This is a genomic window from Achromobacter sp. JCM 18799 (assembly GCF_055395645.1).
On sequence record NZ_AP043866.1, the window covers coordinates 4319419 to 4376118 of the forward strand.

The following is a 56700-nucleotide window of genomic DNA, read 5'->3' on the forward strand; positions in this document are numbered from 1 at the left end:
CTGTCTTTCGTGATCCCGATCGCCATCATCATCCTACTGGTGAACATGGTGGTCTCGGGCACCAAGACAGGAGCGGGTTCGGACACGTTGTCCCAGGAAGCCGTCGCCAAGCGCATCGCCCCCGTCGCGGGTTTCCAGCTGGTCGATGCGAATGCCCCCAAGGTCTTCAAGACCGGCGAACAGGTCTTCGCCGCCGTCTGTACGGCCTGTCATACCGCCGGCGTGGCTGGCGCACCCAAGGTGGGCGATAACGCCGCCTGGGCGCCCTTCATCACTGCGGGCTACGATGCCATGATGAACGTGGCCCTGCACGGCAAGGGCGGCATGCCCGCCAAGGGCGGCAACCCCACGCTGTCCGACTACGAAGTCGCGCGCGCCGTGGTGTACATGGCCAACAAGTCGGGCGCTTCGCTGCCCGAACCCGCCGCTCCGGCTGCGGAAGGCGACAAGAAGGAAGCCGCTGCCGCTCCTGCCGTCGCAGTTGCGGCGCCGGCTGCTGCCCCAGCTGCTGCTGCCCCCGCGGCCGCTGCACCGGCCGCCGCGGCGCCTGCCCCTGCTCCGGCAGCCCAGGCCGCCGCGCCGCAAGCCGCGGCAGTCAACCCGGCCGGCGAAAAGCTGTACAAGAGCGTCTGTTTCGCCTGCCATGCCACCGGCGTGGCCAACGCCCCCAAGTTCGGCGACAAGGCCGCCTGGGATCCGTACATCAAGACCGGCATGGACGCGATGGTCAAGGTCGCCATGCAAGGCAAGCCGCCGATGCCCCCGAAGGGCGGCGCGGCCAACGCCTCGGAAGACGACATCCGCGCAGCGGTGCAGTACATGGTGGATGCGGCGAAGTAAGACTCGCCTCCCATGATGAAAAAAGCCCCTTGAGCAAATCAAGGGGCTTTTTCTTTGCGCGCGCTGGCACGCCGATTATTCGCGGATCAGGCCGATCGCCCTGGAAAACAACGCTCGCTGCTCCTGCAGATAGGCGCCGTACTCCTGCGGGCTCAGCACGCTGATTTCCGCGCCTATGCCGCCCAGGGTCTTGTTCACCTCATCGCCCTGCTCCGCCACGACCTTGCGGGCAGCCTGGTACAAGGCGTCGACCACCTGGGGCGGCGTGCCCTTGGGCGCCATCAGCCCGTAGATGGTGGGGCTGCCGACGTCGTAGCCCAGTTCGCGCAGGGTCGGCACGTCCGGATAGGCCAACAACCGCTTGCTGCTGAAGACGGCCAGTGGCCGCAAGCCGCCGGACTGAATATGCGCCTGCGCCGGCCCCACTGCGGACACGGCGATATCCGTGTGGCCGCCCAACAAGGCGGTGACCGCCGGCGTGCTGCCCTGGAAGGGAATGTGGCGCAACTTGACCTTGGCCTCCGAGGCGAACGTTTCGCCCAACAGATGGCTGATGCCCATGGCTCCCGAGGTGCCGTAGGAGATGGCATCGGGACGCGCCTTGGCGTCGGCCACCACGTCGGCCAGGGTCTTGTACCTGGACTTCCCGGGCGCGACGATCATCATGCCGCCCAGGGATATCGCGGCGACCGGAGCGAAGGACTCCGTTGTGTACTTGATTTCCTTGTTGGCCAGCGGAACCACTACCAGCGCCCCCGGCGAACTGCCCACGATGGTATAGCCGTCGGGCGCCGCCGAGGCCGTGTATGCCGCGCCTATGCCTCCTCCCGCGCCGGGCTTGTAGTTCATCACGATGGGCTGGCCCAGGTATTTCCCCATCTTCTCGGTGATGGGCCGCAGCATCTGGTCGGTATCGCCGGGCGCGAACGGAATGATCAGTTGCACCGGCTTTGCCGGATAGCCGGCATGGGCTGTCGCGCTCAGGGCCAGGCCCAGCGCAAGGGATGCGAACGCGCCACCAAATCGTTTGAAGCTGTGCATGCATGTCTCCTGTTTTCTTATTTACCGGCTGTGCAAGAAGCCGTTCATTCGTGGTCGATCTGTATCGCCTCCAGAAAGCGCGACACCATGTTGTACGCGGCCACCGTGGCCGTGATCTCAACGATCGCGCGGGCATCGAAAGCCTCGCGGATGGCCGCGAACGTGACGTCCCGGACCCGGATGTCGCGCGTCATCTCGTCGCAATACGCCATGGCCGCGCGTTCGCCCAAGTCCAGCGATGCGAAATTGCCGGTCTTCAAGCCCTGCACCTGATCTTCGCTGCAGCCCGCCTTCAAGGCGATCGGCAGATGTTGATCGAACTCGTAATCGGCCTGGTTCAGCACCGCGACGCGCAGGATGAGCATCTCCCGCAGTTTGGGCGCAAGCCCGCTGTGCTGGCGTATCGCCGTGAGATAGGCCAGCCAGCCTTGCGCCACCGGCGGGCTGTTGAGCAGCATCCGATAGAGATTCGGCAGGCTGGACCGCTCCCGTTCGATGCGTTCGACCAGCGGCCGGATCTCCGGCCTGGCGATATCCGCATATTCAATTCGCGCCATCGTGATTCTCCTCAGCTTGGTTTTCAGTCGCAGCGGGCGCTCATGCCCCCGTCCACGATCAACTCGGTTCCGGTGATGAAACGCGCCTCGTCCGAGGCGAGAAAGAGCACGGCATTGGCCGTGTCCCGACCATCGCCGGAAAACGGCAGCGGAATGCGGCGCCGCCGCCGCTCCAGCAGGGCGTCGATATCGCCCGCGCTCTGCTGGCCAGCGAGGAAGGCATCGACCAGCGGCGTATGGAGCTGGCCCGGCAAGACCGTATTGATGCGCACCCCCTTGCTGGCGTATTCCACGGCGGCCACGCGGCCGAACTGCATCACGCCCGCCTTGGCGGCCGCATAGCCGACCTGCGGCGCGCCGGTCCAGCGTATGGCCGAGGTCGAGGACACGTTGACCACGGCGCCGGCGCCCTGCTCCTCCATGATGGGCAGGACGTAGTGGCAGGTCGTGTACACCGAGGTCAGGTTCAGGTCGAGCTGCCTATGCCAATCCGTTTGCGTAAGCGCCGCCGGACCGCCGGGAATGGGGCCTCCCACGTTGTTGACCAGAATGTCGATCCGCCCGTGCCGCCGCGCCACGGTTTCGACCAACGCGGCGACCTGGGCAGCGTCGCCCACGTCGCAGATGTGGGTTTCGATGCGGGACCTGTAGCGCCCAGCCAACTCCAGAGTCTCGGGCAAGGACTCCGGCCGCATGTCCACCGCGACCACCACAGCCCCCTCCTGGGCGAAACGCACGGCGATCGCTCGCCCGTTGCCCCATCCCGGTCCGACGCAACCTGCGCCGAAGATCAAGGCCACTTTGCCCGCCAGGCGCCCGGCGCTCGCTTGCTCATGCACATGCATCGCGACTGTCCTCCGCTCAACGCGTCGCCATGGTGATGCCGCCATCCACCACGATCTGTTGCCCCGTGATGTAGCGGCTCTCATCGCTGGCCAGGAAAGCCACGGCATGGGCCACATCCCAGGCGTCGCCCATGCGGCCCGCCGGCACCTGGGCATGGCGGTGGGCCACGAACCCCTCGTAATCGCCCTTGGCGTATTTCTGCGCCAGGCGCTCCACCAGGGGCGTGAACATCAGTCCCGGGACCACCGAGTTCAGCCGCACGCCGTCTTGCGCATAGATGACAGCCGTGGTTGCCGTCATCTGCATCAAGGCGGCCTTGGCGGCGGCGTAGCCGACCTGGGGTTTGCCCGCATAACGCAGCCCGGCGATGGATGAAATGTTGATAATCGATCCTCCACCGGCGCTCTTCATGAGGGGGATGACGTGCTTGCAGCACAGGAAGGCGGAGGTCAGGTTCACCTGGATCTGATCGTGCCAAAGATCCTCCGGCATGGAGACCGGATCGCCCGGTTCCGAGCGGCCCACGTTGTTGACCAGCACGTCGATGCGGCCGTATGTGTCCATGCAGGCCCGCACCAGTTCCGCCACCTGGCCGCCATCCGTGACGTCGCACTGCCGGACCGTAATCTTGCCGCCCTCGGCGGCCACGGCCTGCGCGGACTGGCGCGCCGCGTCGATGTTCAGGTCGCAACCGAAAATCGCCGCGCCCTGCCTGGCAAGCACCGCCGCGGCGGCCTTGCCATTGCCCCACCCCTCGCCCAGCGTGCCGCAACCGGTCACCAGGGCTACCTTGCCATCAAGACGAAACATCCCAGCTCCAGAGAAAGATCGTGATGTAGAGGCTAAGGCAGCCGGCTCCTCCGGTTAAGTTCCAATTTGAACGGCATTGATAGACAAGAAGAATGAATCTGACGACGAGACAACTGCGCATCTTCGTGCTGCTGGCAGAGACCCTGAGCTTCCAGAGGACCGCCGAAATGCTGCATGTGACTCAGCCCACGCTGAGCAAACTGCTGAAGGAAACGGAAGAGACGCTGGGCGTCAAACTCTTCGAGCGCACCACTCGCATGGTGCGCCTGTCGCGCGAAGGCCAGGACATCCTGGAGATCGCGCGCAAGATCACGGCACTGCACGAGAAAGGCATGCTGGAACTGGACCATCGGCTGCGCGACCGCAACAACCGCGTCGCCGTCGCGGCCTTGCCCACGCTTGCGGCGTCGCTCATCCCGCTATTGATCCAGAGTCTCGCGCGCAAGCACCCTCGGGTCCGCGTGGAGGTCTACGATCCCATCGCCAACGAAGCCCTGCAATTGCTGCGCGAGCGGCGGGTGGACATTGCCGTGACCACGATGAACGAGGAAGGCGCTGCCGACCTGGTCTATCAGGAGTTGTTTACCGAGCCCTTCGTGCTGTTCCACAGCGTCCAAATCAAACCGGACGTCACGCGTTGGATGCCCACGGAACTGGCCCGGCTGCCCTTGATCAGCATGCCGCCTGGCACCAGCGTGCGCGTCCTGACCGAACGCGCCTTCCAGGCCGCGTCCCAGCCTTTCAATCCACTCTATTCCCTGCGGGACCTGAACACCATCGCGCGCTTCGTGCAGCACAACTGCGGCATTGCGCTGTTGCCGGAGTCGTCGCTGGACAACGCGACGCAGCGCGGCGTGCGCAAGACCCGCCTGCGGCAGGCGCTCTCGCGCTCGGTCGGCATGTATGTCCGGCGGGAGAGCGAGCCCTCGGAGTTGCTGCGCCACACGCTGGATGAATTGCGCCGCCTGGGCCGGGACCGCCAGTTGCGATCCGACTGAGCGGCTGGAGGCCTGTGTTCAGGTGCGGGCGACCCAGGCGCCGTCCACCGCGGCCAACTGGCTGCTGATCTGGCTGGCGGCGTCGATGACCGCCGCGCGGAAAGGCTCGAGACGGCAATGCTCGGTACGCACGATCAGGCTCAGTCCGGCCACCACGCGCTGCTCCAGGAAAATGGGCGCTGCAATGCCTGTGGTCCCCGGCGTGATTTCTGAATCGCTGACGGCGACGCCCGCCTCGCGGATGGCATCGAGTTCCAGGCACAGGTCCTTCAGGCTCTTCCAGTGCGAAATGGCGCGCACTTCCTCTTCATGGGCCAGGTACATGCGCTCCAGGGCGCGACGGCTCTGGTGCGCCAGGATGACCTTGGAGGTAGCGCCTCGGAACATCGGCATGGTGGCGCCGCGTTCATAGCGGCCGACGCGCGCGGCCGGATCGCCGATTTCCTGGTGGATGCACATGACCTTGTCCTGGTAGCTGCGCGTGAGCACCGAGGCCGACGAAGGCGTGGTTGCCGCCACCAGCCGCCGCATCAGCGGCTCCGCCACTTTGAGCAAGGGGTCGCCATGGCGCATCAGCAGATCGAAATGGGCAAACGTCGGTCCCAGCACATAGCGCGCGCCCATCACCGGAGTCAGGAAATCCGCGCGCACCAGTTCCTGCACGTCGCGATAGGCCGAGCTGACCGACACATCCATTTCAACGGCGATTTCCTCCACCGACCATGCGGCGCTCCTGTCATAGAGCTGCAGGATGTGCAGTATCCGGTTGCGCGTCCTGATTTCACCCGCCACGTCGCCCTCTCCCTGTCGTTACGCCTCTACGGCGCGAAATTTCGCATCCATTGCGAAATTTTATTCCCCCGCGATTCTAGCAGCGCCATCCTCCCGTCTGCTCCCCGGGGCCAACGGTGCGAAATCGCGGGGGCTTGCCAAAGCGTCAACTCGATGCAAAAATCCATTTAATCGCAATGGTTGCGAATTTGATGTTTTTTGCAAAGGTGGATCATGGCAAACGGTGAGACCCCCGAACCGCGTATTCCCGTCACGTTGCTGACGGGCTTCCTGGGCAGCGGCAAGACCACCTTGCTGAATCATTGGCTGCGCGACCCCGCGCTGGCCGATGCGGCGGTCATCGTCAACGAGTTTGGCGAGATCGGCATCGATCATTCCCTGATCGCCAGCAGCAACGACAACACCATCGAACTGAGCACGGGATGCCTGTGCTGCACCGTGCAAGGCGATCTGGTCGAGACGCTGCGCGATTTGCGCGCCAAGCGCAGCGCCGGCCAGATTCCGGCCTTCGACCGCGTCCTGATCGAGACCACGGGCATGGCCGACGTGGTGCCGGTCATCCAGGCCTTGATGACATTTCCGGTGGCGCGCTCGTTCCGCCTGAACCGCGTGCTGACCGTGGTGGACGCCGTCAACGGTCCGGCCACCCTGGCCGCGCACCCGGAGGCCGTCAAGCAAGTCGCTGTCGCCGATGCCTTGATCGTCACCAAGACTGACCTGCCCGGAGCGCAACTCGCAGCGCTGATGGACACGCTTGCGCGCGTCAATCCGGGCGCCACGCGCGTGGCCTGCAACCTTGCGACCCGGCCGGATGCTTCCGTGCTGGAAGGTCCTGACGTCTATGACATGGACGTGCGCCCGGAGCAGGCCCGGCAATGGCTCAACGCCGCGCCCTACGCGGACGGGCACGGGCATCACCATGAACACGCGCATGCCCATGACCATGACCATGCGCGCATCGACAGCTTCTGCCTGGACTTCGCCGCCCCCTTGCACTGGCCGCAGGTCAGCGCCTGGCTGGATGCGCTGGTCATGGCGCACCCGGACGAACTGCTGCGCGTGAAGGGCATCCTGCACATCGCTGGCCACGAACGCCCCATCGTGCTGCAAGCGGTGCAGCGCCTGTTCCATCCGCCTGCCGAGTTGCCGCAATGGCCCGACACAGACCGGCAATCCCGCATGGTTTTCATCACCAAGGGCCTGAGCAAGGACTACGTCCTGCAGGTCTGGAACACGGTGCGCCAGCGCGCCCTCCCGCCTGCCGCCCGCGCGGCCTGATCGTTTTGGCATTCCCCATCACAAGGAAAACAGCATGGACACTTTGATCAAGAACGGCCTGGTGGTCACTCCCCAGGGCCAGGTGCGCGCCTCCATCGGCATCCGCGACGGCAAGATCGCCGGCTTGTACGAGGCCGGCAGCGAACCCGACGCGCGCAACGTCATCGATGCCAGCGGCCTGGCAGTATTGCCAGGAGCCATCGACATGCATTCGCACCACCGCCAGGGTTCGCAGAAGGGATTCGAGTACAAGGACACCATCCTCACCGCCACGCAGCAATGCGCCGCTGGCGGCGTCACCACCAGCGTGGGCATGCCCAACGTCAATCCGCCGCCAAACTCGCTGGACCTGCTGGAGAAGCAGTTCGCCATCTACCGCAGCGATGCCGTGGTCGACTGGAACTTCAACCCGGCGCCGACGATAGAGTCGGAAATGGAAGCCATGACCGCCACGGGCATCGCCGCGTTCAAGATCTTCATGGTGGTGGACACGGGACGGGACTATCCGCACATGCCCGGCATCGGCGTGCATGACCACGGCAAGCTGCTGCGCATCATGCAGCGCTGCGCTGAACTGGACGTGCCCTTGATGGTGCATCCGCACGACCAGGCCCTGATGGACGTGATCGAACAGACCTATTGGGACCGGGGCGAGCGCGACGCCCTCGCCTATGCGCGCGCCTACGCCGCCCACGACGGCGTGATCTGGGAAACCGCCATCGCCACCTTGCTGCGCCTGCAGAAGGCGGCCGGCTGCCATCTGCACATCCTGCACACCCAGACCGCCGGCAGCGTCCAGCTCATCCGCGAGGCCAAGGCGGCGGGCCAGAAGGTCACCTGCGAAATCAATCCCTGGGCCTTGTTCCTGGGTTGCGAATGGTCGGCCATCCAGCGCCTGGGCTCGTATGCGCTGTCGTACTGGGTGCCGGAGAAGAACGTGCCGGGCTTGTGGGAAGGCCTGAACGACGGAACGATCGACATCATCGCCACCGACCATGCGCCGCACACGCGCGAAGAAAAGGAAGTGGGCTGGACCGATGGCTGGAAAGCCCACACCGGCACGCCGTCGACGCAGTTCTACCTGAGCATGTTCCTGACGGCGGCCCAGGAAGGCAAGATCAGCCTGGAACGCGTGGCCGAGGCATGTTCGGCCAAGCCCGCCGAATTGTTCCGGTTGCGCAGCAAGGGCGAAATCCGCGTGGGCCTGGACGCCGACCTGGTGCTGGTCGATCTGGAGACGGAATACGAAGTGCGCGACGAGGACGTGCTCAGCCTGGTGGGCTGGAGCCCCTATGCCGGCCGCCGCCTCAAGGGCAAGCCGGTGCATACGCTGGTGCGCGGCGCCACGGTGTATGCGGACGGTAAAGTGGTCGGCGCCAAGGGCGGCGGCCAGATGGCTGCCGCGGTACGCTGAAGCCCAGGCCGCGCACCACTACGACACAAGGGGAAAACATCATGAATCGTCGTCAGTTCTCGCGGCTGCTGGCCTCTGCGCCATTGCTGCTGCCCGCGTTGGTCCGCGCCCAGGACGGGACCGCCATCACCTTGATCGTGCCGTATCCGCCCGGCGGCAACACCGACTATGTGGCGCGCATTACCTCCGATTCGCTGCGCCGCACCTTGGGCTCGTCGGTCGTGGTGAAGAACCAGGCCGGCGCAGGCGGCACCATTGCCACCGATGCGTTGATACGCTCGCGCAACGACGGCAACACGCTGATGGTGGGTTCCATCGGCCAGGTTTCGCTGGTGCGCTTCCTGTTCAATGTGCGTTACGACCCGTTGAACGATCTGGTGCCGGTCGCCAACATCGCCAGCAATCCGCTGGTGCTCACGGTGCCGTCCAGCTCGCGTTTCCAGAACCTGGCGCAACTGATCGAGTATGGCCGGGCCAAACCGGGCGCGCTGACCGTCGCGCACGGCGGCGAGGGGTCGATGTCGCATATGTCGGTGCTGGTGTTTCTCAAGCGCGCGGGTATCGAGGCGACGCTGATCGGCTATCGCGGCGGTGCGCCCGCCCTGCTGGACACCATGGGCGGCACGACCGATCTCTACTCGGCCAACATCTCGGAGATCCTGCCGTACAAGGACAGCGGCCGCATCCGCTTCCTGGGCGTATCCAGCCGCCAGCCCGTACCTCAGCTGCCCGGCGTCCCGGCCATCGCCGACACCATCTCCGGCCACGAGATCGAAACCTGGAATGGCCTGTTCGCGCCCCCCGGCACACCCGCCGAAGTGGTGGACAGGCTGGCCGACGCCGTGCAGGTCATGCTGCGCGACCCGGACGTGCTGAGCAAATTCGACGCGTCCGGCAGCCAGCCGCGGGCAGGCGAAGTGAAGGAGAAGTTTGCGCGCCGCATCCGCGACGACATCGCGCTGTGGACGCCGCTGGTGTCCCTGATCGGGGTCAAGCCGGCGAACTGAGGCGGCCGGCGTCGCAAAAAAAAGCCCGCAAGACACGATGTCTTGCGGGTTTTTTTCTTGCGCATGCCAGGTCGGCGCCTGTCATGCTCATCGCATCACTGTTCGCCAGCCGCCTTGGTCAGCGACATGCCCAGCTGCACACGGCGTTGCAGCCACAGGCTGGGGCGATAACGCGGATCGCCGGTCACGCGCTGCATGCTCTTCAGGATTTCCAGGATGCGGTCGGCGCCGAGCTTGTCGCCCAGGGCCAGCGGACCCACCGGATAACCCAGGCCCAGCGTCACCGCCAGGTCGATGTCCTTGGGCGTGGCGATCTGCTGCTGCGCGATGTCGCTGGCGATGTTGACGATGGTGGCGACGATGCGCTGGGCGATGAAGCCGGGCGAATCCTCGATCACCGTGACGGGCACGCCGTCGGCGGCCAGCAGCGCATGCGCGGCGTCGCGCCACTTGGCTTCGGTGGCGGGCGACACCATGATGGTGCGGCGCTTGGCGCTGTCGAAGGCGTAGAGCGTGTCCAGGCCGACCGTGCGGGCCGCGTTCAGGCTTTGCGCGGAAACGGTGGTGGAGACGTCTTCGCCGTAGGGCGTGACCAGGATGAGCGCGTCGGCGTCAGGCGTGGAGCCGGTCACCAGCGTGGCGCCCAGCTTTTCGACCAGCGCGGCGGCGCGGGCGTAGCCTTCGGCGTGCTTGGGGCTGACCCAGACCTTCAGGTTCTCGGGCAGCGCGGGTACGGGCGGCTCGGCCGGCACCTGCTTCTGGCCGTCGGCGTAGACGTAGAAGCCTTCGCCAGCCTTGCGGCCGATCAGGCCGCCGGCCAGGCGCACGGTGGTGATCGGCGAGGGCCTGAAGCGCGGCTCGTCGAAGAACTGGCGGTAGATGGATTCCATGACGGGGTGGGACACGTCCAGCGCCGTCAGGTCCAGCAGTTCGAACGGGCCCATGCGGAAACCGGCCTGCTCGCGCATCACGGCGTCGACCTGGGCGAAGGTCGCCACGGCTTCCTGCGCCACGCGCAGGCCTTCGGTATTCATGCCGCGGCCGGCATGGTTGACGATGAAGCCGGGCATGTCCTTGGCGCGCACGGGCGTGTGGCCCATGCGGCGCGCCAGCTCGGCCAGCGCGTCGCCGACTTCGGGCGCGCTGCGCAGGCCGTCGATGACTTCGACCACCTTCATTAGCGCGACGGGGTTGAAGAAGTGGTAGCCGGCCACGCGCTGCGGCCGCTTGCAGGCGGCGGCGATGGCGGTGATCGACAGCGACGAGGTGTTCGACGCCAGGATGCAGTCTTCTGCCACCACGCCTTCCAGCGCGGCGAACAGATCACGCTTGACGTCCAGGCGCTCGACGATGGCTTCCACCACCAGCTGGCAGTTCGACATGTCGGTCAGCGCGGTGGCGGATTCCACGCGCCCCAGCGCCGCCTGCGCGTCGGCGGCGCTCATCTTGCCTTTCTGGGCCAGCTTGTCCCAGGTCTGGCGCAGCGACTCGCGCGCGGCCGCGACGGCGTCCGCGCTGGTGTCGTACAGGCGCACGCGCAGCCCGGCTTGCGCCGCGATCTGCGCTATGCCGCGCCCCATGGCCCCGGCGCCGACGACGCCGATGGTTTGAATCTCCTTCATCACCACTCTCCTGCTTTTATTGGATGGGGTTCAGGCCCGGCTCTGCGCCAGCGCCAGGATTTCTTCGGCCGACAGGCCCAGCTTCTCGGACAGCACCTGCTCGGTGTGCTCGCCCAGCATGGGCGGCGGACGGCGGTACTCGACGGGGCTGTCGGAAAACTTCAGCGGGCTGGCGGCAATGGGCACCGTGCCCGCGGTCGGATGCGGCATCTCGCGCTTCATGCCGCGCGCCAGGACCTGCGGATCTTCGTAGACCTGGTCCAGCGTGTTGATGGGGCCGGCGGGAACGCCCACGCCTTCCAGCGCGGCCAGCCAGTGGTCGCGCGCGCCGGTGGCCATGCGTTCGGCCAGGAGCGGCACCAGTTCGGCGCGGTTCTTCACGCGCTGCGGATTGGTGGCAAAGCGCGGATCGGCCGACAGCTCGGGCAGGCCGATCGCGCCGCAGTAGTTGCGGAACTGGCTGTCGTTGCCGACCGCCACGATCAGGTGGCCGTCGCTGGCCGCGAAGACCTGGTACGGCACCAGGTTCTGGTGGGCATTGCCTGCGCGCTTGGGCGCCACGCCCGAGGTCATGTAATTGAGGTTCTGGTTGGCCAGCATGCTGACCTGACAGTCCAGCAGCGCCATGTCGATGTGCTGGCCCAGGCCGCTGCGCGAGCGTTCGTGCAGCGCGGCCAGGATGCCGACCGTGGAGTACATGCCGGTCATCAGGTCGGTCACGGCCACGCCCGCTTTCTGCGGACCGCCGCCGGGCAGGTCGTCGCGTTCGCCGGTGATGCTCATCAGGCCGCCCATGCCCTGGATCATGAAGTCATAGCCAGGACGGCTGGCGTAAGGGCCGGTCTGGCCGAAGCCGGTGATGGAGCAGTAGATCAGGCGCGGGTTGAGTTCCTTCAGGCTTTCGTAGTCCAGGCCGTACTTCGACAGGCCGCCGACCTTGAAGTTTTCAACCAGGATGTCGCTTTGCAGCGCCAGTTCGCGCACCAGCTCGGCGCCGCGCGGCGAGGCGATGTCCAGCGCCACCGACAGCTTGTTGCGGTTGGCGGACAGGTAATAGGCCGCTTCCGTGGTGTCGTTGCCCGCCTCGTCCTTCAGGTACGGAGGCCCCCAGGCCCGCGTGTCGTCGCCCGCGCCGGGACGTTCGATCTTGATGACCTCGGCGCCAAGGTCGGCGAGGTTCTGGGTGCACCAGGGACCCGCCAGGACGCGGGTGAGGTCCAGCACGCGTATGCCGGTAAGGGGAGCGGGACGTTGCGACATTAGTAATCTTTTCGCTAGAAGAGAAATGAAAACGTCTGGCTTGCGGCGGCGCGCAAGCCAGACTGGAATTCCGTCATGCCGGCGGCGCGCGGCCGCTGGCGCGTCATATGCCGGCGCGGCCTGGGGCCGTGCGCCGGATCACCGTCAGTCATGCAGGATATTAGCCTCTTGCGCCGGGTCCGCGCTCAGGAATGCGCCTTGATGGTTTCGCGGGCGATCACCAGCTGCTGGATCTGCGAAGTGCCTTCGAAGATGCGGAACAGGCGCACGTCGCGGTAGAAGCGCTCGACCGCGTATTCCGACATGTAGCCGGCGCCGCCGTGGATCTGCACCGCGCGGTCGGCCACGCGGCCCACCATTTCGGTGGCGTACAGCTTGCAGCAGGCGGCCTGCATGGTGGTGTTCTCGCCGCGGTCGCGCATGCGGGCGGCGTCCAGCACCATGCAGCGCGCGGCGTAGAGTTCGGCCTGGCTGTCGGCGATCATGGCCTGGATCAGCTGGAATTCGGCGATGGGTTGGCCGAATTGCTTACGCTCAATGGCGTACTTCACGGCATCGCTCAGCAGGCGGTCGGCGATGCCCACGCACAGCGCCGAGATATGCAGGCGGCCCTTGTCCAGCACCCGCATCGAGGTGCGGAAACCATTGCCCTCTTCGCCGCCCAGCAGCGCGCTGGCCGGGACGCGGCAGTTGTCGAACACCACGTCGCTGGTCAGGGCGCCGGCCTGGCCCATCTTCTTGTCCGGCTTGCCGATGCTCAGGCCGGGCGTGCCGGCTTCGACCAGGAAGCACGAAATGGAATTGGCGCGGCGTTCCGGCGCGGTGCGCGCCATGACGGAGAACAGGCCGGCGATGGGCGCGTTGGTGATGTAGCGCTTGGTGCCGTTGAGCACGTAGCTGTCGCCGTCGCGCACCGCGGACAGGCGCAGCGCCATCGCGTCGGAACCGGCGTCGGGTTCGGTCAGCGCGAACGAGCCGATCAATTCGCCGCTGGCCAGCTTGGGCAGGTAGCGGGCGCGCTGCTCGTCGGTGCCGGCCAGCACGATGGCTTGCGAGCCGATGCCGATGTTGGTGCCGGCCAGCGAGCGGAACGCGGGCGAGGTCTGACCCAGCTCGAAGACCACGCGCACTTCCTCTTCCATGGTCAGGCCCAGGCCGCCATGGTCGGGCGAGATGGACAGGCCGAACAGGCCCAGCTCGCGCATCTCGTTGACGATGTCGGACGGCACCTGGCCGCTTTCGGCCAGTTCGTCTTCGGCGGGGATCAGGCGTTCGTGCACGAAGCGGCGCACGGCGTCCAGCAACAGGTTCAGGGTTTCGGTATCGAGGGCCATGATGGGAGTCTCACAAAAAGCGGGGCAAGCCGGGGACAGCCGCGCCTCAGGCGCGCATGCCTCCGACCAATAGATCGAAATAGCCGGCGGCGATGGCTTCGGCGCTGTCGCCCTGGCCGGGCTTGTACCAACGCACCATCCAATTCAGCATGGACAGCACGGCGCGGCCCGCGGCGGCCACGTCCAGCGCGCGGAACTCGCCGGCGGCGACGCCTTGCGCGATCAGTTCGCGCAGGCGCTTCTCGTAGCCGTCGCGCAGCCGGGCGGCGTCTTCGCGTTCGGTCAGCGCCATGCCGGAATAGCCGATCAGCATGGTGACGAACTCGGCGTGGTGCTGCTCGAAGTAGCGCGCGTGGCCCACCATGAAGGCGCGCAGGCGGGCCGTGGCGCCCTCGGCCCGCGCGACATCCTGGGCGACAGCCTGCGTCAGGCCGCTCAGCACGGCCAGGATGATGGCGTCGTAGATGTCCTGCTTGGTGGTGTAGTAGTGATAGATGGCCGCCTTGGACACGCCGAGCGCGCCGGCCAGGTCGGACACCGAACTGCCGTCGTAGCCGCTTTGGGCGAAGAGCTTGGCGGCTTCTTCCAGGATGCGTTCGCGCGGGGCCGCCACGGTGGGTGGGCGGCCGGCGCGGGCGCGTTTCTGGGCAGGAGGGGCGGAGGTCGCCATGGCAGCCTTTGCAGGGGCCGCGCCGCAGCTGCCGGAGGGACTCGCGTACCTCCATTGACAGCGATTCAGCGCATGCCGTTTAATAAGGATTAATTAATTACCGGACGGTCGGTAGGTAATTATAGGCACACCCGCCTAGGATGCTCAAGTCCCGATGTTCAAGTCCTCCAGTGACCTTTTTCCGCGACGACGCCATGCCCCACTCTCTTGTGACTGATTTGTACGGCCAGATGTCCCTGCCGGTCATCTGCGCCCCGATGTTCATCGTGTCCAACCCCAAGCTGGTGGTGGCGCAGTGCACCAGCGGCATCGTGGGGTCGTTCCCCGCGCTGAACGCGCGTCCGCAAAGCCTGCTGACCGACTGGCTGGACGAAGTCCAGGCCGGCCTGGCCTCGCACCGCGAGGCCAACCCCGGGGCGACGGTTGCGCCATTCGCAGTCAACCAGATCATCCACCAGTCCAACGACCGGCTGGAGCAGGACCTGGCCGTGTGCGCCAGCCACCGCGTGCCGCTCATCATCACCAGCCTGCGCGCCCCCGGAGACCTGGTCAAAGGCGTGCATGACTGGGGCGGCAAGGTATTCCACGACGTGACCACCATCCGCCACGCCGAAAAAGCGCTGGAAGCCGGCGTGGACGGCCTGATCCTGGTGTGCGCCGGGGCTGGCGGCCATGCGGGCACGCTCAGCCCCTTCGCGCTGGTATCCGAAGTGCGCCGCTTCTATGACGGCCCGCTGATCCTGTCGGGCGCGATCACCTCGGGCGCGCACATCCTGGCCGCGCAGGCCATGGGCGCGGACTTCGCCTATATGGGTACGCGCTTCATCGCCAGCGAGGAAGCCAACGCCAGCGAAGGCTACAAATCCGCCATCGTGGATGCCAGCGCTTCGGACATCCTGTACACCCCGTTCTTCACCGGCATCCCCGGCAACTACCTGAAGGCCAGCATCGCCGCCGCCGGGCTGGATCCGGCCAACCTGCCGCAGCCCGACAGCGGCGCGTCGAATTTCGGCTCGACCCGGGTCAAGCCCTGGAAGGACATCTGGGGCGCGGGCCAGGGCGTGGGCGGCATCGCCAGCGTGCTGCCGACCCGCCAGATCGTGGACACGCTGCGCAGCGAATACGCAGACGCCAAGACCCGTCTGGCCAACGGTTTCGGCGCATGAGCGCCGGTCTGCAGGTCAGCCGCGACGGCGCGGTGTTGACGCTGACCATCAACCGTCCGGATCGCCGCAACGCGCTGGATACCGCCACCTATGCCGCGCTGACCGAACAGATCGCGCTGGCGTCGGCCGACACCGCGCTGGCGGCGGTCATCCTGACCGGCGCGGGCGAGCACTTCACGGCGGGCAACGATTTGCGCGACTTCCAGGCGGAACGCGGCGCCGGCGACAGCGCCGGCCTGACTTTCCTGCGCGCGCTGTCCATGGCGGACGTGCCGGTCATTGCCGCGGTCGAAGGCTATGCCATCGGCATCGGCGTGACGCTGCTGCAGCATTGCGATTTCGTCCACATCGGCGAAGGCGCCACCTTGCGCATGCCGTTCGTGGCGTTGGGGTTGTGTCCGGAAGGCGCTTCCAGCCTGCTGATGCCGCGCCTGGCCGGCGCCCGCCGCGCCGCCGAATGGCTGTTGCAGGGCAAGGCCTTCACGGCGCAAGACGCCTGCGACGCCGGGCTGGCCACGTCGGTCACGCCCAAGGGCCAGGCGCTGGCGGCGGCGCAGGCCACCGCCGCCGACCTGGCGCGCCAGCCGCCGGCCGCGCTGCGCCTGACCAAGGCCATGCTGCGCCGCCCGGACCGCCAGGCGATCCAGGACACGCTGGACTACGAAGCCCAGCAGTTCCGCATCCGCCTGCAATCCGAGGAAGCGCAGGCGGCGTTCGCGAAGTTCTTCAAGAAGTAGGAAAGCCGGATTGCGCGCCCTGCCCCAACGCGCGCAATCCGCCGCCTCAGAACGGCGAATCCGGCCGGAAGTTCGGCGCGCGGCGTTCACGCAGGGACTGGATCCCTTCGCGTACGTCCGGGCCGCCAAAGCCCATGAATTCCAGGGCCAGCGAGGTATCGAAGCTCGGCCCCGCCATGCGCAGCCAGTTGTTCAACGAATACTTGGTCCAGCGGATCGCGGTCTGGGAGCCTGCGGCCAGCTTGTTGGCGACTTCGAAGGCACGTCCGATGAGTTCGGCCTCGTCCACGCACAGCGACACCAGGCCGATGCGCTCGGCTTCCTCGCCGGTCACGGTTTCGCACAGCATCAGGTAGTACTTGGCGCGCGCCATGCCGCAAAGCAGCGGCCAGACGATGGCGGCATGGTCGCCGGCCGTCACGCCCAGGCGGGTATGACCATCGATGATGCGCGCGTCGCGTGCGGCGATGGAGATGTCGGCCAACAGGCCGGCCACCAGGCCCGCGCCCACGGCCGCGCCATGCATGGCGGACACAATGGGCTTGTTGCAGTTGATGATGTTGTAGACCAGGTCGCGGGCCTCGCGCCAGACGCGGGTGCGCACGTCGAAATCGTCGGCCATCTGCTGCACCAGGTCCAGGTCGCCCCCGCCCGAAAAGCCCTTGCCCTCGCCACGGATCACCACCACCCGGGTGTCCGGATCGGTGTCGATATCGCGCCAGATGTCTGCCAGTTCGCGGTGCATGCGGTCGTCGGCGGTGGACAGCTTGCCCGGCTTGCCGCCCTTGGCCCCCATGATCACCTCCAGCACCCCGCCGGGGTGCCGGCGCAGTTTCAGGGACTCATAGGCGGAATAGTGTTCCAGCGTGATGTCGCTCATGTTCGTCTCCACGTCGTCTAGTCTTGGGCCGGACCGGATGCCGGCCGGTTTGGGCGCACTATAGTAGATACGCGCCTTCGCGCCACGCCGCCATCCCCAGGAGCCTCAGCCCATGAACACTACCGCCCCGTCCGCCGGCGGCGCCATCGACCGCGCCGCCCTGCCCGCCCTGTTCGCGCCGCGCGGCCGGGACACTCACAAGGGTAGTTTCGGCACGGTGGGCGTGGTGGGCGGCGGCCCGGGCATGACGGGCGCGGCGCTGCTGGCCGCGCGCGCCGCCCTGAAGACCGGCGCCGGCAAGGTGCTGGTCGGCTTCGCCCAGGACGCCGCGCCGCTGGCCTGCGATCCGCTGCAGCCCGAACTGATGCTGCGCGACGCCCGCTCGCTGCTGGAAGAAGACTGGGGCGTCACCGCCTGGGTGGCGGGATGCGGCATAGGCACGGGCGCCCTGGCGGCCAACGCCCTGTCCGAACTGTTCGTGCTGCGCCGCGCAGCGCCGCTGGTGCTGGACGCGGACGGGCTGAATCTGCTGGCCCGCGGCGACATCCAACCCAACTGGGGCGAGGGCACCGTGGTGCTGACGCCCCATCCGGCCGAGGCCGGGCGGCTGCTTGGCGTGGATACGGCCGAGGTGCAGGCCGACCGCCCGGCCGCCGCCAGGAAACTGGCGCTACGCTACCGCGCCTGGATCGTGCTGAAGGGCGCAGGCACCGTGGTCAGCTCCCCGGATGGCGATCTGCGGATCAACACCAGCGGCAATCCGGGGCTCGCCACCGCCGGAACCGGGGACGTATTAGCGGGCATGCTGGGTTCGCTGATCGCCCAGAAGCTGCCGTTGGACCAGGCCGTGGCCGGCGCCGTCTGGCTGCACGGCGCGGCGGCCGATGCGTTGGTGGCCCAGGGTGTCGGCCCCATCGGACTGACCGCCGGAGAGCTGGCGGACGCGGCCCGCGCCCTGCGAAATAGCGGCTAAGTCCCTGGGGAATAAACATTTTTACAACATATAGGGGTTTACCCTAAAAATAGCATTGCATCGACCCTAGGGTTATCCCTATAATGGTTTACACCAAGACGAAACGGACTGGAGCAAACCATGAGCGAACTGACCCTGAACCACACTGCCCGCCTGACCGACGCGCTGGAGCGCGATCTGCTCCGCGGCGCCCTCGAGAACCAACCGAATTCCCATCCGCTGACCAGCCTGAAGAAGGCCGGCCAAGCCGTAGTGGCAGCTGTTGCCGCCGTGTTTTCCTTCATCGATGAAGTGAACGAGTCGATGAACAAGGCCCGCGCCGCCAGCTCGCGCTTCTCCGGTTCGCAGTGGTAAGCCCTGCCGCGCCGGCCTGAGTCGCGATCGATCTCCCGCGATTCAGCCTGGCGCGACCCCGCCGCAACGCCCGCCGGCTTCCCGGCGCCCCTTGCGGCGGTTCTTCGGCGCCCAGTCCCTCACCCGGGCGCCATCGCGCCGCGCAGGCCTCCAGACGAGGCAGCGCGGCGCCCTCTTTCCCCCTCCCTCTCCGCGTTTTCCCTAGCGCCGCGCTTGCCATTGCGCATTGACAGTGCGCGAAGCCCCTACCGATAATCGGCCCCTTGCCGTCGTGCCCGGCGCCAAAACCCCCTGAGCCCCTTCCAGGCGACGCCGCCCGCGCGGCTGGCGCAGGCCGGTTTACACGCAGGCGCGATCCGGTTCGTTCCCCATCCGGAGTTGTCACCATGAAGTTGCGCACTACCCTGGCCCTTGCGGCCGCCGCCATTCCCCTGGCCGCCGCCCAAGCCCAGACGCTGAAGATCGGCCTGTCGGCCGAACCCACCTCGGCGGACCCCCACTATCACAAGATGACGCAGAACGACGCGTTCTCCGCGCACGTCTACAGTTCCCTGGTGGGTCGCAGCGCCGACATGAAGCTGGTGCCCGCACTGGCCACTTCCTGGAAGACGCTGGACGACCAGACCTGGGAATTCAAGCTGCGCGACGACGTCAAGTTCTCCAACGGCAAGCCGTTCACGTCCGAAGACGTGCTGTTCACCATCTGCCGCACGCTGAACAACGAAACCAACGTGTCGCAGTCCTACATGGACATGACCAAGCGCATCACCGACGTGCAGACGCCGGACGCGCACACCGTCATCATCAAGACCGGCGAGCCCTTCCCGCTGATGCCCGCCGAACTGGCGCGCTCGCTGCCCATCGTCTGGAACGGCATCGTCGAGCACGGCAAGCTGACGTTCGACCCAAAGAAGGGTTGCGGCGTGACCGGCGCCTGGCCCACCGTGGCCGACTTCAACAACGGCAAGGATGCCATCGGCACCGGCCCGTACACCCTGAAGTCCTACGTCAAGGGCACCGGCATCGAGCTGGTCCGCAATGAAAACTACTGGGGCCCCAAGCCGTACTGGAAGGAAGTGAAGTTCGTGCCGGTGCCGTCGGCCGGCCCGCGCCTGACCGGCCTCCTGTCCGGCGACTTCGACATGATCGAAAACCCCGCCGCTCGCGACCTGCCGCGCCTGAAGGACAACCCCAAGTTCGGCTTCGTCGCCACCCCGTCGACCCGCCTGGTGTTCTTCCAGCCGGACGTGGGCCGCAACCCGAGCCCCTTCGTCAAGAGCGCCGACGGCAAGAACCCGCTGCAGGACCTGCGCGTGCGTAAGGCCATCTCGATGGCCATCGACCGCAAGACCATCACCGCCCGCATCATGGACGGCATGGCCACGCCCGCCTTCCAGTACATGCCCGACGGCATGTTCGGCGCGCTGCCCCAGGCTCCGGAAATCAAGTTCGACCCGGAAGGCGCCAAGAAGCTGCTGGCCGAAGCCGGCTACCCGAACGGCTTTGAACTGACGCTGTCGTCGACCAACGACCGCTACGTCAACGACGGCCAGGTGGCGCAAGCCGTGGCCCAGTACCTGGCCCGCGTCGGCATCAAGACCAATGTGGACGCCATGACGGCCTCCATCTACTTCCCCAAGCGCGCCAAGCGCGAGTTCAGCTTCTCGATGGGCGGCTGGCCGGCGGAAACGGGTGAAGCCTCGGCGCTGTTCCAGCTGTGGGTGGCATCCCTGGATTCCCCCAACAGCCTGGGCACCAGCAACTACGGCGGCTTCAGCAATGCCGACTTCGACAAGGTCTACAAGGAAGCCATCGTGACGGTGGACGCGGCCAAGCGCGAGAAGCTGCTGCAGCAGTCCACCCAGATCGCATTGGATAACGTGCCGCTGATCCCACTGCACTTCGAAAGCAGCATCTGGGCCTTCCGCAAGGGCATCACCTACGAAGGCCGTCGCGACCAGTACACGCTGGCCACCTCGGTCACGCCCGAAAAGAAGTAATCAGGTCCGCCTGAACGAAAACGGCTGCCCCAGGGCAGCCGTTTTTTTTACCTCCGCCGAGGACGTTTGCATCCTGGACAAACTATGCCGCCGCCCTGCCTTGCAACGCGTCGTCCAGTTCCCGCGCCAGCAGTTCGACGAAGGCTTCGGCCGCCGGCGGCAGCACCCGGCCCGGCATGACCTGGATCTGCAGGGTGCGCGATTGCAGCTCGGCGTTGGAAATCGGCACGGCGATCAGCTCGTCGCGCCGCAGGCTCCAGGCCACCGAGATATAGCCGCTGAGCATGATGGCGTCCGACCCGAAGACAAAGCCGTGCAGCGGCGAGGAATCGTTGCAGGTCAGCGCCGGCTCCAGCTGCACCGACTCCAGCGCGCAGCCCATTTCGAACAGCTGCCGCGTGGTGGTGCCGGGCCCGGTCAGGGCTAGCGGATACTGGCTGAGATCCTGCAGGCTGACGCTGGCGCGGCCCGCCAGCGGATGGTCGGCCGCCATCACCGCATGCACCGGCGCGCGGCGCGAATAGCGCGGACTGACCCCGCCTATGCGTTCGGCGATGAAGACCATCCCCAGCTCCACGCTGCCTTCGGCCACCCGGCGGCTGACCTCGGCCGGCGAACCCACGTGCAGATCGAAGCGGATGTTGGGCCAGTCGCGGCGAAAACGCGCCATCACCGAGGGCAGGAAGATCCGCGCCACGCCCTCGACCGAGGCCACCCGAATCTCGTTGCGCGCGGCGCCCTTGATGGCGGCGATTTCCTGCAGCACGGAATCGGCTTCCAGCATGGTGCGGCGGGCATGCGCCAGCAGCAACTGCCCCGCTTCGCTCAGGACCATGCCGCGCGCGGCGCGCTCGAACAGCGGCGCGCCCGCCTCTTCCTCCAGCTTGGCGATCTGCCGGCTGATGGCCGACACCGCCACATGCAGGCGCTCGGACGCGCCGCTCAGGCTGCCCGCCTGGGCAACCTCCAGAAAATACTTCAAGGCGATGCCGTGCACGTCAGCCCTCGCGGTTCTCAGGGATTGGGAATGGGGAACAAGCTTTGCCTTTTCTGCAAAGCTCGAGATAAATATTCTAATTGTAGAGAAAGCAGCCAAGCTCCTAGAATTCGCCCAATACTCAAAGGCGGCGCGCGCCTGACGCGCCCTATATATAAGGGAAAACCCGTGTTAGCAGCCTGTTTCAGCGCCCGCCGCGCCGCGGCGCCCGCTCATGCCGGCGGCTAGCCGCCACCCCAGCGCCATCGCCTATACAATCCCGTCGCTTCATCGGAGTTCCCATGCCCACGTCCGCCCCCGCGTCCACACCGCGCCCATTTCTACTTGCCTGTCCGAACTTGTCGGCGGAGCGGGTGGGCAACACGGATACCCCGGGGGTCTGGCATTTCGATTCGGGCGTGCCGGGCAAGCGCGTCATGCTGAGCGCGCTGATCCACGGCAATGAACTCTGCGGCGCCTGGGCGCTGAAGGACGCGCTGGCGGCAGGCCTGCGCCCGCGCCGCGGTTCGCTGACGCTGGCGTTCTGCAACCTGGCGGCGTTCGACCGCTTCGACCCCGCCAACTACGCGCCCGCGCGCTTCGTCGACGAAGACATGAACCGCGTCTGGAGCGACGACAAGCTGAGCGCGCCCGCCAGCCAGGAACGCCGCCGCGCAGCCGAGATCCAGCCCTGGGTCGAGCAGGCCGACTGGCTGCTGGACTTCCATTCGATGAGCAATTCCGACGTGCCGCTGCAGCTGACCGGCATGGAGCAACGCAATATCGATCTGGCGCTGGCGCTGGGCAACCCCGCCACCATCATCGCCGACGCCGGCCATGCCGCCGGCGTGCGCATGCGCGACTACGGCCGCTTCGGCGAAGCCGGCGACAACGGCACCCGTTCCCTGCTGATCGAATGCGGCTTCCATGGCGCGCCCGAGGCGCGCGGCGTGGCCGTCGACCAGATGGCGCGCTTCCTGGTGGAAGCGGGCACGGTGGACCGCGGCGACCTGCCCGCGGATTGGTTCGCCCCCGCGGCGCCCACGCAGCGCGCACTGCGCGTCACGCATGCGATCGCCGCCAAGAGCGCCGACTTCCGCTTCGCCCAGCCCTGGAAGGGCCTGGAAACGCTGGCCCGCGCCGGCGACCTGATCGGCTGGTCCGAGGGCGAGCCCGTCGTCACGCCCTATGACAACTGCGTGCTGATCATGCCGTCCACCGCCAATCTGCGGCCCGGCGTGACCGTCGTCCGGCTGGCGCAGCCCATCGCCTGAAGACCCGCGGCGGTCCGCCAGGAACGCCGCCCTGCAACACCATAACCAATACAACAAAGGGACAAAATCCATGTCTGCCCAGACGCTCTACCGCAGCATGCTCACGGCCTTCGCCATGGCCGCCTGTACCACCGCGGCCATCGCGCAGGACGCCGCCGGCGTTCTGCGGATCGGCCTGTCGTCCGAGCCGACGTCGATGGATCCGCACTACCACCAGGCCACGCCGAACGATGCGATGACTTCGCACATGTTCGAGACGCTGGTGGGGCAGGATGCCAAGATGGACCTGATCCCGCGCCTGGCCACGGCCTGGAAGCCGGTGGACGACACGACCTGGGAATTCACGCTGCGTGACGGCGTCACGTTTTCCAATGGCCAGCCCTTCACGGCGCAGGACGTGCTGTTCACCTTCTGCCGCGTGGTCAACAACGAGCAGTCCATCAGCAGCTCGTACCCTTCCATCGTGCAGAAGTTCGCTGACGTGCAGGTCCGCGACGGCAACACGCTGGTGATCAAGACGCGCCAGCCCTATCCGCTGCTGCCCAACGACCTGACCCGCATGGGCATGCTGTGGAACGGCATCGCCGAACACGGCCCGATCAGCTTCGACCTGAAGAACAAGTGCGGCGTCACCGGCGCCTGGCCCACCGTGGCCGACTTCAATACCGGCCGCTCCGTGATCGGCACCGGGCCCTACACGCTGAAGAGCTACGTCAAGGGCACCGCGATCGAGCTGACGCGCAACGACGCCTACTGGGGCGCGAAGCCCGCATGGAAGGACGTGAAAATGGTGCCGGTGCCGGCTGCCGGCCCGCGCCTGACGGGCCTCCTGGCGGGCGACTTCGACCTGATCGAAAACCCCGCCGCGCGCGACGTGAAGCGCATTTCGGAGACCCCGGGTTTCGGCCACGTCATCACACCGTCGGTACGCGTGGTGTATTTCCAGCCCGACGTGGCGCGCAATCCCAGCCCCGGCGTCAAGGCCGCCGACGGCAAGAACCCGCTGCAGGACGTGCGCGTGCGCCGCGCCATTTCCATGGCCATCGACCGCAAGACCATCGCCGACCGCATCATGGACGGCGCCGCCACGCCGGCCAACCAATTCCTGCCCGACGGCATGTTCGGCACCCTGCCCAAGCCGCCCGAGCTCAAGTACGACCCGGCCGCCGCCAAGAAGCTGCTGGCCGAGGCCGGCTACCCGAACGGCTTCGAACTGACCGTCTCGTCCACCAACGACCGCTACATCAACGACGCGCAGATCACGCAGGCGGTAGCGCAATACCTGTCGCGCGTGGGCATCAAGACCACCGTCGACACCATGACGCGCTCGGTCTACTTCCCCAAGCGCGCCAAGCGCGAGTTCAGCTTCGCCATGGGCGGCTGGTCGTCGGAAACCGGCGAGGCCTCGTCCTTCCTGCAATACTGGGTCAGCGCGTTCGACAAGGAACACGGCCTGGGCACCAGCAACTACGGCGGCTATGACAACCCCGAGTTCGACCGCGTGTTCAAGCGCGCCCTCGTCACCGTGGACCCGGCCGCGCGCGAAAAACTGCTGCAGGAATCGCTGACGCTGGCGTTGGCCGACCTGCCCAGCATTCCCCTGCATTTCGAAAGCAGCATCTGGGCGTTCCGCAAGGGACTGACCTATGAAGGCCGCGCCGACCAGTACACCCTGGCCATGTCGGCCAAGCCCGCCAAGTAAGACCCTACGCGGCGCCCGCAAACCCTGAGCCCACCAAGGAAATAATCTCGTGGCCTTGTTCATCCTACGCAGACTGATACAGAGTCTGTTCGTGCTGCTGGCCGTTTCGGTCGTGGTCTTCTTCGCGGTCTATGCCGTGGGCGATCCGATCGAACTGCTGGTCAGCCCCGAAGCCAGCCAGGCCGCACGCGAGGCGATGATCGCCCGCCTGGGCCTGGACCTGCCGGTATGGCAGCAATACACAGGATTCCTGTGGCGCGCGCTGCACGGCGACCTGGGCACCTCCTTCGTGCACGGCATCCCCGCCATCGAACTGATCGTGCAGCGCATTCCCGCCACGTTCGAGCTGGTGGTCGTGGCCATCATGCTGACCTGTGTGTTCGGCATTCCGCTGGGGCTGATCGCGGGCCTGTACCGCGACCAGCCGCTGGGCCGCGGCATCATGGCATCCTCGGTGCTGGGTTTTTCGCTGCCGAACTTCTGGCAAGGCATGATGCTGATCCTGCTGTTTGCGGTGTGGCTGGGCTGGCTGCCCGCCACCGGCCGCGGCGACACGGTCACCGTGCTGGGCGTGCCCCTGTCCATTCTGACTGCCGACGGCTGGTCGCACCTGATCATGCCGGCCATCAACCTGGCGCTGGCCAACATCGCGCTGGTGCTGCGCCTGACCGCGTCCGGCGTGGTCGAGGCCCGCAGCCAGGACTATGTGAAGTTCGCGCGCGCCAAGGGCGTCAAGCCCGGCCGCATCGTGCGCCGCCACATCCTGCGCAACATCCTGATCCCCGTGGTCACCGTGATCGGCATGGAATTCGGCACCCTCATCGCCTATTCCACCATCACCGAAACCGTGTTCGCATGGCCAGGCATGGGCAAGCTGCTGATCGACAGCGTCTACCAATTGGACCGCCCGGTCGTGGTGGCCTACGTGATGCTGGTCACCCTGATCTTCGTGATCATCAACCTGGTTGTGGACATCCTGTACGCCACGCTCGATCCGCGCGTGCAGCTCGTGACTCCCGCTCAATAATCCGCCATGGCTCAAACTCCGAATCCCGGCCGCACCCGCACCGTCCAGCCCCTGGCTGAGACGCCCCAGCGCGCCTCCATCCTGAAGAAACTGCACGCGCGCCCGACGGTGCGCGGCTCCGTCATCGCGCTGACCATCCTGATCGTGCTGGTGGTCTTCGCGCCCTACTTCGCGCCGCAGAATCCCTACGACCTCGCCAACCTTTCGCTGATGGACGGCCGCCTGGCGCCGCGCCAGGCGCTGATGGACGGCAGCATCGCCTGGCTCGGCACCGACGACCAGGGCCGCGACATGCTCAGCGCCATCCTGTATGGCCTGCGCATCAGCCTGATGGTGGGCCTGTCCGCCGTGGTGCTGGGCACCGCCGTGGGCGGCGCCATCGGCCTGGTGGCCGCCTATGTCGGCGGCGTGGTCGACACCGTGCTCATGCGCATCGTCGACTTCATCCTGGGCTTTCCGACCATCCTGGTGGCGCTGGTGCTGCTGGTGGTGCTGGGGCGCGGGGTCGACAAGGTGATCCTGGCCCTGGTGCTGGTGCAGTGGGGGCATTACGCCCGCATCATGCGCAGCCGCGCGCTGCAGGAACGCCGCAAGGAATACGTGGAAGCCGCCGCCAACCTGGGCTTCCCGGCCTGGCGCATCATGCTGTTCCACCTGCTGCCCAACTGCCTGGGCCCCGTCATGGTGTTTGCCACCATCCAGATCGCGACCGCAATCGCCCTGGAAGCGACGCTGTCGTTCCTGGGCGTGGGCGTGCCCATCACCGAACCCTCGCTGGGCCTGCTGATTTCCAACGGCTTCCAGTACCTGCTGTCGGGTGACTACTGGATCAGCCTGTTCCCGGGCATCGCCCTGCTGCTGCTGATCCTCTCCATCAATATCGTAGGCGACCGCCTACGCGAAAGCCTGGATCCCAAGAGATGAGGCCCACCCCCGAAGCGCTGCGCGCTTCCCCCTCAAGGGGGCATGCCTGCGGACCGGCAAAGCCGGCTCCGCGGCATCCCGATGGAGCTATCTCCATTACATGCGCCGCGGTTGGCGCAATGGGCAACTGAAATGAGCGAAAACATTCTTGAAGTGCGCGGCCTGCGCACCGCATTCCATACCGAAGCCGGCGCCTGGCTGGCGGTCGACGGCGTCGACCTGACCGTGCGCCGCGGCGAGATCGTCGGCCTGGTCGGCGAATCGGGTTCCGGCAAATCCGTCACGGGCTTTTCACTGCTGGGTCTGATCGACCCGCCCGGGGAAGTGGTGGACGGCGAAGTGAAGTTCAAGGGCACGGACCTGCGCAAGCTGAGCGAAGAGCAGATGCGCCAGTTGCGCGGCAACCGCATCGCCATGATCTTCCAGGATCCCCTGATGACGCTCAATCCGGTGCTGCGCATCGGCGAGCAGATGATGGAAGCCATCCTCACCCACGAAAACGTGCCGCGCGCGGAAGCCGAGGAACGCTGCCGCGAGGCGCTGGCCATGGTCGGCATTCCTTCACCCGAAAAGCGCCTGAAGAGCTATCCGCACGAATTCTCGGGCGGCATGCGCCAGCGCGTGGCGATCGCGATCGCCATGCTGAACAAGCCCGACCTGATCATCTGCGACGAGCCGACCACGGCGCTGGACGTCACCATCCAGGGCCAGATCCTCTACCGCATGCAGGAGATCTGCCGCGAGCACAACACGGCGCTGATCTGGATCACCCACGACCTGGGCGTGGTGGCCGAACTGGCCGACCGCGTGGCCGTGATGTACGCCGGCCGCATCGTCGAAAGCGGCCCGGTCGAAGAGGTGCTGGACGCGCCGCGCCACCCCTACACCAAGGGCCTGCTGGATTCGATGCCCGGCGCCACCCAGCCTGGCGCGCGCCTGCACCAGATCAACGGCATGGCGCCCAGCCTCGCCGGCCGTCCCTCGGGCTGTCCGTTCCGCCCGCGCTGCACCAGCGCGGTCACGCGTTGCACCGAACAAGCCCCCACCGTCACCACCGAAGGCGCGCGCAACTACCGCTGCTACGTGCCGATTACCCGCGAGGCGCAGCCGGTATGAGCCAAGCCGATACTCCCGTCATCGAGCTCAAGAACGTCCACAAGCGCTTCGAGCAACGGCCCGACCTGGCCCAGCGCATCCTGGCCCTGACCGGCCGTCCCATCGACCGCCGCACCGTGTATGCGGTCAACGGCGTGGACCTGTCCATCAAGCGCGGCGAAGTCGTGGGCCTGGTCGGCGAGTCCGGCTGCGGCAAGTCCACGCTGGGCCGCGTCGTCGCCGGGCTGCACGGCCAGACTGAAGGCCAGCTGCTGTACCAGGGCCAGGAAGCCCGCCGCCTGCGCGGCGCCGACAAGCTCGCCTACACGCTGGGCGTGCAGATGATCTTCCAGGATCCGCAGGCCTCGCTGAATCCGCGCCAGCGCCTGCGCCAGATCCTGGGCGAATCGCTCAAGGTCCACAAGCTGGCGCCCGCCGCCCAGATTCCCGCGCGCATCGACCAGGCGCTGAAGGAAGTGGGCCTGGACCCCGAATACCGCGACCGCTTCCCGCACCAGATCTCGGGCGGCCAGCGCCAGCGCATCGGCATCGCCCGCGCGCTGATGGTGGCGCCGAAGTTCCTGGTCTGCGACGAGCCCGTGGCCGCGCTGGACGTGTCGATCCAGGCGCAGGTGATCAACCTGTTCATGGACCTGCGCGAACAGCACGGTTTCACCTACCTGTTCATCAGCCACGACCTGGGCGTGGTCAAGCACATCTCGGACCGCGTGGCGATCATGTATCTGGGCAAGATCGTGGAAATCTCCACGTCGGCCGAGATCTTCGCGCGCGCCAACCATCCCTATACCCAGGCCCTGATGGCCGAGGTGCCGGACGTGGGCCGCCGCGGCCGCAAGTTCACGCCGATCAAGGGCGAAATCCCGTCGCCGCTGAACCCGCCGCCGGGCTGTACCTTCAATCCCCGCTGCCCCCACGCCATGCCGCGCTGCCGCGAGCAGGCGCCGGTCCTGAAAGAAATCTCGGCAGGCCACTGGTCGGCCTGCCACCTGAATGAGGCGAACGCCTGATGAAACCCTCCGAGATGTCCAACGTCGACCGCATCGCCATCGAACTGGGCCATGCCGGCCGCAACGCCATCCTGTATGTGGACGAGGACCGAAACTCCGACCGTCCTTTCAAGCTCCAGACCTACCGCCCCTACGGCTACACGCCCGACATGCCGGTGGTCATCGTGCAGCACGGCGTGCTGCGCAACGGCGACGAGTACCGCGATTTCTGGGTGGAAGCCGCCGACAAGCACAAGCTGCTGATCGTGGCGCTGACCTTCTCCAACGAGATCTGGCCCGGCGTGGAAAGCTACAACAACGGCCGCGTGTTTTCGGCCGGCGGCAATCCGCGCCACATCGACGGTTGGACCTACGCGCTGGTGGGCAACGTCATCAAGGACCTGATCGCCGGCGAAATTACCGACGGCCAGAACGTCTACCTGTTCGGCCATTCCGCGGGCGGCCAGTTCGTGCACCGCCTGATGAGCAGCCAGCCGCACGCGCCGTTCAAGGCCGTGACTGCCGGCAACCCGGGCTGGTACACGCTGCCCACGTTCGACTATCCCTTCCCCGAAGGCATGGACGGCGTCGGCCTGACCGAAGAGCACCTGGTCAAGCTGCTGGCCTACCCGATGACCATCCTGGCGGGCGACCAGGACATCGCCACCGACGACCCCAACCTGCCGTCCGAACCCGCCGCCATGCGTCAGGGCCCGCACCGCTTTGCGCGCGCCCAGAACTACTTCGAGTTCGGCCGCAAGGAGGCCGAGCGCCGCGGCGTGCCGTTCGGCTGGAAGCTGCAGGTCGTGCCCGGCATCGGCCACGACGGCCGCGCCATGTCCGCCGTGTGCGCCAGCCTCTGGTTCGATGGCAAGATGCCCGATGACGCCGAACTGGCCCGCCTGGCCGGCCAGCAGGTCGCCTGACCGCTCCCATTTTCTTCGTTGCAGATATCCGATACCGTCATGTCCAACACCCAGAGCACTGAACAGATCGTCGCCGGCATCAAGAGCTGGCTGCAATGCGAATCGCCCTCGAACTTCCCCGAAGGCATCGCCGCCATGGCGCGCATCATCGCCGACTACGCCGCGGCCGCCGGCCTGACGGTGGAACTGTCGTCGCTGGGCCCGACCACGGGCCCGCTGCTGTACGCGACCAACCGCGCCCCCGGCGACACGCGCCCCGGCATCCTGATCCTGGCGCACATGGACACGGTGCATCCGGTAGGCACGCTGCTGGAGAACCCGGTACGCATCGAAGGCGACCGCCTCTATGGTCCCGGCGGCTACGACATGAAGGCCGGCATCTACCTGGCGCTGACCGCGCTGTCCGGCCTGGCTCGCCCCGGCGCGACCCAGCTGCCAGTGGATTTCCTGGTGGTGCCCGACGAAGAAACCGGCAGCCACGCGTCGCGCGCGCACATCGAGCGCTTCGCCGCCAACGCCAAGTACGCGCTGGTCTGCGAACCCGCCCGCCCCAACGGCGGCAAGTGCGTCACGGCGCGCAAGGGCACCGGCATGCTGAACCTGAACGTCAAGGGCCGTCCGGCCCATGCCGGCATGCAGCACGAGAAAGGCCGCAGCGCCATCCGCGAAATGGCCCACCAGGTGCTGGCGCTGGAAGCCATGACCGACTATGACCGTGGCATCACCGTCAGCGTCGGCACCATCGCCGGCGGCACCGTGACCAACACCGTGCCGGCGCTGTGCCGCTGCGTGGTCGACTTCCGCGTGCCCGACATGGGCGCCGCCGAGGACGTGCTGCGCCGCATGCGCGAGCTGTGCGCCGTGGGTCCGGACGTGGAACTGGACATCGACGTGGAACTGAACCGTCCGCCCATGGTGAAGACCGAAGCCGCCGCCGATCTGCTGGCGCTGGTGCAGGGCTACGCCGAACGCGCCGGCTTCCTGCTGGAAGACGCACCCATGACGGGCGGCGGCAGCGACGCCAACTTCACGTCCGCCATGGGCATCCCGACGCTGGACGGCCTGGGCGCCGACGGCGACGGCGCGCACACCTTGAACGAGTACATCCTGGTTTCGACGCTGGAACAGCGCATGAAATTCTGGGAGTTGCTGCTGAAAGAACTGGCGTAAAAAGTCCTTGCCGCCACCGATAGCCGTGCGCCGGCAACTGCTGGCGCGGGCGCTCGCCATGCAAGCCCTGTGCGCGGCTGGCGCGGCGCACGCCCACACCGGACAGGCCGAACCGGACCACAGCCTGCTTGCCGATCGGCCGACCCGTCCCGCGCCGGCCCAGCCGGGCTGGCTCGTCGCCGTCGACAATTGGCAGACGCTGGAAGGCGGCGCCAACACGGCCCGCATCAAGCAACGCACCACCGGCGTGTATGGCGGCGGCGAATTCGATGCCGGCGCCGGCTGGCGCCTGGGCGGCGCGCTGGGCGCCACCCGCAGCCGGGTCCGCATCGACGCGGCCGATGCGCGGCTGGACGTGTACAGCTATACCGCGGGGATCTATGGCAAGAGGTCGTTCGACGCGGGCCCGGGCAAGCTGAACCTGCTGACGGCCGCCTCCTACACCTGGCACGACATCGACACCCGGCGGCATTTCGAGATGCCCGGCATCGCCCGGCAGACCTTGACCGCCGACTTCAGCGCCTACACCGCGCAGGCCTTCTCGGAACTGGGTTACGAGCTGGCACTGTCGCCACGCGCCGCCATCGAACCGTTCGCCGGCTTGGCCGTGCGCAATGTGCGCACGCGCAGCTTCAGCGAATCGGGCGGTTCCACGGCGCTCTCGGGCGACGCGGGACGGATCCGGCAGACCACCACCACGCTGGGGGTGCGCGGTCAGACCGGCTTCGCGCTCGGCCCCACCTTTGGCAAGCTGCATGCGACGCTGGGCTGGCGCCGGGCCTTCGGCGACGTGCAGCCGGAAACCACCCTGGTGCTGGACGGCGGCAGCGTGCTGTCGGTGGCCGGCGCGCCCATCGCCCGGTCCGCCGCGCTGGCGGGCGCGGGCCTGGAAATCGCCGTGTCGCGCTCGGCCGTCATCGGCCTGGCCTACGGCGGCCAGTATGGCGGCGGCAACCGCGAGCACACCGGCTCGCTGAGCCTGCGATGGGCCTTCGGCAACCTCTGAAAACCGCAGCCCTTTCGCCTTAGAATTACGCACTCAGACTGCGCCCTTCCTCTTTCATCATGGCCGACTCCCCCAAGCCCCTCAGCGCCATCGCCTATGGCGTCGCCACGCTGGCCGCCGACGGCGCCATCCTGGACACCTGGTATCCGCGTCCCTCGCTGGCCGACAACTCGCCGGCCACCGGCACCCGCCACCTGTCGCCCGAGGAAGCCCGCGCCGCGCTGGGCGAACACGTGCCCACCGCCCTGGTCCGCGACACCCGCCGCAAGGTCGACATCGTCGCCGTGCGTACCGCGATCTCGTCGCTGGACGAACCGCCGGTCGATGCGCACGACGCCTACCTGCGCCTGCACCTGCTCAGCCACCGCTTGATCCGCCCGCACGACGCCAACCTGGACGGCCTGTTCAACGTGCTGGCCAACGTGGCCTGGACCTCGGCCGGCCCCTGCGCGGTGGATCAGGTGGATGCGCTGCGCTGGCACCTGCGCGCCTCTGGCCAGATCCTGGAAATCCGCGGCGTGGACAAGATTCCCCGCATGACCGACTACGTCATGCCCGGCGGCGTGCGCATCGCCGACACCGCGCGCGTGCGCCTGGGCGCGCATCTGTCGCCCGGCACCACGGTGCTGCATGAAGGCTTCTGCAATTTCAACGCCGGCACGCTGGGCGCGTCCATGGTCGAAGGCCGCATCAGCGCCGGCGTCATCGTCGACGACGGCAGCGACATCGGCGGCGGCGCATCCATCATGGGCACCATGTCGGGCGGCGGCAAGCAGGTGGTGTCCATCGGCAAGCGCTGTCTGCTGGGCGCCAACTCGGGCATCGGCATTTCGCTGGGCGACGACTGCGTGGTGGAAGCCGGCTGCTATATCACCGCCGGCACGCGCGTGCTGACGCCGGAAGGCGCGGTGGTGAAGGCCACCTCGCTGGCGGGCCAGCAAGGCCTGCTGTTCCGCCGCAATTCGCAGACCGGCGCCGTGGAGTGCCTGGTGCGCACCGCCGCCTGGGGCACGCTGAATCCGGCCCTGCATACGGGGCACTGAACCCCGGCTCAGGCTCCTGGCGGCACCGGCACAAAAGGATAATGCGCCACCGTGCCGCCGCCCGCGATGATGGCGGTGGCTTCGGGCACTTCCTCCCAGGCGCCGGGCATCTCGGTCAAGGGCTCCGATAGCAGCATGAAGGCGTCATCATCCAACGCCGCGATCTGCGGATTGTCGGGATACAGCTGGCGCAGATGGCGCACGCAGGTGTTGTGGAACAGCGTGCGCGAATCGGCCTCGCTGGAATAGCGCACGGCGATCAGGCGCTGGCCGTCCAGCGCGCAGACCGTCATGTTGATGGGCTGCGCCACGCCATGCCGCCTGCCGGTCTCTTCCACCGCGCCCACCATGCGAGCCAACGCCGCCAGCGGGTCTTCCTCCAGGCCAAAGCTCAAGGCCAGCAGGAACATCACCTCGGAATCCGTGGAACCTTCCAGCGACCCGAAATAGGCCGGCGCGATCATCAGCATCAGGTCGCGCCTGAGCAGCGGATAGTCGCGGATGACGCCGTTGCGCACGAACAGCCACTGGCCATGGCGAAACGGATGGCAGTTGGTTTCCTGCGCGGGCGTGTCGGTGGCGGCGCGGATGTGCGCCACGAACAGCGGCGCATGGATTGCGCGCGCGGCCTCGCGCAGATTGCGGTCGTTCCAGGCCGGATGCACGCTGCGGTAGCGGAACGGCGGCTCGAGCGGCTGGCCTTCGTGTTGACGGCCATACCAGCCCAGCCCGAAGCCGTCGCCATTGGTGGTGGTGGCGCCCAGCCGCGAGTGCAGGCTCTGGTCGATCAGGGAGTGCTTGGCCTTGAACAGCACGCTCTCCATCTGTATGGGACTACCGGTATAAGCCAGCCAGCGACACATGGCGCGCTCCTTCGATCCACGGGGTTGCCGCGCCCCGGACCGCGGGGCGGGCGCAGTCCAGTGTAGGAGCAGGCCGCGGCTTTCCACAAGCCGCCGCCCCGCCCCTATTTCTTCAGCAGCGCCTTGAGCATGGCCATGCGCTCCTTGGGATTCATCGCGGCGGTAGCCGCGTCTTCCTGCATGCGCACATCGCCCAGGCCCATTTCCTCGATGAAGCGCGAAGGCTCGCGCACCAGGTCCTCGCGCGCCCGGCGGCGGCGCTTGCACCAGCTCAGGTTCAGACTGCGCTGCGCGCGCGTGATGCCCACGTACATCAGCCGGCGCTCTTCCTGGATGCGCGAAGCCAGGTTCTCGGCCGCGCGCGCCGGGTCGCCGACCTCGTCGTCCTTGCCCAGGTGCGGCAGCAAGCCTTCCTCGACGCCCGCGAGGTACACGTGCGGATACTCCAGCCCCTTGGAGGCATGCAGGGTGGACATCTTCACGGCATCGGGCTCTTCTTCCTCGCCGCGCTCCAGCATGGTGACCAGCGCCACGTGCTGCACCAGATCGAAGAGCGTCATGTTGTCTTCTTCGGCCTTGCGCTTGAGCCATCCGGTCAGCTCCAGCACGTTCTGCCAGCGCGTCTGCGCGGGCCGCTCTTCGAACAGCTCATAAAGATGGCGTTCGTACTGGATGGCCTCCAGCAGATCATCCAGCAGCACGCCCGCGGGCTCGGACGGCGCGGCGGTCTTGGCATCGGCCGCGCCGCGGCCGGCGCGCCATTGCATGCGGCGGATGAACTCGGTGAAGGTGCGCAGCGGCTCCAACTGCCGTGGCGCCAGCAGGCTTTCCAGGCCGGTCTCGGCCACTGCCGCCAGCAGGGACAGTTCACGGCTGGCGGCGTACTGCCCCAGCGTCTGCAAGGTGGCCTGGCCGATGCCGCGCTTGGGCGTGGTGGCCGCGCGGATGAAGGCCGGATCGTCGTCGTCGTTGGCCAGGATGCGCAGATAGGCCAGCACGTCGCGCACTTCGGTCTTGTCGAAAAAACTCTGGCCGCCCGAAATCGTGTACGGAATCTTCAGGTTGCGCAGCGCCTGTTCCAGGATGCGCGACTGATGGTTACTGCGGTACAGGATGGCGAAATCCTTCCACTGCGCCTGGCGCTCGAAGCGCGACGCCGACACCTTCATGGCGATGGATTCGGCCTCCTGTTCCTCGCCGTCCATGGCCGACACCAGGATGGGTTCGCCCACCCCCAGCTCGGACCACAGTTTCTTGTCGAACAGCTTGGGATTCTTTTCGATCACCTGGTTCGCGGCCGCCAGAATGCGCTGCACCGAACGGTAGTTCTGCTCCAGCTTGATGAGCTTGATGTTGGGGTAGTCGGTGGTCAGCTTGGCCAGGTTTTCGATGGTCGCGCCGCGCCAGGCGTAGATCGCCTGGTCGTCGTCGCCGACCGCCGTGAACATGGCGCGCGAGCCCGTCAGCAACTGCACCAGGCGGTACTGGCACACGTTGGTGTCCTGGTACTCGTCCACCAGCAGATAGCGCACGCGGTTCTGCCAGCGGGTGCGCACTTCTTCGTTGTTGGCCAGCAGCAGCGCCGGGATGCGGATCAGGTCGTCGAAGTCCACCGCCTGGTAGGCGGCCAGCGTGGCGGCGTAGCTGCGGTAGACGTTGGCCGCTTCCACGTCGGCCGGCGTGATGGCCTCGCGCGCGGCATCGTCCGGTTCCATCAAGCCGTTCTTCCACAGCGAGATGATGCCCTGCACGTGGCGCAGACGGGCCTTGTCGGTAGTGTTCAGCAGTTCCTGGATGATGGCCATGGCATCGTCGGCGTCCAGGATCGAAAACGTCGGCTTCAGCCCCGCATTGCGCGCTTCCTCGCGCAGCATCTTCACACCCAGCGAATGGAAGGTGCTGATGATCAGGCCCTTGGACAGCTTGCGGTCCACCAGGGTCTTCACGCGCTCATCCATCTCGCGCGCGGCCTTGTTGGTGAAGGTCAGCGCCACCACGTTGCGCCCCATGTAGCCGCATTCGCGCAGCAGGTAGGCGATCTTCTGCGTGATCACGCGCGTCTTGCCGCTACCGGCGCCGGCCAGCACCAGGCAGGGGCCGTCCAGGTACAGCACCGCTTCGCGTTGAGCGGGGTTCATGCCTTGGGCTATAGGTTCGCTGGCGGACATTTGAGTCAGGTGATCATGCATCGCGGCGGCCGCATTGAAGCTGCGGCCAGCAAGCACGGAGCTTGCGGCCGCCCGTCAGCGGGCCGGTAACACGCGAGAAAAAGGGGACGGGCGCAGCCGCCGCAGCGGGCCTGCCGCGCCGGCGCGATAGAGGAGAAAGATCATAGAACAATCGGATCGACGGCGCATTGGCCCCGGCCGCGGCCGATCAGATTTCCAGCGGATCGACTTCCAGTTGCCAGCGCACGCGCGCTTCGTTGGCCAGGTACGGCAGGTGATGCGACCAGGACGTCAGGAAGGCCTGCAAGGCCGGCCTGCTGCTGCTTTCGGCCAGCAACTGCGCACGCTCGATATTGGCCACGCGTACCACGCGCAGCGGCACCGGGTCGTACAGCATGATGGCGTCCAGGCCCGGGAAGTCGGCCGCCCACTCGCCTTCCGGCAAGGCCCGCGCCCGCTCCAGGAACTCCAGCGCCACCTTCAGCTCGCGCGCCTCGGCGGTCAGCAGGGCTTGGTAAACGAAAGGCGGCAGGCCGGTGCTTTCCCGCTCGTGCAGGGCATGGCGGGCAAAGCCCGCGTAATCGTGCCGCAGCAACGCCTGGTAGACCGGCTGCTCAGGGTAGTTGGTCTGTATCAGCACCTCGCCGTTGCCTTGATGGCGGCCGGCGCGGCCCGCCACCTGCATCAGCTGCGCGAACAAACGCTCCGGCGCGCGGAAGTCGTGCGCGAACAGCATGGAATCCGCGTTCAGCACGCCCACCAGTCCCAGGCGCGCGAAGTCGTGGCCCTTGGCCACCATCTGCGTGCCGACCAGGATGTCCACCTCGCCGGCATGCACCGAGGCGAACAGCGCTTCGGCGCTGCCCTTCTTGCGCGTGCTGTCGGCGTCGATGCGCAGGATGCGCGCCTCGGGAAACAACTCCGCCAGATGCTCCTCGACCCGCTGCGTGCCGCGTCCCATCGGCGCCAGGTCCTGGTCGCCGCATTCGGGGCAGGCGCGCGGCACGGGGGCCTGATAGCCGCAGTGATGGCATTGCAGGCGATGGCCGCGGCCGTCGGTGCGGTGCAGGACGGTGAACGCGGTGCAGCGCGGGCAATTGCTGACCCAGGCGCAAGACTGGCAATGCAGCACCGGCGAATAGCCGCGGCGGTTCAGGAAGATGAGCGACTGTTCCTTGCGTTCCAGGCGCTGCCCGATGGCGTCCAGCAACTGCGGCGACATGCCCTGCTTCAGTTGCAGGCGCCGCGTGTCGATCAGGCGCATGGACGGCAGGCTGCTGGCGCGCGCGCGGCCCGGCAGGGTCAGTCGCAGGTAGCGGCCGCGCTCGGCATGCTGCCAGGTCTCCAGGGACGGCGTGGCCGACCCCAGCACCACCGGGATATTCAGGTCATGGGCGCGCCACACCGCCAGGTCGCGCGCCGAATAGCGCAAGCCGTCCTGCTGCTTGTAGGACGCGTCGTGTTCTTCGTCCACCACGATCAGGCCCAACTGGCTCAAGGGCGCGAACACCGACATGCGCGTGCCCAGCAACATGCGGGCCTCGCCGCGCTGGGCGCGGGTCCAGGCCTGCAGGCGTTCGCCATCGGACAGGCCGCTATGCATGACCGCCAGGCCGTCCGGTCCGACCAGCGCCTCCAGGCGCGCGCGCAGCGCGCCTTCGAGCTGCGGCGTCAGGTTGATTTCGGGCACCATCAGCAACACCTGGCGTCCCGCCGCCAACACCCTTTCGGCCGCGCGCAGGTACACCTCGGTCTTGCCGCTGCCCGTCACGCCGTGCAACAGCACGGGCTTGAACCCGTCCAGCGCGCCGATGGCGTCCACCGCCTCGCGCTGGGCGTCGTTGAGTTCCGGCGGCTGATCCGCCTGGGCCGGCGCGCGCACCGCCTTGCGCTTGCGCCCGTCCAGGCGCGCCACGGGTCCGCCGGCCGAGCGCTTGCCCTGGTAGGCCGTGGGCTTGCGCAGCGGCGGCGGCAGCGTGGGCAGCATCACCTCGCCCAGCGGCCGCTGATAGTAGTCGGCGGCAAAGCGGGCCAGACGCAGCCAGTCCTCGTCGAAAGGCGGCAGGTCATCCAGCACCTCTTCGATCGGCCGGATCTGCTTGGGGTCGAAAGACGGCTCCGCCGGGTTGTCCACCACCACGCCAATCAGCTTGCGGCGGCCGAACGGCACGATGACCCGCAGGCCCACCGTCACCGGCGCGTCGCTGCGGTAATCGAAGGGGCCGGGCAAGGGCACGTCCAGCGCCACCCGCACCCAGCAGACCGCGGGGGTCGTATTCGGCTGCGCTTCAGACATGGGAGCTAGGACGGAGCATGTAGACGGATGATCCCGGATGATGCCGGCGCGCCCCATTTTCCGCCTGTGGATAACTTTGGGGAAAAGGCTGGAGCAACATCGAAAATTGGAATTTGACAAGATTGCGCAAACTTGCGAAATCTTGTTGAAAACCCTAATTTAATCATTAAAAACAATGACTTATTAGAGCTTCCGAGATTGTAAACTAGCATCTAAAGGGTTTTCCCCGAGAGCAATCTTGCTGTGCACAAGTGTCCCCGGGGACCCTCCTGCTCCGGCCCTGTAGACCGAAGCGTTCACTCACTTACCCCCGCAGCGAACGGCTGTGCTGATGGACTTCATCAACCAATTCGGCTACGGCTTCTGGCGGAGTAAAGCGGGAAATACCGTGCCCCAGGTTGAACACATGGCCGCCCTTGCCCACCGGTCCAAACGCGTCCAGCACGCGCCGCGCCTCGGCACGGATGGCGGGTCCGCCGCCGAACAAGGCCATGGGGTCGAGGTTGCCCTGGAACGCGACCGAGTCCCCGGTGCGGCGCCGCGCGGCGGCCAGATCCACCGTCCAGTCCAGGCCCACGGCATCGGCGCCGCAAGCGGCGATCTGTTCCAGCCACTGGCCGCCGCCCTTGGTGAAGACGATGGCCGGCACGCGGCGGCCTTCGTGTTCGCGGGTCAGCCCGGCCACGACCTTGCGGGTGTAGGCCAGCGAGAACTGCTGGAACAGGCCATCCGCCAGCACGCCGCCCCAGCTGTCGAACAGCATCACGGCTTGGGCGCCGGCGGCGATCTGCGCGTTCAAGTACTGCAACGTGGCTTCGGCGTTGATTTCGAGGATGCGGTGCAGCAAGTCGGGACGCGCGTACAGCAGCGTCTTGATCAGGCGGTAGTCGTCGCTGCCCTGGCCTTCCACCATGTAGCAGGCGATGGTCCAGGGGCTGCCGGCAAAGCCGATCAGCGGCACCTTGCCGTCCAGGTCGCGCCGGATCGTGCGCACGGCATCGAACACGTAGCGCAGCTTGTCCATGTCCGGCACTTCCAGGCGCGCCACGTCTTCTTCGGTACGCACCGGACGGGCGAAGCGCGGACCCTCGCCTTCGGCGAAGTCCAGGCCCAGGCCCATGGCGTGCGGCACCGTCAGGATGTCCGAGAACAGGATGGCTGCGTCCAGGTCGAAACGCTCCAGCGGCTGCAACGTGACTTCCGAAGCGTAGTCCGGGTTCTGAGCAAGGCCCATGAAGGAACCCGCGCGGGCCCGCGTCTGGCGGTACTCAGGCAGGTAGCGGCCGGCCTGGCGCATCAGCCAGATCGGGGTGTAGGGCACGGGCTCGCGCAGCAGCGAGCGCAAGAACACATCGTTCTTCAGTACGGAAGCAGACACGACTATCCTCGATGATCGGAAGCCGTGATTTTACTTCCCCTGGCTGACAAGTCGCAGCCAGGCTCTGCGCCGCACTTGCCGCCGCGCAAGCGGGGCGCTTTCCGGGGCAAGACGGCGCGCGTGACGTCCCGCTGGCTGGCCCCGCGCCGACCAGTTGGCCACCGCCCCGTCGTTTCAGGCTCCCCGCTCCTGCGCGGCCTGCCGGTACGGCGCCGCCTCGATGCCGTGCTTGCGCATCAGGGCCCAGAACGCCCGCCGATGCTTGCAGCACGCCCGCGCCGCCTGCGCCACGTTGCCGCCATGGCGCGACAGCGCATGCCGGATATAGTCGCGCTCGAAGCCGTCCACCACTCGCGCCTTCGCGATCCGGAAGGATTCGTGCGAAGGCCGCGGGTGCTGCTTGCGCATGCCCGACAAGGCTTGCTCGACCTGATCCGCCGGCACCCGCGAGCGCAGGACAGCGTGCCTCGACACCCCGTCCGTACCCAACTGGGGCTGCGCCTCGCGATAGGCCGTCGCGGGCTCGCGGATATCCGTCCGCGCCAAGCCTCGCCCTTGCGCCGCGCCGGCCAGGCGGCCGAGCCGCACCCGCATGCTCTCCAGGCAGGCCGGCTGCATGATGAAATCCGACGCGCCCAGGCTCAACAGGTCTTCGATGGCGGGCGCCTTCACATCGGAGATCAGCAACAGCACCGGCGTGCTCAACGCGCTGCCCGCTTGTTGCAGGGCCATCCGCGTCCAGGAGAGCGATGGCGGCGCCACCGGCAGGATGCAGCAGTCGTAGCGCCTGAGCGCCACCGCCAGCCGCGCCAACGCCTGCACGTCCGCTTCCTGGCCTTCGGCCTGCGCATGCGCATCGCTCTGCGCGCCGGATGCGGCATCGCGTGCCGCCACGCCGGGAGCCGCATAGCGCACCGGACTCAGCGACACCAGATGCAGCCGCACACGCGTCTGCCTGGCCGGGTGCAGCGCGACCAGGTCGCGCATCGGCCCATCGTGGCCGGGCGCCAGCAGTACCCCGCAATCCAGGACTTCTCGCACGCTTCCCCCTACGCTTGACTAGGAAGACTGAAGGCTACTGTTGCAACCGCCTTGCAGCTATTCGTAGTGATCGCATTGCGGCTCGCACAAAGGGCGGCGCGGCGGACGTTCACGTGGACATGAAAAACACGAGCATGAAAAAAGCGGCCCGGAGGCCGCTTCTTTCGATTCCGGAGCGAACCCCGGGGCACAGCTTCGCCGCTTAGTGCGAACGGCCGCCTTGGCGCAGCTTGCGCGCCGCGATGGCTTGCGCAGCCAGCATGGCGAGTTCCGCTTCGACCACGGCGATGTCCGCCTTGTCCTTGGCGTTGGCCAGGGCCTGTTCGGCCTTCTGGCGCGCTTCCAGGGCGCGGGCTTCGTCCAGGTCGGCGGCACGGATAGCCGTGTCGGCCAGAACCGTCACGCTGCCCGGCTGCACTTCCAGAATGCCCCCGGCGACGAAGATGTTTTCCTCGCCTTGGTCGGCACGAACGATCTTGACCGTCCCGGGGCGTATGCGCGAAATCAGCGGGGTGTGGCCGGGCAGAATGCCCAGTTCACCCGCTTCGCCAGGCAGCACCACGAACTTCGCCTCACCGGAGAAGATCGCTTCCTCTGCGCTGACGACATCCACATGCAGGGTAGCCATATCGGTTCCTTATTGCAGTTTCTTGGCCTTCTCGAAGGCCTCGTCGATCGAGCCGACCATGTAGAAGGCCTGTTCCGGCAGCGCATCGCACTCGCCGTTCACGATCATCTTGAAACCACGGATGGTTTCGGCCAGCGGAACGTACTTGCCGGGCGAACCGGTGAACACTTCTGCAACGTGGAACGGCTGCGACAGGAAGCGCTGGATCTTACGGGCGCGGGCCACGGCCTGCTTGTCTTCCGGCGACAGTTCGTCCATGCCCAGAATCGCGATGATGTCGCGCAGTTCCTTGTAGCGCTGCAGCGTTTGCTGCACGCCACGGGCAACGGCGTAGTGCTCTTCGCCGACGACTTGCGGGTCGAGCTGGCGGCTGGACGAATCCAGCGGGTCCACGGCCGGGTAGATACCCAGGGCGGCGATGTCACGCGACAGCACGACGGTGGAGTCCAAATGCTGGAAGGTCGTGGCAGGCGACGGGTCGGTCAAGTCGTCCGCAGGGACGTACACGGCCTGGATCGAGGTGATCGAGCCGGTCTTGGTCGACGTGATGCGCTCTTGCAGCTTGCCCATTTCTTCAGCCAGCGTGGGCTGGTAGCCCACTGCCGACGGCATACGGCCCAGCAGTGCCGACACTTCGGTACCGGCCAGGGTGTAGCGGTAGATGTTGTCCACGAAGAACAGGATGTCGCGGCCTTCGTCGCGGAACTTCTCGGCCATGGTCAGGCCGGTCAGCGCCACGCGCAGACGGTTGCCCGGGGGTTCGTTCATCTGACCGAACACCATCGCAACCTTGTCCAGAACGTTCGACTCTTCCATTTCATGGTAGAAGTCGTTGCCTTCGCGGGTACGCTCGCCCACGCCGGCGAACACCGACAAGCCGCTGTGCTGCTTGGCGATGTTGTTGATCAGTTCCATCATGTTGACGGTCTTGCCCACGCCGGCGCCGCCGAACAGGCCGACCTTGCCGCCCTTGGCGAACGGGCAAACCAGGTCAATAACCTTGATGCCGGTTTCCAGCAGTTCCACCGACGGCGACAGTTCGTCGAAACGGGGAGCCGCTTGGTGAATACCGCGCTTTTCGTCGTGCTGGATCGGGCCGGCTTCGTCGATGGGACGACCCAGCACGTCCATGATGCGGCCGAGCGTGCCGGTGCCGACGGGCACCGAGATCGGGGCGCCCGTGCCGGTGACCTTCATGCCGCGGCGCAGGCCGTCGCTGGAGCCCAGCGCAATGGTACGCACCACGCCGTCGCCCAGCTGTTGCTGCACTTCCAGCGTCAGACCCTTTTCGGCGAACGAGGAACCCTCGTCGGCCAGGGTGAGCGCTTCGTAAATCTTGGGCATGTGATCGCGGGGGAACTGAATATCCACCACGGCGCCGATGCACTGAACGATGGTTCCGTTGCTCATGTCGATTCCTTGCTTGATAGCTTGTGACGGGATGCTGCCTGCCTCAAACGGCGGCAGCGCCCCCTACGATTTCCGAAATTTCTTTGGTGATCGCGGCCTGACGGGTCTTGTTGTAGACCAGTTGCAGATCGCCGATGACCTTCTTGGCGTTGTCCGACGCCGCCTTCATGGCGACCATCCGGGCCGACTGCTCCGAAGCCATGTTCTCGGCCACGGCTTGGTACAGCAGGCCTTCAACGTAACGCTGCAGCAGGTCGTCGATCACGCTACGGGCGTCGGGTTCGTAGATGTAATCCCAGCTGTAGTCCGACTTCACTTCCGAGGTCTTGGCCAGGCTATCAGCGCCCGTCTGGTACGGATCATCCAAACCGCTGGCCAGAGGCAGCAGGCGCAAGAACAGCGGCTCCTGCTTCATCGTGTTGACGAAGCGGGTCGAAGCCACGTACAGCGCGTCGATGCGGCCTTCCAGGTAGGCGTCCAGCTGCACCTTGATCGCGCCCAGCAGGCGGTCGAGTTGCGGCTTGTCGCCCAGTTGCACTTCCTGGGAAACCAGTTTGGCGCCGATGCGCGTCAGCACGCCCACGCCCTTGTTGCCGAAAGCGGTCGCTTGCACGGCGATGCCGTTCTTCTCGAACTCTTTCAGCTTGCCCAACGTCACGCGGGTGATGTTGGTGTTCAAGCCGCCGCACAGGCCCTTGTCGGTCGTGACCATGATCACGCCGACCGCCTTGACTTCGCGTTCGACCAGGTACGGGTGGCTGTACTCGGGGTTGGCCTGCATCAGGTGCGCAGCAATCTCGCGCACCTTGGTGGCGTACGGACGGCCAGCACGCATCCGCTCCTGCGCCTTGCGCATCTTGGATGCGGCGACCATTTCCATCGCCTTGGTGATCTTGCGCGTGTTTTGCACGCTCTTGATCTTGGTTCGGATTTCCTTAATTCCGGGCATTGCGCTTTCCTGTGAAGACTGGCCGATGGGTTCCGCTGGCGCCTCATCCATCCGGGAAGGATGGGTGAGGCGTCGCGGACGCCTAACCCATCACTTTCTTAAAAAGCACCGTGCTTCTTGAATTCCTGGATGGCGGCGGCCAATTCGGCTTCGTCATCCTTGGACAGTTCCTTGGTGTCTTCGATGCGCTGGATCAGGGCCGCATGCTTGGCCTTCAGTTGATCCTTCAGCGACTTCTCGAACGACAGCACTTGGGCCACGTCCACTTCATCCAGGTAGCCGTTGTTGACCGTGTACAGCGTGACGGCCAGTTCCCACACTTGCAGCGGCTGGTATTGCGGCTGCTTGAGCAGTTCCACCACGCGCTTGCCGCGTTCCAGCTGGCGACGGGTCGCGTCGTCCAGGTCGGAAGCGAACTGCGCGAAGGCGGCCAGTTCACGGTACTGCGCCAGGTCGGTACGGATACCGCCGGACAGCTTCTTGACGACCTTGGTCTGAGCAGCGCCACCCACACGCGACACCGAGATACCGGCGTTGATTGCGGGGCGGACACCGGCGTTGAACAGGTCGGTTTCCAGGAAGATCTGGCCGTCGGTGATCGAGATCACGTTGGTCGGAACGAAGGCCGACACGTCGCCTGCCTGGGTTTCGATGATCGGCAGCGCGGTCAGCGAGCCGGTCTTGCCCTTGACGGCGCCGTTGGTGAACTTCTCGACGTACTCTTCGTTCACGCGGGCAGCGCGTTCCAGCAGGCGCGAGTGCAGGTAGAACACGTCGCCCGGGTAGGCTTCGCGGCCCGGCGGACGACGCAGCAGCAGCGACACTTGGCGATAGGCCCAGGCTTGCTTGGTCAGGTCGTCATAAACGATCAGGGCGTCTTCGCCGCGGTCGCGGAAGTATTCGCCCATCGTGCAGCCGGCGTAGGCGGCCAGGTACTGCATGGCGGCCGAGTCGGAGGCCGAAGCGGCCACGACGATGGTGTATTCCATCGCGCCGTGCTCTTCCAGCTTGCGCACCACGTTGTTGATCGTGGAAGCCTTCTGGCCGATAGCGACGTACACGCAGGTGACGCCCTTGCCCTTCTGGCTGATGATCGTGTCGACAGCGACGGCGGTCTTGCCGGTCTGGCGGTCGCCAATGATCAGTTCGCGCTGGCCGCGGCCGATCGGCACCATCGAGTCGATAGCCTTGATGCCGGTTTGCAGCGGCTGCGACACCGAGCGGCGGGCGATAACGCCAGGCGCCACTTTTTCGATGATGTCGGTGGCCTTGGCGTTGACCGGGCCCTTGCCGTCGATCGGCTCGCCCAGCGTGTTGACCACGCGGCCTTTCAGTTCGGGACCGACCGGAACTTCCAGAATGCGGCCGGTCGTCTTGACCTGGTCGCCTTCGGAAACGCCGGTGTAGTCGCCGAGAATAACGGCGCCGACGGAATCACGCTCGAGGTTGAGCGCCAGACCGAAAACGTTGTTGGGGAATTCGAGCATTTCGCCCTGCATCACGTCGGACAAGCCGTGGATGCGGGTAATACCGTCGGTCACGGACACGACGGTGCCCTGAGTACGGACATCAGCCGAAGCGCCCAGGCCCTCGATGCGGCTCTTGAGCAGTTCGCTGATCTCGGAGGGATTGAGTTGCATATTGACTCCTGGAATCCTGTTAGTTGCCTTAAGCGGCGAGCTGATCGCGCATGCGGGCCAATTGGGCTTGTACGGAAGTATCGAGCACCTGGTCACCGACGGCCACGCGCACGCCGCCGATCAGCGACGGATCAACGGTGACGCTGGGCTTGAGCTTGAGGCCGAATTTTTGTTCGAGCGCGCTGACCAGCTCTTTGACCTGGGCATCGCTCATTTCGAACGCGCTGGTAATTTCCGCCTGCGCCGTGCCGTCGTGACGATTCCGCAGCACCGCGAATTGCGCGGCGATGTCGGGCAGCAGCAGCAGCCGGTCGTTTTCGACCAGCAGCTCGATGAAATTGCGGGCGGCTTGAGGCAGTTCGGCCTTTACCAGGCCGGAGAACAGCTCGACGCGCTGCTTGTCGCCCAGACGCGGGTCGGCCATGGCCTCGCGCACGTCGGGGTTGGAGGCGACCTGAGCCAGTTCGCTGACCAGATCGGACCAGGCCGGCAAGCCGGCCTTGTCGTCGCGCGCCGCGCTGAAGAGCGCTTCAGCGTAGGGCCGGGCAACAGTGGAAAGTTCAGCCATGACGGTCCCGGATTAAAGCTGCGCGCGGAGCTGGTTGAGCAGCTCGGCGTGTGCGCGGGCGTCAACCTCGCGCTTGAGGATCTGTTCAGCACCCTTGACGGCCAGCGCAGCGACGTCGTCGCGCAGCAGGTCGCGGGCGCGCTGGACTTCCTGCGCGGCATCCTGGGCAGCCTGCGCCACGATGCGGGCGCGTTCGGCTTCCGCTTCACGGCGGGCCTGCTCGATCAGGGAGGCGGCTTGCTTCTCGGCCTCGATGATGCGGGCGTGGTTTTCGGACTTGGCAGAAGCCTCGATCAGACTGACGCGCGCCTGGGCTTGAGCCAAATCGGCTTTGCCCTTCTCGGCGGCGGCCAGGCCGTCGGCGATTTTCTGGCGGCGCTCGTCCATCGCCTTCGTCAGGGGAGGCCACACGAATTTCATCGTGAACCAGCCAAGAACGAAGAACACGAGCATCTGGAAAATGATCGTCGCGTTCAGATTCACGGTCGTTCCTTTAACACCTTGCGGCTCCGACCGCACCCGGAAAGGGGCGTCACGGAGCACTCGATACTTTGCTGGGCGGCGACGGAGCTTGCACCCGCACCGCCGCCAGCGTCATGACCCGCCTTTTCGCCGGCGGGCGGTGCCTTAGCCGACGAACGGGTTGGCGAAGGCGAACAGCATGGCGATACCCACGCCGATCAGGAATGCCGCGTCGATCAGGCCAGCCAGCAGGAACATCTTCGTTTGCAGAGCGTTCATCAGTTCAGGCTGACGAGCCGAGGCTTCCAGATACTTGCCGCCCATCAGTGCGATGCCGATGCAAGCGCCGATAGCGCCCAGACCGATGATAAGACCGCAAGCGAGGGCAACGAAAGCGACGTTGGTCATGACAACTCCTTGGTTAGAAATCTGAAGTCAAAAATTGAAAAATAAGGGGTACTGCTCAATGCAAGATAATCTTGCTATCCCGTGCTGGCCGGGTGGCCAGCACGGGAAATTCGGGGGATCAGTGGCCTTCGTGAGCCTGGCCGAGATACACCAGCGTCAGCATCATGAAGATGAAGGCCTGCAGCAGAACGATCAGGATGTGGAAGATCGCCCAGATGGAGCCGGCCAGGATGTGGCCGATGCCCAAGCCGATGCTGGCGCCGTTGAAGCCGGTCCAGGCGCCGCCCAGCAGGGCGATCAGCATGAAAATCAGTTCGCCGGCGAACATGTTGCCGAACAACCGCATGCCCAGCGACACGGACTTGGCGGCGTATTCGATCAGGTTCAGCAGCAGGTTGAACGGGGCCAGCACGATGGCGCCGATGCCATGCGCGTGGAACGGCGCGGTGAACAGTTCTTTGACGAAGCCGCCCGGGTGCTTGATCTTGATGCCGTAGTAGAACATCAGCAGCAGCACGCCCAGCGACATGCCCATCGGCACGTTCAGGTCGGCGGTCGGCAGAATGCGGTGGTAGTAGAGCGGATCGCCGTGCTCGGCGCCCAGGCCGGTCAGGCGCCAGATGGAGGGCAGCAGGTCAACGGGCAGCAAGTCCAGCGCGTTCATCAGGATGATCCAGAGGAACACGGTCAGTGCCAGCGGGGCGATGAAAAGACGGCTCTTGGCGTTGTGGACGATGCCCTTGGCCTGATCGTCGACCATGTCGACGATCATTTCCACGAAGGCCTGGAAACGGCCCGGCACGCCACTAGTGGCGCGGCGCGCAGCGCGCCACAGGAAGAAAATGACGATCAGACCCATCAGGCCGGACCAGAACAACGAGTCGTAATTGATGATGTCGAACTGAGCGATAGCGCTCTGTTTCTCACCGGTATTGTTCAGATGCACCAGGTGGTGCTGAATATACGCGGACTGAGGCGACACGTCGCTGGCAGCAGCCATTTGAATCCTACCCTATTTGCTGTGCCCGGCCCTTGCGAACCGGACGATTCCACGATTTCGTTTGCCGCAAACCTGCTCGGCGCTATGACAACTTGCGGAACATCAAGAGCAGGAGATAGCCCTTCAATGTGAGTATCAGACCGAGCAACGCGGCAGGCCATACGAGGCTATCCTGCGCCACACGCGAAAGCAGCCACAACAGCAGCGCCGTTGCGAACAACTTGATCAACTCACCAGAGAGAAAGGTAAAGGGACTGGACTTACCGGCCCGTACGCTGACAGCCAGGCGCAATGCGAACAACGCATTGGGAATGAAATACGCTCCCGCCCCCGCCAGCGCCGACCAACCTGCCGCCGCCCCTCCGACAACCCCCGCAATTACTGCTGCTGCGAGCCCCATGGCACCTTGCGCTGCCAATGCCAACAGGAGCCCGCGACTGGCTTGAGCATTCAGCGCCGCGCGATCCGCGTCACTGAGAACCAGAACTTTATCCGCCATGTCGTGGTCAAACATTGCTTGCTGCTGACCCTGACCGTCAACCGGACCCTGCCGCACTTCATGCTGCATGGAGTTCTGTTGCATCAAACTTCCTCGCTTTGCTTCTTTGCCCCTATCAGAACCGGCGCGTCTCGCTGCCCGTAGCTGCCTCCCATAGCCGGCGCCAAGTCGTTGATTTCAAAAGGCTCATCAACGCCGTGCCCGCTACTTGTCAGCCGCTACGTGTTCTTATCCCGCAAGCGTCAAACCCGCAGAGTATAGCGTGATTCTTTTTACCCTAGCAAATGAACTTTCGGCCGTTTGTAAGGCGCAAACAACGCCTGGATCGGCCGAAATTAGGGACGCGAATCACCCCTCGCAGCATGCTGAGCAAACCCTGCTCAATGAAGCGCGGCCTCCGTCACGGAGGCCGCGCTTTATACCATCAAAACAGGATCAATCCTCCTTGACCGGCGGCGGCGCCCACAGTCCGTCCAGCGCCGTATCCTGCGGCGCGTACAAACGCATGCTGAGCAGGAACGGCGCATCGGCGGCCGGCGTGGCGATCCAGTTCGAGCGCTTGCGCTCGCCGGGGTCGCGGCGCTGGATGTAGATGTCCAGCGAACCGTCGGCGTTGTACTTCAGGCCGTCGGTGCTGCGCAGCACATAGCGGTTGGCCGGATTGTCGGCGAAACCGTGCTTGTCGTCGTAGACGTGCAGCGACCAGTAGGCGTTGACCGGCGGCAGCTGGCCCTTGTCGAAGTGCAGCACGTAGTCTTCATTGGAATTCAGCGCGCGGCCTTTGGAGTCGGACACCGTGACCGGGTACAGCACGTCTTCCGGGGTCGGCGCGCCCAGGCCCGCATAGGCGATGGCGGCGCGGCGCGTGTAGTCGGTGCCATAGGTGCCGATGCCGGACAGCACGGTGCTCCAGCCGTTCATGGGCGTACCCAGGCGCGATACGCCGTCGGCGATGCGCCGGCCCGCCAGCGGCTGGGCCTGCGCCAGCGCCTGCTGCACGGCGGGACTCAGGCGACCATACGAGAACGGCTGACGGCTGTCCAAACCGATGCGGCGCATGCGATCCAGAATGGGCGTGTCGTTGGCATGCGGCGGGTTGTTGCGCATCACGTCGAAGAACAGCGTGAAGAACGAGGCCGCGTCCATGCCGGCGGCCTGTTCGGCCGGCGTGCCGTCGGGCACGGTCACGGGCATGGGCGGCGGCAGGTCGCTGCCGATCGGCGCCGACCCCACGCCGGCCCCGGTCTGCGGATAGGCGCTGCGGGAACCGCGGTTGGCTGCGGGCCTGGCGGTGACGGGCGCGGCCATCGGGCTGGCGGTCATGCCGGCCTGGATCTGATTGACGGCGGCATAGTCCTGCGGACCGCCCGCCTGGGTCCAGCCGATCAGCCAGCCGGTAGCCGTAGGGCTGTGGATCACGTCCATGCCGGGGGGCACGCTGCCCTGCCAGCCAGGGCCGACGATGGCGAAGGACTGGGCGCCGCTACCGTTGGTGCGCGTGCCGCGCGAGGCGAATACGTCGCTCCACATGTCCAGCGCCGACAACACCATATAGCGGTCGCCGGTCGCGGGCAGGTTCACGATCAGCGGAACGCGCGACACGTCGAACCACAGGCTCGAATAGAGCGCATCGGCGCTGGGCCAGGGCACGTCGCCCGCGCGCGGATCGGGGAAGGCGGCCTTGTGGCCGAACTGGTTCACCGGCGCCTTGCCGTCCAGCGGCGTCTGCACGGCCGTGGCCTTACGCCGGGCCAATTCCATCAGCACCATCGGATAGGCATAGACATAGGCGTCGATGGCGATGTCGCGCAGCTCTTGCTCGCTCATCTGCGCCGCGGGCGCGGAGGCGGCCGGATACGGCGTCTCGGACACCAGGCGCAACGAGGGGCGCGGCGATTGCGCCTGGGCGGCGGTAACGAAGCAGGCGCTGAGCGCGCCGGCAAGGACCGCGGCGGACCAGCGGCGGGTAGCGATGGATGTACGCATGCAAGGCTCCTTATTGATTTTTTCTGCAAGCGAGCCGCCGCGCCGGACTTGCCAGTTCGGGCAAGCCTCTCTGGCGCGGCACCTCGCGGTGACGCTTTTTCAGGATAGGGCCGAACTCTGCAACAAGGTGCTGCCGAACCGTTTCAAGGCGCAACGCCCCTCATGCGCTTGAAGGCATGCAAAAAAAACGCGCCCTGGGAGGGCGCGCGGGGCGGATCCTGGCGTACCCGGGCTGGCCGCCCGGGCGTAACAAGGATTAACGGTGTTTGAAATCCGGTTTGCGCTTTTCGGTGAACGCGGCCATGCCTTCCTTCTGGTCTTCCGTGGCGAACAGCGAATGGAACACGCGGCGCTCGAACAGCAGGCCTTCGTTGAGCGAGCCTTCGAAGGCGCGGTTGACGCACTCCTTGGCCATCATGACCGACGGCAAGGACATGGAGGCGATGACGGTGGCCGCGTCCATGGCTTCTTCCATGAGCTTGTCGGCCGGCACCACGCGCGACACCAGGCCGGCGCGTTCCGCTTCTTCGGCGCCCATCATGCGGGCGGTCAGCGCCAGGTCCATGGCCTTGGCCTTGCCCACCGCGCGCGGCAGGCGCTGGGTGCCGCCGGCGCCCGGGATCACGCCCAGCTTGATTTCGGGCTGGCCGAACTTGGCGGTGTCGGCGGCGATGATGATGTCGCACATCATGGCCAGTTCGCAGCCGCCGCCCAGGGCGTAACCGGCCACGGCGGCGATCACGGGTTTGCGGATGCGCTTGAGCGTTTCCCAGTTGCGCGTGATGTATTCGCTGCCATACACGTCCATGTATGACCAGTCTTTCATGGCGCCGATGTCGGCGCCGGCGGCGAAGGCCTTTTCGCTGCCGGTGATGACCACGGCGCCGATATCGGCGTCCGCTTCGAACGCCAGCAGGGCCGCGCCGAGCTCATCCATCAGTTGATCGTTCAAGGCGTTCAGGGCCTTGGGGCGGTTCAGCGTCAGCAGGCCGACGCGGCCCCGGGTTTCGACCAGCACAAACGACTCGCTCATTGATGTCTCCGAATAAGTATGAAAGTAAGATATGGCCATGGAAAAAGACTACGCTTTGCCGCTACTTTACCGCCTCGCGCCCCATGATCCGGCCGGACACCGCTACCGGATAACCCTAAGCATCGCAGCGCCCTCCCCCGACGGCCAGCGCCTGTCGCTGCCGGCCTGGATTCCGGGCAGCTATCTGATCCGCGATTTCTCGCGCCAGATCGAATCGCTGACGGCCCATTCGGGCACGCGGCGCGTGCCTGTCGAGAAGATCGACAACCATACCTGGCAGGCTGCGCCCTGCGAGGGTCCGCTGCGGGTGGAGTACGAGGTCTATGCCTGGGATCTGTCGGTGCGCGGCGCGCACCTGGACGAGACCCACGGCTTTTTCAACGGCACCAGCGTGTTCCTGCGGGTTCATGGCCAGGACCACCTGCCCTGCCTGGTGGACCTGGCGCCACCGCGCTCGATTCCGGGCTGGAAGGTCTACACCAGTCTGCCGGAAGCGCGCGGCCACAAGGGCGCCGCGCGCCGCCATGGTTTCGGGCTGTATTTGGCGCCGGACTATGACGCGCTGATCGATCATCCGGTGGAAATGGGCACGCCGCAGGTATCGAGCTTCACGGCGCATGGCGCCGAACATGAACTGGTGTTCACCGGGGTTACGCCCAACCTGGACCTGGCACGCATCACGGAAGACGTGCGCAAGATCTGCGAAACGCAGATTGCGTTCTTCGAGCCGCGCACCAAGCGCGCGCCTTTCCTGGACAGCTCGGACCGCTACGTGTTCATGACCATGGTCACGGGCGACGGCTATGGCGGGCTGGAGCATCGCGCCAGCACGGCGCTGATGACGGCGCGCAAGGATCTGCCGGTGATGGGCCAGCAAGGCCAGGGCGAAGGCTATCGCGGCTTTCTGGGCCTGGTGAGCCATGAGTATTTCCATACCTGGAACGTCAAACGGATCAAGCCGGACGCCTTTGTTCCCTATGATCTCTCGCAGCCCGACCTGACGCGCCTGCTGTGGGTGTTCGAGGGCTTCACGTCCTATTACGACGATCTGCTGCTGTTGCGTTCGGGCGCGATCACGCAACCTGACTATCTGCGGCTGCTGGCCAAGACCATCACCAGCGTGGCGCGTACGCCAGGGCGGTTGAAGCAGTCGGTGGCGGAGAGTTCGTTCGATGCCTGGACGCGTTATTACAAGCAGGATGAAAATTCACCGAATGCGCTGGTCAGCTATTACACCAAGGGTGCGTTGGTGGCGCTGGGACTGGATCTGCTGATCCGCCGGGAAACGGACGGTGCGCACTCGCTGGACGATGTGATGCGTCTGCTGTGGAGCCGCTATGGGCGTGATTTCTATCAGGGCAAGCCGCAAGGGTTGCCGGAGGATGGGCTGCCGGCGCTGATCCTCGAAGCCACGGGCGTGGATACACGGCGCTTCATCGCGCGCCATGCCTATGGAACGGCGGATGTGCCGCTGGCGGAGCTGCTGGAGCCGCAGGGCATCAAGCTGCAATGGAAGACGGCGGCCAACATTCCTTCGCTGGATGTGCGTACGCGCAAGCAGGGGGAATCGCTGGTGCTGGCGACGGTACTGGAGGGCGGCACGGGGCACAAGGGCGGGTTGTCGGCGGGGGATGTGCTGGTGGCGGTGGACGGCTTGCGGGTGGATGCGCCGGCGGGGCTGGAACTGCTATTGGCGCAGTACCGGGCGGGGGATCGCGTGACCGTGCATGTATTCCGGCGGGATGAGTTGAGAGCGTTCCGGGTGCGGTTGGGTGCGCCGGAGGCTTTGGATTGCGTGTTGACGGGCTGAGTTGTTTTGCTTTGCTTGGTTTTCTTGGGGCCGTCTTTTTGTGAGACGGTCCCTTGTTTTTGGGGCCGGTCTTTGTGTTCTTAAGACGCCTGGCACGGCGGCCCGGCCGGTGGCGCGGGGCAACGATTGCGGTCCGGAGCGTTCGCTCCGGACTGCCCCTGCGTCATCCTCGTCACCGCCTGCGGCGGTTCCTTCGGATTCCCTTGGGCTTATCGACGCCCCGCGCCACCGGCCGGGCCGCCGCGCCAGGCTGTGCTGTTTGAATCTTGGCGAGCGCTGGGGCGGGTGGTGTGCTTGGCGTTTTGGCCACGGCTGGCGGATGGGTGGTGTGTCTTGCGGGGTCCGCCCCAGGGCGGCCGCGCGGGCGGCCTTCTGGGGCTTATGCGGTGTCTTGCGATCGGTGATGGCGCTGCGCGCTGGTTGATGCTGCTTCTGAATTTGGCGGGTCTCTCGGCGCGTCGAATGAACGCTTGCGGTTGTCACTCTTCCTTCATTTGCGCCGCCGTCTGCAAGAACGTATCCAGCGCGCGTCTCCTGCCTTGCCGGCGGGTGACGGCATAGACCATGGCGCGGGCGATGTCGGCGGGCAACGTGCAAACAGCAATGCGGTCGGTGGCGTGGCGGCAGGCGGAACGCGGCACCAAGGCAACGCCCAGGCCGGCGGCGACCAGTGCCAATTGGGCGGGGACTTCGGCGACGGTTTGGGCGGCTGACAGCGGCAGGCCGGCGCGGGCGCAGGTTTCGGCCAAGGTGCGGGCGAAGGCGGAGGTGTCCTGGCGCAGCATGACGAAGGCTTCGCCGGCGAGGTCGCCGAGTGCCAGCCGCTTGCGGGCGGACAGCGGGTGGCCCTTGGGGAGCACGGCCACGACGGGATCGGGCCATAGGGGCATGGACTGCAGTTCTTCATCGTCGACGGCGGTGCGCGAGATGCTGACGTCGATGCGGTGTCCGCGCAGCGCGTCCAGCTGCGCGGCGGGGTTCATTTCGTTGAGCAGGACCGAGACCTGGGGATGGGAGGCCTTGTAGCGGGCGATCAGCGCCGGCACGGGGCCCATGAAGTGCGAGCCGGACAGGCCGACCTCGATGCGGCCCGCCAGGCCCTGGTCCACGGCGCGGGCGCGGACGGTGGCGTCCTTCAGGCTGGCGAGGAGCGCGCGCACGTCGTTGAGGAAGGCTTCGCCGGCCTCGGTCAGGGTCACGCGGCGGTTGTTGCGGTCGAACAGCTTGACCTCGAGTTCGCGCTCCAGCTGGGCAATCTGCAGGCTGAGCGGCGGTTGCGAGATGTGCAGGCGCGCCGCGGCCCGGGTGAAGTTCAGCTCTTCGGCCAGCACGGCGAAATAACGGAGTTGGCGGATTTCCATGGCGGCCAGTTATTTGGGAAAGATATCAAACCAGATAAAAACTATATTGGAAAATATCGTTCCCGGCGACCAGAATAAGTCCTGCCGATAGAGCACACGACAAACATCCGGGGACCTGCCATGAGACCAGCGCTCGCCGCCGCAGGCACCGCCACCGGCTGACATCCGCATTCCGCATTGCCGAGTTCCCGCGCGCCGCAGCGGGCCGGCCCTCTTACGCCTTTCGAGGAGCATCGCCATGACCACATCCCCCCGCGCCCTGCGCATCGGCCAGATCGTCCCCAGTTCCAACACCACCATGGAAACGGAGATCCCGGCCATGCTGCGCCTGCGCGAGACCATCGCGCCGGAGCGCTTCACCTTCCATTCCAGCCGCATGCGCATGAAGCAGGTGACGGCGGCGGAACTGGCGTCGATGGACCGGGAGTCGGACCGTTGCGCGCAGGAGCTGTCCGATGCGCGCGTGGACGTGCTGGGCTATGCCTGCCTGGTGGCGATCATGAGCCAGGGGCTGGGCTATCACCGCGTCTCGCAGGAGCGCCTGCACCAGGCCACGGTGGACAACGGCGCGCCGGCGCCGGTGATTTCCAGCGCGGGCGCGCTGGTGGAAGGCCTGCACGCCATCGGCGCCCGCAAGGTCGCGATCCTGACGCCCTACATGAAGCCGCTGACCAAGCTGGTGGTGGACTACATCGAGAACGAAGGCATCGAGGTGCAGGACAGCCTGTCGCTGGAGATTCCCGACAACCTGAAGGTTGGCGCGCAGGATCCGATGGCGCCGGCCAGCCATGTGGATCGCCTGAACACGCGCGGCGTGGACGCGGTGGTGCTGTCCGCCTGCGTGCAGATGCCGTCCCTGGCGTCGATCCAGCCGGTGCAGGACCGCCTGGGTCTGCCGGTGGTGACAGCGGCCGCGGCCACCGTCTACCGCATGCTGAAGGTGCTGGACCTGGAAGCGCGCGTGCCCAATGCGGGCGAACTGCTGACGGGCAAGTACTGAGGCTGCGCGGCGCGTCCTACTTGCCCAGCGACAGGATTTCGTTGGCGTTGACGATGGCGCCGGCGATCTCTTCGGTGGTGACGCGCTTGTTCATGGCCTGCTCGCGGATCAGGTCGTAGGCCTGGTCCTCGGTGACGTTGCGCGTGCGCATGAGGATGCTCTTGGCTTCCGCGATGCGGCGCACGCCCAGCAGTTTTCCCTCCAGCTTGCGCAGGCGCCGGGCATGCGACTTGATGTCGTCGTAGACCTGGCGCGCCACCACCAATGACGACAACAGGCCGAACGAGCGCACGGGCGAAGGCAGCACCGCTTTCGCGCCGATGCGCAACACCGCCTCGACGATGGTTGGATTCTCGTAGGTGACGATGGCGATGACCATGGGCGCGTCTTCACTCTTGGCCCACTCGAAACCCAGGTCGATCACGTCCGGACGCACGGCCAGGAACACCGCATCCAGCCCTTCGGGCAAGGTGGGCGCCGGAGGCCAGAAGGTCTGCACCTGGCAGCCGATCCGTTGCAGCTGCTGCGTCAATTGGCGGCCATCGGCATCGTCGGGGTGATAGACGGCGATCCGCAGCGTGCGCAGGTCCTTGAGCAGGGATGGCGTCGCGCGCTCCGCGCGCTGGCGGCTGGCGGTATCGCCCATCAGATATCCAGCGAACTCAGGGTGGCCGTCCAGTCGCCCAGCGAATGGGTGACCAGGTACGGATCGGGATGCACGGACCGCGTGGCCTCGCGCACGATGGTGAATTGGCCCTTGGCGTTGACCCTGCCGACACGCGGATACAGGCAGGTGTGGTGGTTGGTGGGGTCGATGCGCACGCGGCCCTGCGGCGCCTGGAATTCGCTTTGCAGCACGCGCGGAAGGATCTGCGCGATCTCGTCGGTGCCGGTGTCGCGAAAGGCGTTGGCGAAGATGTGCATCTGGAAGTACGCCGCTTCCCAGCAGAGGTTGGGCACGCAGTCATGGCCGAAGCGCCGCCGCAATCGTTCCAGGCAGCGCCGGTTGATATCGGAATCGATGGATTGGAAATACGGCGCCGAAGTGAAGTGGCCGGCCGCCACCTCGGGCTCCATCTGCGAGATCTCCGCTTCGGAGGTTGTCAGGCTGGCGATGGGCATGGTCTTCGGATCGAAGCCCGCATCCGCATAGGCGCGGTACAGGCAGGCCGTGGAATTGCCCACCACGGTGGAGAAGATGAAGTCCGGCCGCTTGTTGCGGATGTCGTCCAGGATCTCCCGGTAGTCGCGCTCCGTCGCGGTCAAGGGCACGTAGCGTTCGCCCAGTTTGGCGCTGTCCTGCCGCTGCAGCACCAGTTCGCCCATGATGCGGTTGGACTCGTAGGGATAGATGTAGTCCGAACCGATCAGGTAGACCCGCGCGCCGAAGTTTGCGGTCATGAATTCCGCCAGCTGCACGCTGTTCTGGTTGGGCGCGGCGCCGGTGTAGATGATGTTGTTCGAAAACTCG

The 56700-nt window shown here is 66.2% G+C and carries 52 protein-coding genes (2 of these 52 cut by a window edge); 22 read left to right on the top strand and 30 right to left on the bottom strand.

Annotated features, from left to right (window positions below):
- Nucleotides 1-840, top strand: the 3' portion of a protein-coding gene (locus ACZ5YA_RS20335; protein ID WP_306635027.1) for a c-type cytochrome. It extends 78 nt beyond the left edge of the window; the window shows 840 of its 918 coding nt (coding positions 79-918); its start codon lies beyond the left edge, outside the window; it ends in the stop codon at nt 838-840.
- 75 nt (nt 841-915) lie between these two features.
- Here the strand turns inward: ACZ5YA_RS20335 and ACZ5YA_RS20340 are convergent, their stop codons facing one another.
- The 4 genes from ACZ5YA_RS20340 to ACZ5YA_RS20355 are packed head-to-tail and all read right to left on the bottom strand — an operon-like array spanning nt 916 to nt 4094.
- Nucleotides 916-1881 (bottom strand): Bug family tripartite tricarboxylate transporter substrate binding protein, encoded by a 966-nt coding sequence (locus ACZ5YA_RS20340; RefSeq protein ID WP_464091149.1) that lies wholly within the window; start codon nt 1879-1881, stop codon nt 916-918.
- 44 nt (nt 1882-1925) lie between these two features.
- A complete protein-coding gene (locus ACZ5YA_RS20345; protein ID WP_059377342.1) occupies nt 1926-2438 on the bottom strand; it encodes a carboxymuconolactone decarboxylase family protein in 513 nt (170 codons plus the stop codon).
- A gap of 23 nt (nt 2439-2461) precedes the next feature.
- Complete coding sequence (locus ACZ5YA_RS20350) at nt 2462-3283, bottom strand: SDR family NAD(P)-dependent oxidoreductase (RefSeq protein WP_118933367.1); 822 nt, start codon at nt 3281-3283, stop codon at nt 2462-2464.
- Nucleotides 3284-3299: 16 nt separating this feature from the next.
- Nucleotides 3300-4094: an SDR family NAD(P)-dependent oxidoreductase gene (locus ACZ5YA_RS20355; protein WP_059377338.1), complete on the bottom strand. Its 795-nt coding sequence runs from the start codon at nt 4092-4094 to the stop codon at nt 3300-3302.
- Between the two features lie 92 nt (nt 4095-4186).
- On the opposite strand from ACZ5YA_RS20355, the gene ACZ5YA_RS20360 reads away from it, so the two are divergent.
- Nucleotides 4187-5092 carry a LysR family transcriptional regulator gene (locus ACZ5YA_RS20360; RefSeq protein WP_059377335.1) on the top strand — a complete coding sequence of 302 codons (906 nt, stop codon included), beginning with the start codon at nt 4187-4189 and terminating at the stop codon, nt 5090-5092.
- Between the two features lie 18 nt (nt 5093-5110).
- Here ACZ5YA_RS20360 and ACZ5YA_RS20365 read toward each other — a convergent pair whose 3' ends face one another.
- Nucleotides 5111-5884: an IclR family transcriptional regulator gene (locus ACZ5YA_RS20365; RefSeq protein WP_118933368.1), complete on the bottom strand. Its 774-nt coding sequence runs from the start codon at nt 5882-5884 to the stop codon at nt 5111-5113.
- 213 nt (nt 5885-6097) lie between these two features.
- Here ACZ5YA_RS20365 and ACZ5YA_RS20370 point away from each other — a divergent pair, with 213 nt between their 5' ends.
- Genes ACZ5YA_RS20370 through ACZ5YA_RS20380 form a run of 3 tightly spaced genes read left to right on the top strand, consistent with a single transcriptional unit; the run spans nt 6098 to nt 9583 of the window.
- Entirely contained in the window at nt 6098-7162 is a 1065-nt protein-coding gene (locus tag ACZ5YA_RS20370) for a CobW family GTP-binding protein (RefSeq protein ID WP_118933369.1), read from the top strand.
- A 34-nt stretch (nt 7163-7196) separates the two neighbouring features.
- Nucleotides 7197-8576 (top strand): dihydroorotase, encoded by a 1380-nt coding sequence (locus ACZ5YA_RS20375; RefSeq protein WP_059377322.1) that lies wholly within the window; start codon nt 7197-7199, stop codon nt 8574-8576.
- Between the two features lie 41 nt (nt 8577-8617).
- The gene (locus ACZ5YA_RS20380; protein WP_059377320.1) at nt 8618-9583 is read left to right on the top strand and encodes a Bug family tripartite tricarboxylate transporter substrate binding protein; all 966 of its coding nucleotides are present in this window, start codon (nt 8618-8620) and stop codon (nt 9581-9583) included.
- 95 nt (nt 9584-9678) lie between these two features.
- On the opposite strand, the gene ACZ5YA_RS20385 is transcribed toward ACZ5YA_RS20380, so the two are convergent.
- The 4 genes from ACZ5YA_RS20385 to ACZ5YA_RS20400 all read right to left on the bottom strand — a co-directional run bounded on the left by ACZ5YA_RS20385 (nt 9679) and on the right by ACZ5YA_RS20400 (nt 14469).
- Nucleotides 9679-11205 carry a 3-hydroxyacyl-CoA dehydrogenase gene (locus ACZ5YA_RS20385; protein ID WP_464091150.1) on the bottom strand — a complete coding sequence of 509 codons (1527 nt, stop codon included), beginning with the start codon at nt 11203-11205 and terminating at the stop codon, nt 9679-9681.
- 30 nt (nt 11206-11235) lie between these two features.
- Nucleotides 11236-12465, bottom strand: a complete 1230-nt coding sequence (locus ACZ5YA_RS20390; protein ID WP_059377315.1) for a CaiB/BaiF CoA transferase family protein — start codon at nt 12463-12465, stop codon at nt 11236-11238.
- 185 nt (nt 12466-12650) lie between these two features.
- Nucleotides 12651-13799, bottom strand: a complete 1149-nt coding sequence (locus tag ACZ5YA_RS20395; RefSeq protein ID WP_118933373.1) for an acyl-CoA dehydrogenase family protein — start codon at nt 13797-13799, stop codon at nt 12651-12653.
- A gap of 46 nt (nt 13800-13845) precedes the next feature.
- The gene (locus tag ACZ5YA_RS20400) at nt 13846-14469 is read right to left on the bottom strand and encodes a TetR/AcrR family transcriptional regulator (protein WP_054455146.1); all 624 of its coding nucleotides are present in this window, start codon (nt 14467-14469) and stop codon (nt 13846-13848) included.
- Nucleotides 14470-14663: 194 nt separating this feature from the next.
- On the opposite strand from ACZ5YA_RS20400, the gene ACZ5YA_RS20405 reads away from it, so the two are divergent.
- Both ACZ5YA_RS20405 and ACZ5YA_RS20410 read left to right on the top strand, forming a co-directional pair.
- Complete coding sequence (locus tag ACZ5YA_RS20405; RefSeq protein WP_059377647.1) at nt 14664-15635, top strand: NAD(P)H-dependent flavin oxidoreductase; 972 nt, start codon at nt 14664-14666, stop codon at nt 15633-15635.
- On the top strand, nt 15632-16372 hold the full coding sequence (locus tag ACZ5YA_RS20410) for an enoyl-CoA hydratase-related protein (RefSeq protein WP_118933375.1): 741 nt from the start codon (nt 15632-15634) through the stop codon (nt 16370-16372). The genes ACZ5YA_RS20405 and ACZ5YA_RS20410 overlap by 4 nt, the downstream gene beginning before the upstream one ends.
- Before the next feature lie 46 nt (nt 16373-16418).
- Here ACZ5YA_RS20410 and ACZ5YA_RS20415 read toward each other — a convergent pair whose 3' ends face one another.
- A complete protein-coding gene (locus ACZ5YA_RS20415) occupies nt 16419-17252 on the bottom strand; it encodes an enoyl-CoA hydratase/isomerase family protein (RefSeq protein WP_013391155.1) in 834 nt (277 codons plus the stop codon).
- Between the two features lie 112 nt (nt 17253-17364).
- Between ACZ5YA_RS20415 and ACZ5YA_RS20420 the strand changes: the two genes are divergently transcribed.
- From ACZ5YA_RS20420 to ACZ5YA_RS20430, 3 genes are all read left to right on the top strand, one after another.
- Nucleotides 17365-18225 carry an NAD(P)H-hydrate dehydratase gene (locus ACZ5YA_RS20420; RefSeq protein ID WP_464091151.1) on the top strand — a complete coding sequence of 287 codons (861 nt, stop codon included), beginning with the start codon at nt 17365-17367 and terminating at the stop codon, nt 18223-18225.
- 120 nt (nt 18226-18345) lie between these two features.
- Nucleotides 18346-18579, top strand: coding sequence for a hypothetical protein (locus ACZ5YA_RS20425; protein WP_054455155.1), 234 nt, complete (start codon nt 18346-18348; stop codon nt 18577-18579).
- Nucleotides 18580-18965: 386 nt separating this feature from the next.
- Entirely contained in the window at nt 18966-20579 is a 1614-nt protein-coding gene (locus ACZ5YA_RS20430) for an ABC transporter substrate-binding protein (RefSeq protein ID WP_059377307.1), read from the top strand.
- Between the two features lie 82 nt (nt 20580-20661).
- Here the strand turns inward: ACZ5YA_RS20430 and ACZ5YA_RS20435 are convergent, their stop codons facing one another.
- Entirely contained in the window at nt 20662-21561 is a 900-nt protein-coding gene (locus tag ACZ5YA_RS20435; RefSeq protein ID WP_223283428.1) for a LysR family transcriptional regulator, read from the bottom strand.
- 296 nt (nt 21562-21857) lie between these two features.
- Between ACZ5YA_RS20435 and ACZ5YA_RS20440 the strand changes: the two genes are divergently transcribed.
- From ACZ5YA_RS20440 to dapD, 10 genes are all read left to right on the top strand, one after another.
- On the top strand, nt 21858-22829 hold the full coding sequence (locus ACZ5YA_RS20440) for a M14 family metallopeptidase (protein ID WP_464091152.1): 972 nt from the start codon (nt 21858-21860) through the stop codon (nt 22827-22829).
- Nucleotides 22830-22899: 70 nt separating this feature from the next.
- The gene (locus tag ACZ5YA_RS20445) at nt 22900-24531 is read left to right on the top strand and encodes an ABC transporter substrate-binding protein (RefSeq protein WP_464091153.1); all 1632 of its coding nucleotides are present in this window, start codon (nt 22900-22902) and stop codon (nt 24529-24531) included.
- Between the two features lie 49 nt (nt 24532-24580).
- Entirely contained in the window at nt 24581-25558 is a 978-nt protein-coding gene (locus tag ACZ5YA_RS20450) for an ABC transporter permease (protein WP_013391148.1), read from the top strand.
- 6 nt (nt 25559-25564) lie between these two features.
- On the top strand, nt 25565-26482 hold the full coding sequence (locus ACZ5YA_RS20455) for an ABC transporter permease (protein ID WP_464091154.1): 918 nt from the start codon (nt 25565-25567) through the stop codon (nt 26480-26482).
- Between the two features lie 132 nt (nt 26483-26614).
- On the top strand, nt 26615-27598 hold the full coding sequence (locus ACZ5YA_RS20460) for an ABC transporter ATP-binding protein (protein ID WP_059377297.1): 984 nt from the start codon (nt 26615-26617) through the stop codon (nt 27596-27598).
- The gene (locus tag ACZ5YA_RS20465; protein ID WP_013391145.1) at nt 27595-28605 is read left to right on the top strand and encodes an ABC transporter ATP-binding protein; all 1011 of its coding nucleotides are present in this window, start codon (nt 27595-27597) and stop codon (nt 28603-28605) included. Before ACZ5YA_RS20460 ends, ACZ5YA_RS20465 begins: the two co-directional genes overlap by 4 nt.
- A complete protein-coding gene (locus ACZ5YA_RS20470) occupies nt 28605-29510 on the top strand; it encodes an alpha/beta hydrolase family protein (RefSeq protein ID WP_118933378.1) in 906 nt (301 codons plus the stop codon). Before ACZ5YA_RS20465 ends, ACZ5YA_RS20470 begins: the two co-directional genes overlap by 1 nt.
- A 39-nt stretch (nt 29511-29549) precedes the next feature.
- A complete protein-coding gene (locus tag ACZ5YA_RS20475) occupies nt 29550-30680 on the top strand; it encodes a M20 family metallopeptidase (protein ID WP_054455173.1) in 1131 nt (376 codons plus the stop codon).
- 7 nt (nt 30681-30687) lie between these two features.
- Nucleotides 30688-31686, top strand: coding sequence for an autotransporter outer membrane beta-barrel domain-containing protein (locus ACZ5YA_RS20480; RefSeq protein WP_464091155.1), 999 nt, complete (start codon nt 30688-30690; stop codon nt 31684-31686).
- 59 nt (nt 31687-31745) lie between these two features.
- Entirely contained in the window at nt 31746-32729 is a 984-nt protein-coding gene (dapD, locus tag ACZ5YA_RS20485) for a 2,3,4,5-tetrahydropyridine-2,6-dicarboxylate N-succinyltransferase (RefSeq protein WP_118933379.1), read from the top strand.
- Between the two features lie 8 nt (nt 32730-32737).
- Here dapD and ACZ5YA_RS20490 read toward each other — a convergent pair whose 3' ends face one another.
- From ACZ5YA_RS20490 to ACZ5YA_RS20565, 16 genes are all read right to left on the bottom strand, one after another.
- Entirely contained in the window at nt 32738-33592 is an 855-nt protein-coding gene (locus ACZ5YA_RS20490; RefSeq protein WP_464091156.1) for a class II glutamine amidotransferase, read from the bottom strand.
- 104 nt (nt 33593-33696) lie between these two features.
- The gene (locus ACZ5YA_RS20495; protein ID WP_059377283.1) at nt 33697-35760 is read right to left on the bottom strand and encodes a UvrD-helicase domain-containing protein; all 2064 of its coding nucleotides are present in this window, start codon (nt 35758-35760) and stop codon (nt 33697-33699) included.
- 208 nt (nt 35761-35968) lie between these two features.
- The gene (locus tag ACZ5YA_RS20500) at nt 35969-38056 is read right to left on the bottom strand and encodes a primosomal protein N' (RefSeq protein ID WP_251878656.1); all 2088 of its coding nucleotides are present in this window, start codon (nt 38054-38056) and stop codon (nt 35969-35971) included.
- A 304-nt stretch (nt 38057-38360) separates the two neighbouring features.
- Complete coding sequence (gene hemE / locus ACZ5YA_RS20505) at nt 38361-39434, bottom strand: uroporphyrinogen decarboxylase (RefSeq protein WP_059377279.1); 1074 nt, start codon at nt 39432-39434, stop codon at nt 38361-38363.
- Between the two features lie 174 nt (nt 39435-39608).
- Nucleotides 39609-40421 carry a helix-turn-helix domain-containing protein gene (locus ACZ5YA_RS20510; RefSeq protein ID WP_059377277.1) on the bottom strand — a complete coding sequence of 271 codons (813 nt, stop codon included), beginning with the start codon at nt 40419-40421 and terminating at the stop codon, nt 39609-39611.
- A gap of 256 nt (nt 40422-40677) precedes the next feature.
- Nucleotides 40678-41103: a F0F1 ATP synthase subunit epsilon gene (locus tag ACZ5YA_RS20515; protein ID WP_013391134.1), complete on the bottom strand. Its 426-nt coding sequence runs from the start codon at nt 41101-41103 to the stop codon at nt 40678-40680.
- Nucleotides 41104-41112: 9 nt separating this feature from the next.
- Nucleotides 41113-42513 carry a F0F1 ATP synthase subunit beta gene (atpD, locus tag ACZ5YA_RS20520; protein ID WP_059377274.1) on the bottom strand — a complete coding sequence of 467 codons (1401 nt, stop codon included), beginning with the start codon at nt 42511-42513 and terminating at the stop codon, nt 41113-41115.
- A gap of 43 nt (nt 42514-42556) precedes the next feature.
- A complete protein-coding gene (gene atpG / locus ACZ5YA_RS20525; protein WP_054455186.1) occupies nt 42557-43462 on the bottom strand; it encodes a F0F1 ATP synthase subunit gamma in 906 nt (301 codons plus the stop codon).
- A 98-nt stretch (nt 43463-43560) separates the two neighbouring features.
- The gene (gene atpA, locus ACZ5YA_RS20530) at nt 43561-45102 is read right to left on the bottom strand and encodes a F0F1 ATP synthase subunit alpha (protein WP_054455187.1); all 1542 of its coding nucleotides are present in this window, start codon (nt 45100-45102) and stop codon (nt 43561-43563) included.
- Between the two features lie 28 nt (nt 45103-45130).
- Nucleotides 45131-45670, bottom strand: coding sequence for a F0F1 ATP synthase subunit delta (locus ACZ5YA_RS20535; protein WP_059377271.1), 540 nt, complete (start codon nt 45668-45670; stop codon nt 45131-45133).
- A 12-nt stretch (nt 45671-45682) separates the two neighbouring features.
- Complete coding sequence (locus tag ACZ5YA_RS20540) at nt 45683-46153, bottom strand: F0F1 ATP synthase subunit B (protein ID WP_013391129.1); 471 nt, start codon at nt 46151-46153, stop codon at nt 45683-45685.
- A gap of 144 nt (nt 46154-46297) precedes the next feature.
- The gene (atpE, locus tag ACZ5YA_RS20545) at nt 46298-46540 is read right to left on the bottom strand and encodes a F0F1 ATP synthase subunit C (protein WP_003815363.1); all 243 of its coding nucleotides are present in this window, start codon (nt 46538-46540) and stop codon (nt 46298-46300) included.
- 118 nt (nt 46541-46658) lie between these two features.
- Nucleotides 46659-47540 (bottom strand): F0F1 ATP synthase subunit A, encoded by an 882-nt coding sequence (gene atpB / locus ACZ5YA_RS20550; RefSeq protein ID WP_054455191.1) that lies wholly within the window; start codon nt 47538-47540, stop codon nt 46659-46661.
- An 82-nt stretch (nt 47541-47622) separates the two neighbouring features.
- The gene (locus ACZ5YA_RS20555; RefSeq protein WP_347881390.1) at nt 47623-48039 is read right to left on the bottom strand and encodes an ATP synthase subunit I; all 417 of its coding nucleotides are present in this window, start codon (nt 48037-48039) and stop codon (nt 47623-47625) included.
- Nucleotides 48040-48474: 435 nt separating this feature from the next.
- The gene (locus ACZ5YA_RS20560; protein ID WP_464091157.1) at nt 48475-50025 is read right to left on the bottom strand and encodes a DUF1254 domain-containing protein; all 1551 of its coding nucleotides are present in this window, start codon (nt 50023-50025) and stop codon (nt 48475-48477) included.
- 256 nt (nt 50026-50281) lie between these two features.
- The gene (locus tag ACZ5YA_RS20565; RefSeq protein WP_054455195.1) at nt 50282-51058 is read right to left on the bottom strand and encodes an enoyl-CoA hydratase; all 777 of its coding nucleotides are present in this window, start codon (nt 51056-51058) and stop codon (nt 50282-50284) included.
- 31 nt (nt 51059-51089) lie between these two features.
- Here ACZ5YA_RS20565 and ACZ5YA_RS20570 point away from each other — a divergent pair, with 31 nt between their 5' ends.
- Nucleotides 51090-52868, top strand: a complete 1779-nt coding sequence (locus ACZ5YA_RS20570) for a M61 family metallopeptidase (RefSeq protein ID WP_464091158.1) — start codon at nt 51090-51092, stop codon at nt 52866-52868.
- A gap of 479 nt (nt 52869-53347) precedes the next feature.
- On the opposite strand, the gene ACZ5YA_RS20575 is transcribed toward ACZ5YA_RS20570, so the two are convergent.
- Nucleotides 53348-54229 (bottom strand): LysR substrate-binding domain-containing protein, encoded by an 882-nt coding sequence (locus ACZ5YA_RS20575; protein ID WP_059377260.1) that lies wholly within the window; start codon nt 54227-54229, stop codon nt 53348-53350.
- Nucleotides 54230-54467: 238 nt separating this feature from the next.
- Between ACZ5YA_RS20575 and ACZ5YA_RS20580 the strand changes: the two genes are divergently transcribed.
- Nucleotides 54468-55229, top strand: a complete 762-nt coding sequence (locus ACZ5YA_RS20580; RefSeq protein WP_286012378.1) for a maleate cis-trans isomerase family protein — start codon at nt 54468-54470, stop codon at nt 55227-55229.
- Nucleotides 55230-55245: 16 nt separating this feature from the next.
- On the opposite strand, the gene ACZ5YA_RS20585 is transcribed toward ACZ5YA_RS20580, so the two are convergent.
- Nucleotides 55246-55875: an ANTAR domain-containing response regulator gene (locus ACZ5YA_RS20585; RefSeq protein ID WP_054455204.1), complete on the bottom strand. Its 630-nt coding sequence runs from the start codon at nt 55873-55875 to the stop codon at nt 55246-55248.
- Nucleotides 55875-56700, bottom strand: partial view of a transporter substrate-binding domain-containing protein gene (locus ACZ5YA_RS20590; protein WP_059377640.1) — the 3' portion only. 329 nt of this gene lie beyond the right edge of the window; the window shows 826 of its 1155 coding nt (coding positions 330-1155); its start codon lies off the right edge, out of view; it ends in the stop codon at nt 55875-55877. Before ACZ5YA_RS20590 ends, ACZ5YA_RS20585 begins: the two co-directional genes overlap by 1 nt.

Coding starts and splice junctions, on each gene's coding strand:
- ACZ5YA_RS20370 (WP_118933369.1), top strand. CDS start 6,098: ATGGCAAACGGTGAGACCCCCGAACCGCGTATTCCCGTCACGTTGCTG.
- ACZ5YA_RS20440 (WP_464091152.1), top strand. CDS start 21,858: ATGCCCACGTCCGCCCCCGCGTCCACACCGCGCCCATTTCTACTTGCC.
- ACZ5YA_RS20570 (WP_464091158.1), top strand. CDS start 51,090: ATGGCCATGGAAAAAGACTACGCTTTGCCGCTACTTTACCGCCTCGCG.
- ACZ5YA_RS20390 (WP_059377315.1), bottom strand. CDS start 12,465: ATGTCGCAACGTCCCGCTCCCCTTACCGGCATACGCGTGCTGGACCTC.
- atpD (WP_059377274.1), bottom strand. CDS start 42,513: ATGAGCAACGGAACCATCGTTCAGTGCATCGGCGCCGTGGTGGATATT.
- ACZ5YA_RS20510 (WP_059377277.1), bottom strand. CDS start 40,421: ATGCGCGACCTGGTCGCGCTGCACCCGGCCAGGCAGACGCGTGTGCGG.
- ACZ5YA_RS20380 (WP_059377320.1), top strand. CDS start 8,618: ATGAATCGTCGTCAGTTCTCGCGGCTGCTGGCCTCTGCGCCATTGCTG.
- atpG (WP_054455186.1), bottom strand. CDS start 43,462: ATGCCCGGAATTAAGGAAATCCGAACCAAGATCAAGAGCGTGCAAAAC.
- ACZ5YA_RS20395 (WP_118933373.1), bottom strand. CDS start 13,799: ATGGCCCTCGATACCGAAACCCTGAACCTGTTGCTGGACGCCGTGCGC.
- ACZ5YA_RS20415 (WP_013391155.1), bottom strand. CDS start 17,252: ATGAGCGACATCACGCTGGAACACTATTCCGCCTATGAGTCCCTGAAA.
- ACZ5YA_RS20465 (WP_013391145.1), top strand. CDS start 27,595: ATGAGCCAAGCCGATACTCCCGTCATCGAGCTCAAGAACGTCCACAAG.
- ACZ5YA_RS20580 (WP_286012378.1), top strand. CDS start 54,468: ATGACCACATCCCCCCGCGCCCTGCGCATCGGCCAGATCGTCCCCAGT.
- ACZ5YA_RS20475 (WP_054455173.1), top strand. CDS start 29,550: ATGTCCAACACCCAGAGCACTGAACAGATCGTCGCCGGCATCAAGAGC.
- ACZ5YA_RS20405 (WP_059377647.1), top strand. CDS start 14,664: ATGCCCCACTCTCTTGTGACTGATTTGTACGGCCAGATGTCCCTGCCG.
- ACZ5YA_RS20360 (WP_059377335.1), top strand. CDS start 4,187: ATGAATCTGACGACGAGACAACTGCGCATCTTCGTGCTGCTGGCAGAG.
- ACZ5YA_RS20410 (WP_118933375.1), top strand. CDS start 15,632: ATGAGCGCCGGTCTGCAGGTCAGCCGCGACGGCGCGGTGTTGACGCTG.
- ACZ5YA_RS20420 (WP_464091151.1), top strand. CDS start 17,365: ATGAACACTACCGCCCCGTCCGCCGGCGGCGCCATCGACCGCGCCGCC.
- ACZ5YA_RS20385 (WP_464091150.1), bottom strand. CDS start 11,205: ATGAAGGAGATTCAAACCATCGGCGTCGTCGGCGCCGGGGCCATGGGG.
- ACZ5YA_RS20430 (WP_059377307.1), top strand. CDS start 18,966: ATGAAGTTGCGCACTACCCTGGCCCTTGCGGCCGCCGCCATTCCCCTG.
- ACZ5YA_RS20565 (WP_054455195.1), bottom strand. CDS start 51,058: ATGAGCGAGTCGTTTGTGCTGGTCGAAACCCGGGGCCGCGTCGGCCTG.
- atpE (WP_003815363.1), bottom strand. CDS start 46,540: ATGACCAACGTCGCTTTCGTTGCCCTCGCTTGCGGTCTTATCATCGGT.
- ACZ5YA_RS20340 (WP_464091149.1), bottom strand. CDS start 1,881: ATGCACAGCTTCAAACGATTTGGTGGCGCGTTCGCATCCCTTGCGCTG.
- ACZ5YA_RS20555 (WP_347881390.1), bottom strand. CDS start 48,039: ATGGCGGATAAAGTTCTGGTTCTCAGTGACGCGGATCGCGCGGCGCTG.
- ACZ5YA_RS20575 (WP_059377260.1), bottom strand. CDS start 54,229: ATGGAAATCCGCCAACTCCGTTATTTCGCCGTGCTGGCCGAAGAGCTG.
- dapD (WP_118933379.1), top strand. CDS start 31,746: ATGGCCGACTCCCCCAAGCCCCTCAGCGCCATCGCCTATGGCGTCGCC.
- ACZ5YA_RS20585 (WP_054455204.1), bottom strand. CDS start 55,875: ATGGGCGATACCGCCAGCCGCCAGCGCGCGGAGCGCGCGACGCCATCC.
- ACZ5YA_RS20425 (WP_054455155.1), top strand. CDS start 18,346: ATGAGCGAACTGACCCTGAACCACACTGCCCGCCTGACCGACGCGCTG.
- atpB (WP_054455191.1), bottom strand. CDS start 47,540: ATGGCTGCTGCCAGCGACGTGTCGCCTCAGTCCGCGTATATTCAGCAC.
- ACZ5YA_RS20535 (WP_059377271.1), bottom strand. CDS start 45,670: ATGGCTGAACTTTCCACTGTTGCCCGGCCCTACGCTGAAGCGCTCTTC.
- ACZ5YA_RS20445 (WP_464091153.1), top strand. CDS start 22,900: ATGTCTGCCCAGACGCTCTACCGCAGCATGCTCACGGCCTTCGCCATG.
- ACZ5YA_RS20490 (WP_464091156.1), bottom strand. CDS start 33,592: ATGTGTCGCTGGCTGGCTTATACCGGTAGTCCCATACAGATGGAGAGC.
- ACZ5YA_RS20460 (WP_059377297.1), top strand. CDS start 26,615: ATGAGCGAAAACATTCTTGAAGTGCGCGGCCTGCGCACCGCATTCCAT.
- ACZ5YA_RS20500 (WP_251878656.1), bottom strand. CDS start 38,056: ATGTCTGAAGCGCAGCCGAATACGACCCCCGCGGTCTGCTGGGTGCGG.
- ACZ5YA_RS20515 (WP_013391134.1), bottom strand. CDS start 41,103: ATGGCTACCCTGCATGTGGATGTCGTCAGCGCAGAGGAAGCGATCTTC.
- ACZ5YA_RS20345 (WP_059377342.1), bottom strand. CDS start 2,438: ATGGCGCGAATTGAATATGCGGATATCGCCAGGCCGGAGATCCGGCCG.
- ACZ5YA_RS20455 (WP_464091154.1), top strand. CDS start 25,565: ATGGCTCAAACTCCGAATCCCGGCCGCACCCGCACCGTCCAGCCCCTG.
- ACZ5YA_RS20400 (WP_054455146.1), bottom strand. CDS start 14,469: ATGGCGACCTCCGCCCCTCCTGCCCAGAAACGCGCCCGCGCCGGCCGC.
- ACZ5YA_RS20355 (WP_059377338.1), bottom strand. CDS start 4,094: ATGTTTCGTCTTGATGGCAAGGTAGCCCTGGTGACCGGTTGCGGCACG.
- ACZ5YA_RS20375 (WP_059377322.1), top strand. CDS start 7,197: ATGGACACTTTGATCAAGAACGGCCTGGTGGTCACTCCCCAGGGCCAG.
- ACZ5YA_RS20495 (WP_059377283.1), bottom strand. CDS start 35,760: ATGTCCGCCAGCGAACCTATAGCCCAAGGCATGAACCCCGCTCAACGC.
- ACZ5YA_RS20470 (WP_118933378.1), top strand. CDS start 28,605: ATGAAACCCTCCGAGATGTCCAACGTCGACCGCATCGCCATCGAACTG.
- ACZ5YA_RS20560 (WP_464091157.1), bottom strand. CDS start 50,025: ATGCGTACATCCATCGCTACCCGCCGCTGGTCCGCCGCGGTCCTTGCC.
- ACZ5YA_RS20350 (WP_118933367.1), bottom strand. CDS start 3,283: ATGCATGTGCATGAGCAAGCGAGCGCCGGGCGCCTGGCGGGCAAAGTG.
- atpA (WP_054455187.1), bottom strand. CDS start 45,102: ATGCAACTCAATCCCTCCGAGATCAGCGAACTGCTCAAGAGCCGCATC.